This window comes from Brevundimonas sp. FG8, assembly GCF_057808845.1.
This window is the reverse complement of sequence record NZ_JBMDIU010000010.1, coordinates 55294-107559: the sequence shown is the minus strand read 5'-3', so window position 1 is coordinate 107559 and position 52266 is coordinate 55294. Positions and strand designations below refer to the sequence as shown.

The window sequence follows — 52266 nt, the reverse complement described above, 5'->3', positions numbered from 1 at the left end:
CGCCATCGCACCTGGAATCAGTGGCGAGGTCGGGGTCGCGGCGGCGGGCGGACGGGTCGTCGGGGCCGCGGGACGGGGAGCGGTCATGGCCGGAGCCGGTGTCGGCGCGGCGGTCGCCGGACGCGGCGTGGTCGTCGCCGGGGCGGGAGCCGGGGTCGGCGTCGCAGCAGCAGGCGCCGGCGTCACCACCGGCGCGGGCGCGGGGGCCAGATACTCGGCCGGACGCGGCGGGCCGCCGTTCAGGTCGCGGGTGAAATCGGACGCGGGAACCGGAGGCGGCGTCTGCGTCGCCGTCTGGGCCTGCGCCACTGGCGCTCCGGCGAGGATCATAAGGGCGGCGGCGGACGCGACGGTGACTTTCATGGCCGCGACCTTCGCCCCAGAGTGCGGCGACGGCAAGGCCCGATCCGCCCCGATCAGGCGCCCGGATCAGGCGCCCGGATCAGGCGGAGGGCAGTTCGACCCAGAAGACCGCGCCCTCGCCCGGCGTCGAGTTGACGCCGATGGTCCCGCCCTGCAGCTCGACCAGACGCTTGGCCAGGGCCAGGCCGATGCCGTGCCCCTCGACCGTCGAGCGTTCGAGGCCAAGACGGTTGAACGGCTCGAACAGCTGGGTCTGTTTCTCGGGGCTGAGGCCCGGACCACGGTCGATGACCTCGATGCGGACGCCGTCGTGGATGCGCGAGGCGCGCAGGACCACGATCCCGCCCGAGCCGCCGTATTTGACCGCGTTGGAGGTCAGGTTGGCGACCACCTGGGCCAGACGCTGGGAATCGGCCAACGCCACAAGCCCGTCGCCCTCGCTGATGACGTCGATCTTCAGCCCGTGGGCTTCGGGCCGCAGGGCGGTGGCGCGGCGCACATCGTCCAGCACGCCCGGAACGTCGGTGGGACGCAGTTCAACCTTCACGGCACCCGACTCGGCGCGGGCGACATCCAGCAGGTCGTGGGCCAGGGTCTCGACCTGACGGGCGGTCTTGACCAGCATGTCGGCCATCTCGGCCTGGGTCGGACTGACCGGCCCGAGCTGGCCCGCGCGCCACAGCTCACCGATGCCGATGATGCCGCCGACCGGGCTCTTGATCTCGTGCGCCACATTGGCGAGCAGACGCGACTTGGCCTCCGACGCCCGCTCGGCCCTGACCTGACCGGCCTTGGCGCGATCCGACAGACGGTCGCGCTCCTCCAGCAGGGCGGCGACCAGCAGGATAGGCAGATAGCCGAACAGCACCAGAAGCTGGGCCATCATGGCCCGGTCCGCGCCCTTGAACACGGCGGCATAGGGACCGTGTCCCATCATGCTGCCGCCGATGGCCAGAATACTGATGATGACCAGCGCCGCCGTGACGCCCAGCAGGCGCAGGCGCACGGCGATCAGCAGCAGCAACGGCAGGGTGAGGAAGCTGATGGGCAGCGACTGCATGCCGAAGATCAGCAGGTTGGCGACCGTCACCAGGCTCAGCAGGATGACCGCCTCGGCCGCCCGCGCGGGCGCGCGGTAGCGCAACAGCTCGCGCCGGGTGATCGCCAGACCGAAGCTGGCGATCACCGCGATGCTCAGCGCATGACCGAACCACCAGGTCTGGGCGGTCTCCATGAAGTCCGCGCCGTTCATCCAGTACAGCATGGCCCCGACGCCAACGGCTGCGGGGATGGGCGCGATCACCGCGGCGCTGATCAGGAAGCGGCAGCAGCCCTGGACGCTGGCCAGATTCAGGGTGGGGGCGAACCGGCGCGCCAGCAGGACGGCCAGATAGATGTCCACCATGTTCGCCACGGTGAACATCAGCGTCATCTTGGTGGAATTGCCGGCCAGCAGATTGCCCGCCGCGACGCCGCACGCCACCAAGGCGCCGAAGCACAGATCGTACAGCGGTCCGCGCGAGGTCCGCAGCCAGACCGCGACCGCCACGCCGCCCGCGCCCCAAAGGGCCGCGACCATGTCGGCGGACCGGGCGAAGCTGAGCGCCAGAACCGTCAGGACCAGCACCGCCATGGCGGTGAAGACCGGAGCCAGCGGCTGACCGATCCCGCGCGTCGACGATGCCCCGGACGGCAGGGCGCGCGAAGGCGAGACCGTATCTGCCGCGACGGCGGGCTGGGGGTCGAGCACGCGGCTCATGGTCATGATCACGTCCGGCAGGGAAATTCCGGGGCGATACCTAAACCTTGGCTTCCTAACATCCCCTGAAGGTCAGAAGGCGCTCGCAAGCACCTGATCAAGCTCGCGAACCGCCGCCGCCGCGCCCTGTGGATGGCTCCAGACCGCGCCGCTGACGGCGACGAAGTCCGCCCCCGCCCGCGCCAGATCGGCGGCGTTTCCGGCGTTGATCCCGCCGATGGCGACGCAGGGCGTCTCGACCGTTTCCTGCCAGATGGTCAGGATTTCAGGCTCGGGGCGGTGCTCCGTCTCCTTCGTGGTGGTCGGGAAGAAGGCGCCGAAGGCGACGTAGTCCGCCCCCGCCTCGGCGGCGTCCATGGCCAGTTCCCGGCTGTCGTGGCAGGTCACGCCGATCATGGCGTCCGGCCCCATCGTGCGTCGGGCCTCGGCGTAGGATGCGTCAGTCTGTCCCACATGGACCCCGTCGCAACCCGAGCGCTTCGCCAGATCGGGGCGGTCGTTCAGGATCACCGCGACGCCCCGCGCCTGCGCCACCGGCCTCAGCGCCTCGACCGCCGCCAGCACGGCGGCATCGTCCACCTCCTTCAGCCGGATTTGCAGGGCCGCCACCGCGCCCGCATCCAGCGCCTCGCCCAGCGTCTTCGCGAAGGCGGGCAGATCCGGGATCGCCGGCGGGGTGATCAGATACAGGGCGCACGGCGGGCGCGGCGGGACGACGGGTTCTCTGGCCATGCGCGGGGAGTGCGACGATGCGCGCGCGGCGTCAATCCACCCGACGCATGCGAACGACTTGCAGTCGCCTTAATCGGGCTGCTATAGCGAACCATTCGCATCGAGTGGGTCCGCCTTCCTTGTACGTCTGCAACTGTAACGGTCTTCGCAAGCGTGACGTCGCCTCGGCCATCGAGGCGGGCGCGACGCGTCCGCGCGAGGTGTTCGCCAAACACCAGTGCCAGGCCCAGTGCGCCAAATGCGTCTGCGAAATGCGCCAGATGATCCAGGACAGCCAGCAGGCCTTCGCCATGGCGGCTGAGTAGCAATCGCAGCGCCGACTGCGCCCGATTTTTACTCGCAATTTCAATGTCGTGATAAGTGTTCGCAAGTGAACACACAGCGTTTGTTCATGGTATGAACGGCGGGACTGAAGGCGACTCCCCTCCTCCGGGACGCCACAACCGCTGCAAGGACGACGACCATGAAGGGCGACCCCGCGATCATCCGGACGCTGAACGCGATCCTGACCAACGAACTGACGGCGGTGAACCAGTACTTCCTGCACGCGCGCATGTTCGAAAGCTGGGGTCTGAAGCACCTCGGCCAGATCATCTATGACGAGTCGATCGGCGAGATGCGCCACGCCGACATGCTGATCAAACGCGTGCTGTTCCTCGACGGCCTGCCGAACCTGCAGGACCTGCACAAGCTGAAGATCGGCGAGAACGTCTTCGAATGCCTGGGCGCCGACCTGCAGCTGGAACTGGGCTCGCGCGACACCGTCATCGCCGCCGTGGCCCAGTTCGAGGCCGCCAAGGACTACGTCAGCCGCGATCTGGTGATGCGCATCCTGTCGGACACCGAGGAGCACATCGACTTCCTCGAGGCCCAGCACAAGCTGATCGAGCAACTGGGCGAGCAGAACTACCTGCAATCCGCCATGACCGAGATCGCGCCGGACAAGAGCGCGACGGGGAACTGATCGTAGTCGAAGGGGCGGGAACCCCTGCCCCTTCCGGCTCATTCCCCTCCCGAGCTGGAGGCGCGGATGACTGATATCGATGATGTGTTCGACGACGTGCAGGACGCGGCGACGGACTTTCTGAACGCCGGGGGCCGCGACGTCGGCCATGTGGTGCTGGGCATGGCCCTGACGGTGGGGTTCGCCCTGGCGGCCACCGCCTTCGCCCGGCGGACGATCAGGCCTCGCCCTGTCCAGCTGACGCAAGACGACGCGCCGATCACCGAGCGGCCGCGAGGATCGCTGAGCTTCATCCTGCCCGCCGTCTTCTCGGCCACCACCCTGTCGGCGGTGCGCGTGTGGAACGCGCCGAAAGCGAAGGAGCGGAATGTCGCCATGGCCCTCTGGGCCGGGGCGCAAGCGCTGAACGCCGTGTGGATCGCCATGCGCCCCGCCAGCCGGGGGCTGCAGATCGCCGCCGCCATGTCCTCGGCGGGCATGGCCGCCGCCTTCGCCCATGAGGCCCGCAAGCTGGACGCCCGCGCCGGCAAGATGGCGGCCCCCGTCGGCGGCGAGGTGGCGGTCGCCAACATGATCGGCCGCAAGGCGCGCGAGACCGGGCAGACGCTGCACTGACGCGCCCAGCTTGCCGTAAGCCCCGGCTTCCGTTAGGGACTGCGCCCGTTCGCGCGCGCCGCAAGGGCTGCGCCTCAACCCTTCCGAGACATCATGGCCAAGATTAACGGCAACACCATCAAGCCCGGCATGGTCCTGCAGCACAATGGCGGCCTGTGGGTCGTCACCAAGGCCAGCCACGTCAAGCCCGGCAAGGGCGGCGCCTTCGCCAACGTCGAGGCCAAGAACCTCGAGACCGGCAACAAGCTGAACGAGCGCTTCCGTTCGGAAGACAAGGTTGAGCGCGTGACGCTGGAACAGAAGGATTTCTCCTACCTGTTCGACGGCGGCGACAACCTCGTCTTCATGAACGACGAAAACTACGAGCAGATCGAACTGCAGAAGGACTGGGTCGGCGACGACCGCATCCCGTACCTGCAGGAAGGCATGAAGGTCGTGATCGAAATGCACGAGGACCGTCCGATCGGTCTGTCGCTGCCGGATCAGGTGACGCTGGAAGTTGTCGAGACCGAGCCGACCGTGAAGGGCCAGACCGCCTCCTCGTCCTACAAGCCCGCGATCGCCAACAACGGCGTCCGCATCATGATCCCGCCGTACATGTCGGCCGGCGAGAAGATCGTCGTCGACACCACCACCGGCGAATACGTCCGCCGCGCGGACTAGGCGGCTTCGCCGCGTGACTAGTGATTGGTGATTGGTGACTGCTGGATCAAAAGCCAGCGTAAGCCCAAAGGGTGTGGTGGGAGCCGCATCAATCACCAACCACCAGTCACCAATCACTTCACCGGCTCCGTCGGAGCCGGTTAGCGTTTGAACTTCTCCGCATGCCCGGGCCGCGCGCCTTGGAGGGCATGACGGACCAGGAGATCCAAGATGGCCCTCGCCTCCGCCCTGCTCACCGTCATGATGGACGCGGTCCGCAAGACCGCCCGCCCCATGCTGCGCGACTTCGGTGAAGTGTCGCAGCTCCAGACCTCGCGCAAGGGTCCGGGCGACTTCGTCACCGCCGCAGACATCAAGGCCGAAGACACCCTGTATGAGCTGCTGATGAAAGCCCGCCCGGGCTACGGCTTCCTCGGCGAGGAACGCGGCTTCATCGAAGGCACCGACAAGTCGCACCGCTGGATCGTCGATCCGATCGACGGCACGACCAACTTCATCCACGCCATGCCGCATTTCGCGATCACGGTCGGGCTGGAGCGTTTCGCGCCGGACGGCTCGTCCGAGATCGTCGCCGCCGTGACCTACAACCCGGTCATGAACGAGATGTTCTGGGCCGAGAAGGGCAAGGGCTGCTACCTGAACGACGGTCGCATCCGCGTGGCGGGTCGGAAGGAGCTGTCGGAAAGCCTGATCGGCACCGGCCTGCCCTTCATCGGCAAGACGGGCCACGCCCAGTCGATCAAGGACATCCACGCCGTCGGCCAGCGCGTCGCGGGCATCCGCCGTCTCGGCTCGGCCGCCCTGGACTTCGCCTGGGTCGCCGCCGGTCGCTACGACGCCTTCTTCGAGCGCAATCTGCAGGCGTGGGACGTGGCCGCGGGCATCCTGCTGGTCACCGAGGCCGGCGGTCTGGTCACCACCATCGACATCGACGGCGATCCGAAGAACGGCAAGCAGGTGCTGGCCGCCAACCCGGACATCCACACCGCCCTGCGCAAGGTGCTGCAGGCGGCGTGAGCCGCCGAAGCGCTAGCCGATCAGGGTCTTCGCCGCCGCGCGCGCTTCATCGGTGATGGTCGCGCCCGACAGCATCCGCGCGATTTCTTCCAGCCGCTGACCTTCATCCAGCGTGTCGACCGTGGTGGCGGTGACGCCCGCGTGGTCCGACTTGCGGACCTTCCAGTGGGCGTGGCCGCGCGCGGCGACCTGCGGGCTGTGGGTGACGACCAGCACCTGCGCCCCCTGCGACAGGCGCTTCAGGCGGGTGCCGACGGCCTCGGCCACGGCGCCGCCGACGCCCTGATCGACCTCATCGAAGATCATCACCGGCTGGCGCTGGTCCTCGCGTCCCGCCAGCGCGGCCTTCATGGCGAGGGCGAAGCGGGCCAGTTCGCCGCCCGACGCGATGGCGTCCAGCGGACCGAAGGGGGTTCCGGCGTTGGTGGCGATCTCGAAGCGCACGGTCTCGACGCCCAGCGGCCCACGGCGCCCCTCAGCCACCGGCTCGAAGGCGACACGGAAACGGGCGCGTTCCAGCTTCAGCGGCCCCAGTTCCTCCATCACCGACATCGTCAGCCGCTCGGCGGCGGCCTCACGCGCCGAGGTCAGCAGGGTCGCGGCCAGATCATAGGCCTCGCGCGCACCGGAGGCCTCGCGCTCGGCGGCGGTGATGGCGTCGGCGCCGTCCTCGATCAGACGCAGTTGCTCACGGAAGCGCTCGCGCAGGGTCGGCAGCAGCTCGACCGAGGTGTTCAGCTTGCGGGCGGCGGCGCGCAGGGCGAACAGCCGCTCCTCCGTCTTGTCCAGACGGCCCGGCTCGAAGTCGAAGGCGTCAGCGGCGGCGTCGACGCAGGCCAGCGCCTCCTCGGCCTCCACCAGCGTGCGGTCGATAGCCTCGGCGGCGGCGGTGAGTTTCAGCAGCAGCGGATGATCGCCCTCGGCGCCCGACTGGGCCGCGCGGGTGCGGGCGTGCTCGACCGCGCGCAGGGCCGCCGACAGGTTGCGCGACAGCTTGTCCCCGCCCAGTGAGGCGCGGGCGTCGGTCAGATCGGCCATGGCCTTTTCCGCCGCGCCGAGCAGGGCCCGTTCGCCCGCCAGCTCGGTTTCCTCGTCCGCGCGGGGATCCAGCGCGTCGAGGTCGGCCAGATTCTGGGTCAGTTCCTCGGTGTGGGCGGCGGCGTCGGCGGCGGCGGCCTTCAGGTCGGCGACCTTGCGCTCGGCGGTCTTCAGGGCCTCGGCGGCGCGGGCCACGCCCTCCAGCTGGGGCGACAGCCCGCCGTAGGCGTCCAGCAGGGCGCGGTGAGTCTTCCAGTCCAGCAGGCCGACCGTCTCGTGCTGACCGTGCACCTCGACCAAGGCCTGACCGATCTCACGCAGGGCGGTGACGCCCGCAGGCTGGTCGTTGACGAAGGCGCGGCTGCGGCCGTCGGCGGCGACGGTGCGGCGCAGGATCAAATCCTCGCCCGGCGTGACCTCGAATCCCTTCTCGGCGATCAGTTCGATCAGGGCGGCATCGTCGGGCGCGGTGAAGACGGCGGTGGCGCTGGCCTGTCTGGCCCCGGCCCGCACCAGACCGGCGTCGCCCCGCGCCCCGAGCGCCAGACCCAAGGCATCCAGAATGATCGACTTGCCGGCCCCGGTCTCGCCGGTCAGCACGGTCAGGCCATCCCGGACCTCGAGGTCCAGCACGTCCACCAGAACGATGTCGCGAATCGAAAGCGCGGTCAGCACGGCAGGCTCCCTTGCGGGAACATCAGGCCGGAAACGCGGTCAGAAATCTGGGGCAAGGCGAATCGTCTTCTCGGGCGATGCCGGAGAATGCGGAGCAACCGCCTCCCGGGACAAGCCCGGGAATAGAGGAACAAAAAGAAAACGTCAGCCCGGGATCAGACGACGTAGCCAGCTTTCACGCTGCGCGGTCGGCGCGACTTCCGGAGCGGCGGCCTGTTCCGACAGCAGGGCGTAGGCTTCGGAGTACCAGGGGCTGCCCGGATAGTTGAAGCCCAGCACCGAACCGTTGCGCATGGCCTCGTCCTTCAGGCCGAGGGTCAGATTGACCTCGACCAGACGATACAGGGCTTCCGGCGTGTGCGAGGTGCGCTGGTAGGCCGGGTTGTCGATCACGGTCTTGTAGCGGTTCAGGGCGGCCAGCGGCTGGTTGGCGCGCTGATAGTAGCGGCCGATAGCCATTTCCTTGCCGGCCAGCTGGTCGTTGACCATGTCCATCTTCACCGTGGCGTCGATGGCGTAGGGCGTGCCCGGATAGCGGCGGGCCACATCCCGCAGGCCGCTCAGCGCCGCCTGGGCGAAACCCTGGTCGCGGCCCACGTCGGTGATCTGTTCGAAATTGCAGATGGCCTTCATGTAGAAGGCGTAGGGCGCGCTGGGATTGCCCGGGAACAGGGCGATGAAGCGATCCGCCGCGGCGATCGCCTCCTGATAGTGGTTGTCCTGATAATAGGCGTAGATCTGCATCAGGATCGCGCGACGCGACCATTCCGAATAGGGGTGCTGGCGCTCGACTTCCTGGAAGTAGTCGATGGCGTCGCTCCAGCGCTTCGCCTGAATGCGCTGATAGCCGGTGTTGTACAGGGCCTCGACCGGGCGTTCCTCATAGGCCAGACGCGGACGGTTCGAACCGCCGTTACAGGCGGTGACGGTCAGGGCCGAAACGGCGACGGCCGCCAGAACAAGACCGGAGCGGAACTTCGAAACGGACAAGGACGACCTCAAGTATGCATGCCTACGGACCACCGTCCGACGGCGCCCCCGGAAACGAGACGCGATCTCTATACCAGTGAACTTCGCAGCGCCAATGCGCGAAGAAGCGCCAAAAAAGCATGGATCGCGACTTGTGACCCCGGCGTCCCCTGATATGTAGCGCGCCAGCGCCACGGCGACATGCAGCCGGGCGATGACGGCGAAAGGATGACCGGACATGAAGCTGCTCTCTGGCAACTCGAACCGGACCCTCGCGGCCGCGATTGCAAGCCACCTCGACATGCCCCTGACCAAGGCCCAGGTGAAGCGGTTCGCCGACAATGAAGTGTTCGCGATGATCGAGGAGAACGTTCGCGGCGAGGACGTCTTCGTCATCCAGTCGACCAGCTATCCGGCCAACGACAACCTGATGGAAATGCTGATCATGACGGACGCCCTGGTCAGGGCGTCGGCCAAGCGGATCACGGCTGTCGTCCCCTATTTCGGCTACGCCCGTCAGGACCGGAAGACCGGGGGCCGCACCCCGATCTCGGCCAAGCTGGTCGCCAATATGATCACCCGCGCCGGCGCCGACCGGGTCCTGACCATGGACCTGCACGCGGGCCAGATTCAGGGCTTCTTCGACATCCCGACCGACAATCTGGTCGCCACGCCGGTTCTGGCCAGCGACATCAAGGAAAACTACCAGCGCGGCAATCTGATGATCGTCTCGCCGGACGTGGGCGGCGTGGTGCGCGCCCGCTCGCTGGCCGAGCGCCTGAACGTCGACCTGGCCATCGTCGACAAGCGCCGCCCCAAGGCGGGCGAGAGCGAGGTCATGAACATCATCGGCGACGTGGCCGGACGCGAATGCATCCTGTTCGACGACATCGTCGATTCGGGCGGCACGCTGGTGAACGCCGCCAAGGCGCTGATCGACAAGGGCGCGACCCAGGTTTCGGCCTACATCAGCCATGGCGTGCTGTCCGGCCCGGCCGTCCAGCGCGTGGCCGACGGCCCGCTGAAGGAGCTGGTGATCACCGACTCGATCGAGCAGCCGGACGAGGTGCTGGGCTGCTCCAAGATTCGCCGCGTCTCGGTCGCTCCGCTGATCGGCGAGGCCATCCGGCGGATCGCCAATGAGGAATCGGTTTCCAAACTCTTCGACTGATCTGGACGGTTTGAGGGAACGTCCTTGGTCCGGCCTCATTAGGCCCTGAAGATTCGGCGCGGGGCGTCGATGCTGAAGGAGATCTGATGAGTTCGGCCCACCGGAGCCGCGGCCTTGCCGTGGCCGCTCTCGCCGTCGCCGCCCTGCTGGCGAGCTGCGCATCCCAGTCCGCCGCTGAAAAGGCCGCCGAGGCGGAAGCGGCGCGCATCGCCGCTGAAATCGCCGCCCGCACCCCGCCGCCGATCGCCCTGAATCAGGACGTGATCGACGCCGCCTCCATCTATGTGGCCTTCACCCGCGAGATGGCCGCCCAGCAAGGCGGCTTCGCGGACGCCGAGGCGATTCAGGCGGCGCTCCGGCGCGGCTCGGCCTATGAACCGGCCCAGCTGTCGCGCGGGTTGATCTCCTACGCCTCCATCGTCGCCCTGCAGTCGCCCGAGTTCGTCAGCGGCGTGCGCCAATACGCCGTCGATCGCGCCACCCGCGAGCAGCTGGCCGCCAACATCGCCTCCGACCCGCGCTGGGCCTCGCGCCTGCCGGGCGCGGACGCCGCGGCGGGCCTGATCATGGCCGCCCTGGGTCGCGACATCGACGCCCTCGGCGCCGCCGCGACCGCCATCGAGAATGACGCCTACGCCATCCAGGCCGACTCCCGGCGCTCCTGGGCCGTGGCCCCGGTGGCGAACCGCGACGGGCGACTGGCCGGGGCCAAGGCGAGCTCGGCGCAGGCCATGCTGCCCTCCGCGCCCGACGCGAGCCGCCTGACCGCCGCGGCCCACGCCGGGACCGGACTGGACCTGCCCGCCGGTCGCCCCCGCCAGCCGGGCTACCCGCCCGTGGTCGAACGCGCGCTGGCGCTGGCCGCTCTGGCGGCGCTGGGCGAGGCGGGCGACGCCGCCCTTCCCCGGACGGCGGCGCTTCAGGACGATCCGGTCAGTCAGGCCTGTCTGGCGGAATCCAAGCTGATGCTGTTCCAGTGTCTGGCCGCCTCCCGCCCCAGCTATGAGGACGTGTTCTGCGTCGGCCGTCATGTGGTGCGCGACATCGCGACCTGTGTGCGCGGCGCCGCCCTGCCGGCCGCCACGGTGCGGGTGTCCGGGGTGCAGGTGGTGGAAGAGCCCCGCATCACGCCCGCTCCGGACGGTCTGGCCGCGCCGACGCCCGCGGCGCCCGCTCCGACGCCCAGCCCGACGCCCAGCCCCACGCGACGACTCAACTCCGGGCCGAACAGCAGTCTCCGCTAGGGAGAATCATCACCTTGTGATCCGCATCCTCCGGCTACGCTTGGATTAACGCTCGGAGAACCCTTTTCTCCGCGATATAGGGTGCAGTCTGTGGTCGCGTCCCGCCGGAGGGACGCTGAGGGTCGGGGTTCTGTAATGTTCAAGGGTCAAATGCGTCGCGGACTCACGCTCGCCGCTGTCGCCGCCGCCGCCGTACTCGCGGGTTGCGCCACGGATGAACCGGCCGCGCCGCCGCCCGCCCCGCCTCCCCCGCCCCCGCCGCCCGCCGTGTCGATGAACGAGGGCGTGGCGCAGGCCGCCTCCATCTATGTCGCCTTCATGCGCGATGTCGGCACCATCCCGCCCGGCGGTTTCACCGACGCCGAGGCCATTCAGGCCGCCATCCGCAAGGGCGCGGCCTATGAGCCCGCCCAGCTGTCGCGCGGCATGATCGCCTACGGCTCGATTCTGGCGCTGCAGTCGCCCGAGTTCGTGCAGGGCGTGCGCACCTACGCCGTCGATCCGGCGGGGCGTCAGGACCTGATCAACCGCATCATCGCGGATCCGGCCGTCGCCGCGACCCTGCCGGGCGCCGACGCCGCCGCGGGCCTGATCGTCGAGACCCTGGGCCGCGACGTCGCCGCCATGCACCGCATCGCCGAAGGTGTTGAAGGCGACGCCTACACCATCCAGGAACGCCGCGACCCGCGCCGCCGCTGGGCCGTGACCCCGATCCAGAATCGCGACAGTCGTCTGCAAAGCGCCAAGACCCTGTCGGCCGCCCAGATGCTGCCGTCGGCGGAAGAATCGGCCCGCCTGTTCGCCGCCGCCCACTCCGGCGCCGGTCTGGATCTGAACCCGGGCCGTTCGGGCCCGCCCTACACCCCGGCGGTGACCCGCGCCCTGGCGCTGGCCGCCCTGGCCGCCCTCGGCGCCGGGGGCGAGGACTTCCGCGCCAATACCGAAGCCATGACGGTCGATCAGAACAGCGAGTTCTGTCTGAATATGTCCAAGCTGATGCTGTTCCAGTGCCTGGCGGCCTCGCGCCCCAGCTATGAGGACATGTTCTGCGTCGGCCGTCACATCGCCCGCGATCTGTCCACCTGCACCGCCCAGAACATCACCCCGCCGACGCCCGAACTGGCCCCGACGGCGGTGGCCGAAGGCGAGGCGCCGGTCGCGTCCCAGGCCGCCGAGGCCGCGCAGGCGACCACGACCGCTTCGCTGAACAGCGGCCGCTGACCGCAAAGAGTCGACAGCGGTTGCGTACCGGGGCGCTTGCGTGTAATAGCCCCCGCTCCTGATTTCGAGGGTTCAGACCCCCGCCGCGCAGGCCCAAGGTTGGCGCGGTGTTCCTGTTGTTATTTGAGGCGAGCCAGATGGCCGAGATCATCCTGAACGTGGACGTCCGCGACGGCGTCGGCACCGGCGGCGCCCGCGCCGCCCGTCGCGCCGGCATGGTGCCCGGCATCCTGTACGGCGGCGACAAGGCCCCCGTCGCCATTTCGGTGAACGAGAAGGACTTCCGCAAGTCGCTCTACACCGGCAAGCTGCTGGGCCATCTGGTGACCCTGAAGTACGGCGAAGAGACCCAGCCGGTCATCGCCCGCGACGTGCAGTTCGACCCGGTGTCGGATCGCCCGCTGCACTTCGACCTGATGCGCGTCGACGAGAAGCAGACCATCAAGATTGAAGTGCCGGTGCACTTCATCAACGAAGACCAGTGCAAGGCCTTCCGTCAGGGCGGTTCGCTGGAAATCGTCCGTCACTCGGTCGAAATCTCGGTCCGCGCCGACCACATCCCGGAAGACCTGGTGGTCGATCTGGCCGGTCACAAGCTGGGCGACACCATCCGCTTCTCGGACATCAAGGTTCCGAAGGGCGTCGAGCCGACCATCACCGACCGTGACTTCGTGATCGCCTCCATCAAGTCGTCCTCGGCCGCCAAGGCCGCCGACGAGATCGAGGAAGCCATCGCCGAGGAACAAGCCGCCGTCGAAGCCGCCGCGGACGACGTTCCGGCCACCGAGCAATCGGACGAAGGCGAAAAGACCGAAGGCTAAGTCGCCCTCGATCCACTGTTTCTGGAGCGGCCCCTTCCGTTTACGGATGGGGCCGTTTCCTTGTCTGGACCACAGCCATGATCATCGTCGCCGGCCTGGGCAATCCCGGCCCGAAATATGAGAAGAACCGCCACAACATCGGCTTCATGGCCGTCGATGAGATCGCCCGTCGCTGGAATTTCGGGCCCGAGCGGGCGAAGTTCCAGTCGGTCATCCGCGAGGGCGAGGTCTCCACGGCGAACGGCGCGGTGAAGGTGCTCCTGATGAAGCCCCAGACCTATATGAACGAGAGCGGCCGGGCCGTCGGCGAGGCGGCGCGCTTCTACAAGATCAAGCCTTCCGAGGTGATCGTCTTCCACGACGAGATCGACCTGGCCCCCGGCCGGTTCCGCATGAAGACCGGCGGCGGCGCGGCGGGCCAGAACGGCGTGCGCAGCCTGATCAGCCATCTGGGCGCCGATTTCCGCCGCGCCCGTATGGGCGTGGGCCATCCGGGCGAAAGCCATCTGGTCATGCCCCATGTGCTGGGCGACTTCGCCAAGGCCGATCAGGCGTGGCTGCAGGCCATGCTCGACGCCTGCGCCGACGCCCTGCCCTTCGCGCTGGCGGGTGACGACGAACGCTATCAGGGCGAGGTGATGCGCCTGGCCCCCGCGCCGAAATTCAGCCCCCGTCAGCAGGCGGGCAAGGCCGAGGGCTAGTCTTCAGCCTGCACCGTATAGCTGAGGGTCTCCGAGCCGCGCGCCGGGACCCTTACCCGCCAGACGGTGTCACCCGCGTCATTGACCTGACTGCGGCGGCTCTGCGCCAGCACCCGGAAGCCGCGCCAGCCGGACCACTCCGGTACGACCTCGATCTCGACCGGCCAGTCCTTGTCGTTGATGAGGGTGGCCTCAACGACGACCTTCTGCATGTAGGTGTCCTCGCCGGCCTTCCAGTCCGCCTCATCCGTGACCTCGGCCAGCACAGATAGCCCCATGGCCTCGCCGAACTCGAGCTCCAGCGGCACGCCTTCCCCCCGATCCATGAAGTCCGCTTGTCCCGTCAGGATCGCCGCCCCGTCTTGGGTCTCGACCAGACTCAGCCCTCCGCCCGGCATTGGGACACCGAGTCCGTCACGCGCCTCGTTGCGCAACCGCAGCAACAGCTTCGGGACCTGCGGCGCGTCATCGCCGTGATCCAGACGGACCTGATAGGTCCGGGTGAAGCGCACGTCCTGCTGATCGAAGAAGCGAATCTGTTTGGCCTGCCGGGCGTTCAGATCGGTCGGCTCCGCGAGCGTGTAGATCTTGTAGTCGCCCAGATCCGACAGGGTCGCCCGGATGCGGCTGCCGGTGACGACGATTTCATCGATCCCGGTATCGCCGACCACGCTGTTCGACAGGGCCGGGATCGTCGCCAGATAATCGGTGACCGGCGTCGGGACAATTGTCCCACGCTGCGGACCGAACGGGTTGCGCGTGGTGGTGTCCAGCGGCCAGCACCGGGGCGCGACCGTGGCCACGACCGGCTCGATGGCCTCGGTGTCGTACTCGCGGGCCAGATTGCCCGCCACGACCTGCACCGGCGTATCCGTGAAGCCGCCATTGGTGAAGTTCATCAGGGTGATCCAGCCCTCGATGTCCAGCGACCTTCCATCGGGAGCCAGCCGGGCCACATAGTCCGCCGACCAGTTCAGCCCCTCTGCCAGATAGGCCAGCCGGATGGTGTAGCGACCGGCCACAGGCGAGCGGGTGCGGACGGACAGGGTCGGCCGGTCACCCAGCCCATCCGGGACGCGGTCGAAGATCAGCCGCTGGTTCAATCCCTGACAGGACAGGGGCTCCAGCCGACCGTCGATCTCCAGCACCGGGCCATTCGCCCCCGAGCGGACGATTGCGGGAACCACCGTCTCGACACCCGTTTCCGGGTTGGTGCGCCCGACCTGCACCGTCTCGCCGATGGAGTGCTGCAACAGGGAGCCCGCTGTCAGGAGTTCAAAACTGCTGTTGCGCTCAAGAACCTCGCCCGGCAGCCCGTCGATGGCGGCGGTCTCGGGAATGATGCCGGGCGTCAGCCCTTCGAAACGGAGGATCGCTTCCCCGGCCGGCACATCCACCGTCCGGCTCTCCACGATCATCGCCAGCCCGTCGGTCGAGACATGGCGGGTTGCACTGCGCAGCTCATCAAGCGTGCTGGAGGTGTCGATGGGGTTGAACCGATAGATCACCAGCGCCGTCCTGTCGGGACGCGCGGAAAGGCTCTGCGTCTGGCCCCACGCGGGCGTGGCCAGCCCGGCGATCAGAGCGACGGCGAGCGCGAGACGCATGACGCTCAGTCGCCGGTGACGACAGTGGCGGTCAGTCTGGTCTCACCGTTGGCGGGCACGGGAACCAGCCAGATCAGGCTGTTCCCCCGGCGCTCTGCCTCGATGGACTGGTCAGAGACCTCGGCCAGCGCGCTCAGCTCCGTCTGGCGAACCTCGACCACCACCGGCTGCGGGCGGGCGTTCCGGACGGTGTACTCCATCTGGTAACGGGTCCACGGCGTTTGCCCCCGGCGGCGCTGGACGGTTTCCTCCTGCACCACACGAGGCTGTACGGTCACGTCGAAGGCCGCACCCGTGGTGATGACGATGTCCGAGCCCGCAGGCGTGTGGGCGACACGGTCCTCGCCGACGAAGCGGGGCGCGCCCGCCGCGTCATTGACATAGACCCGCACGATCCCCGCCGGCAGGGGCGCGCCCACGCCTGACGTCGCGCTGTTGGAGAAGGTCATGGCCACCTGGGCGCCCGACGGTTCGTTCAGGGTGTCGAACCGGTTCATCTCGAAGACGTAGCGCTTGCTCGCGGGCACGCCGGAGACATCCAGCAGGCCGACCTGCTTGGTCTGGTTGTTGGCCACCGTGACCGGCTCGGGCAGGGGATAGATATAGACATCGGCCAGTCCGCGGGCGGCTCCGGCCTGGGTTCCCGCGCCACGCGGCGCGGGTGGCCGCGCATAGCTTCCGGTACGCGGATCATAAGGTGCGTTGAGCACCGACACATCGCCCGCCACCACCCGCGTCCGCGCATTGGTGAAGGTCACGCCGGACTGGTTGTTGATCGTCACCCAGCCGGTCAGGTCCAGCGTCCCCGCCGTCTCGTCGTAGCGGGCGACATAGTCCGCCTTCCACGCCAGCCCGGTCGTCAGATAGTTCAGGGTCACGTCGCGACGGCCCGCACCCTCGGCGTCGAGCGTGACGCTCAGTGTCGGGCGGGGGCGCAGGTTGGACGGCACCTCGTCGAAGATCACGCGGGTCGGCACGCCGTCGTCGCGCAGCACCTCGATCTTGCCGCCGACCTCCAGCACGACGCCCTCGTTCGCCGCCAGCACGCGGGCCCGGTCCGTCTGCTGGGCGCCGGTGCCGGGATTGGTGCGCACAATGCCGATCTCGCCGCCCACGGCGGCCTGCATCAGGCGATCCGGCGTCAGCAGGTCATAGTCGAAATTCTGCTCCACCACCGACAGGCCGCGCCCGGAAAGGCCCACGGTCTCGGGCCGGATGCTGGCCGAGACGCCGGGGAACTCGCGTCGCGAGCGGCCCGCCGGAATGTCGAGGCTGCGCGTGTCCTCCACCAGGGCGACGTTCTGGTTATAGACGGTCAGCGACACCGCATCCGGGCCGCCGCCCCCGTCCTGCGCGTGCTGCGCGGCGACGGCGGACGCCCCCGCCAGCACAACCATCGCGGCGCCGGCCATCAGGCCCAATCGAACGGAGTGGCGCACGGCGCGGCGAACAGACATTCGGATACTCCCCCGGTTGCAGGTCGAGGCTGGCACGCGCTTCGCGAGGTGTCGACCCGGAGCGTGACGGGGCGCCGCTCTTTCTCTGGCGTCCCGGAAGCGCTACAGCCGCCGGGTGACCCGTCCGCAGACAGAGTCCTGGTCGATCTGGCGTGCGCTGGCCCTCATGGCCGCGACGTTCGCCATCGTGCTCGGAACCCTGCTGCCCTACGCCGCCATGGCGGCGGCCGGACCGGGCCAAACGCTGGTGCTCTGCTCCGCCGAAGGTCCGCAGACCATCAAGGTCGACGCCGACGGCAATCCGGATCGCAGCGTGCCGCCGGCCAAATGCGCCGCCTGCGTCATGGCCCCGGCGGCGGTCCTGCCGAACCCGCCGGTCGCCCAGCCCTGCGCCGCGCCGACCGTCACCCCGGCCTCGACCTTCACCGCCCTGATCGCCAGTCCGCCGCCGCCCGCGCGCGCGCCGCCGCGACCACCGTCCACCGCCCCGCCCCACGCCTGAACCAGACCCGGAGCGCCTTCGTGCGCCCGAACCCGCGCGCCGTCGGCGACGCGGACCTTTTCTCTGTTTCAGGATTGATCCCTCATGTCCCTGTGGACCTCCGCGGCGCCCTGCGCCCTGCTGCTCACCGCCGTCGCCTCCCCCGCCCTCGCGTCCGAGTCCTCGCAAGACCCGACCACCCTCGACACCGTCATCGTCACCGGAAGCCGCAATCCGGAAGACCCCGCCGTCGTGGCCGAGGCGCGTGACCGCCTGAGCCGCACGCCCGGCGCGGTCGCGGTCATCTCTTCGGAAAGCTACGCCAACCGCTTCGCCCAGACCTTCGCCGACACCCTTCGCAACGTGCCCGGCGTGCTGGCGCAGAAGCGCTATGGCGAGGAAGCCCGGCTGTCGATCCGGGGGTCCGGACTGGCCCAGGGCTTCCACCAGCGCGGCGTCCTGTTCGCCCAGGACGGCGTGCCCTTCGCCGACGCCGACGGCTTCTCGGACTTCCAGGGCGTTGACCCGCTGAGCGCTCGCTACATTGAAATCTACAAGGGCGGAAACACCCTGCGCTTCGGCGGCGCCCAGCTGGGCGGGGCGATCAATCAGGTCACGCCCACCGGCCGCACCGCCGTCGACGACACGGTGATGCAGGTGGAAGGCGGCTCGTTCAACAGCCTGCGGGGCAGCGTCCAGCTGGCCCGCGAGTACGGCGACTGGGACGTGTTCGCGGCCGTTTCCGGGATGGAATCGGACGGCTATCGCGATCACAGCGAACAGAGCCAGGCGCGCCTGACCCTGAACCTGGGCCGCTCGTTCGGAGAGGACCGGGAGGTCCGGCTGATCTATCAGGCCGCCGACATCAAGCAGGACATCCCCGGTTCGCTCTCGCTCGCGGACGCCCTGACCGATCCGGAAAAGGCCAATCCCGGCGCGATCAGCGGCGATCAGGCGCGGGACCTGACCCTGAAGCGCGTGACCTTGCAGACCCGCTGGCGGCTGAACGACGCCACCGTTTTCGAGGGCGCCGTCTGGGGTTGGGAGAAGGCGCTCTGGCACCCGATCTTCCAGGTCCTGAACACCAACAGCGAGACGGTCGGTCTGTTCGGCCGGTTCGAATGGACCGGCCAGGTCGCCGGGATGCGCGCCGATCTGTTCTACGGCCTCAGTTATCGCGACGGTCAGATCGACAGCCAGCGCTACATCAACACCGCGGGACAGGCCGGCGGCCTGACCGCCGACAATCTGCAGAAGGCGACGGGGCTGGACGTCTTCGCCGAGGGCCGGCTGTTCGTCACCGACCGGCTGGCGCTGGTGGCGGGCGGTTCGTTCGGACGGGCCACGCGCGACTACGCCGATCGCGTCAACGCCGCCAACAATGACGACATCGACTACGAGTGGTTCTCGCCGCGACTGGGCCTGCTGTGGGAGGCGCAAGACGGGGAGCAGGTCTTCGCCAATGTCACCCGCTCGGTCGAGCCCCCGACCTACGGCGCCCTCGTTCAGGCGCCACTGGTGGGCTTCACGCCGGTGGATGTGCAGGATGCCTGGACCGCCGAGATCGGCACGCGCGGCCGTCGCGGCTCCCTGGCCTGGGACGTGACCGTCTATCGCAGCGAGATCGACGGCGAGCTGCTGAACTTCGTCACCGGCCCCGGCATCCCCGCCGCGACCTTCAACGCGGGCGAGACGGTGCACCAGGGTCTTGAGGCGGGTCTGGACTGGCGCCTGCCGACCGAACTGGCCGACGGCTCGCTGCTGCTGCGCCAGACCTATGCCTGGAGCGACTTCCGCTTCGTCAACGACCCGCGATGGGGCGACAATCGCCTGCCGGTCGCGCCGGAGCATGCCTGGCGCGCGGAACTGGCGTGGCGTCATCCGTCCGGCCTGAGCCTGACCCCGTCGGTTGAATGGCGGATCAGCGACGCCTGGGTCGACTACGCCAACACGCTGAAGGCGCCCGGCTATACCTTGCTGGGGCTGAACGCGAGCTGGGAGGTCAAGGACGGGCTGACCCTCTTCGTGGACGGCCGGAACCTGACGGACGAGCGGCACGTCAACGAGTTCTCGGCCATCACCGACGCCGGTCTGGCTTCGACCGTCGTGTTCAACCCCGGCGAGGGACGCGCTGTGTTCCTCGGCCTGCGGCTGGCCCTCTGAGGCGGATCGGTGGAGGCGGCCCCGGCGGCCTCCAACGACCACATGAGCATTGAAGATGACCGATACCCCGACCTCTTTCGCCGCCCCGCCCGCCACACCTCTGTCCGGCGCCTACCGGGCCGTCTGGCGGTGGCATTTCTATGCGGGCCTGCTGGTCATGCCCGTGTTGATGCTGCTGGCCCTGACCGGCGGCCTGTATCTGTTCAAGGACGAGATCGACCACGCGGTCTATCGCCGGATGATCGAGGTTCCGGCCTCCACCCGGCAAGCCGCGCCCGAGGCCTGGGCCGCCGCCGCGGCGCAGGTCGGACAGGGTCGGGCCGCCGCCGTGATCATTCCCGCCGCACCGGACCAGGCCGTTCGCATCCGGGTGGACCGCCCGGACGGCTCACAGCGCACGGCCTTCGTCGATCCCCACACCGGCCACGTCACAGGCGTCACCGGCTACGGCGGGGTGATGGAGATCATCAAGCAGGTCCACTCGCTGACCCTGTTCGGCCCGGCGATGAACCTGCTGGTCGAGATCGTGGCGGGCTGGACCATCGTGCTGTTCGCCACCGGCCTGTACCTGTGGTGGCCGCGCAAACGGAAGGCGGGCGTCGTCGCCCTGACCTCCACCGATACGCGCCGCCGTCCCTTCTGGCGCGATCTGCACGCCCTGACCGGCATCTATGTCGGCGGGGTGGTGCTGTTCCTCGCCGTCACCGGCATGCCCTGGTCGGCGGTGTGGGGCGACAAGGTGATGGACGTGGTCAAGAGCAGCGGCCTCGGTCGTCCCGCCGCCCCCGTCGCGGGCGCCTGGCAGCGGGCCGAGCACGCCGATCACGCACAGGGCGCCGGCTGGACCATGGAGGGCGTCACCCTGCCCTCCCATGCCCATCACCCGGCCTCGGCGGGCCTGTCCGAGGTCGTGGCCATGGCCGAGGCGGCGCGCCTGCCCCGCCCCTACGCCGTCTCCATCCCCTTGGGCGACGCCACGACCTGGACCGTCACCGCACAGGTCACGCGAGTTCAGGACACCCGCGCCCTCTACATCGACCCCGCACAGGGCAAGGTCGTCGCCGACATCGGCTACGGCCAGTTCGGCGCGGGCGCCAAGGCCATCGAATGGGGCATCTACACCCATCAGGGCACGCAGTTCGGCACGATCAATCGCTGGGTCATGCTGGCGGGCTGTGTCGGCGTCTGGCTGCTGGCGATCAGTGGGCTGATGATGTGGTGGAAGCGCCGCCCGCCGCGCCTGTCCAGGGGCCTGATCGGCGCCCCGCCCGCGCCGGAGAGACTGAAGGTTCGCTTCGCCGTCCTGGCCATCGTCCTGCCCCTGTGCCTGCTCTATCCCCTCACCGGCGCCAGTCTGATCGTCGCGCTTGTCGGCGAACGGTTGATCCGCGCCGTCATCCGTTCCAGACCTGCCGCAGCCTGAAAGACATCCAGACCATGATCCGCACCCTGATCCCCCTCGCCGCCGTCGCCGCCCTGCTGGGCGCCTGTTCCAACGACGGGGCGAAAGCCCCGGCCGGTTCGCAGGCCGCCGTCGTCGTCGCCGACGCCCTGTGCCGTCCCACCCCGGTCGGCCGTCAGGCGACCGGCTGCTACCTGACCCTGACCTCGCCCGCCGCTGACACGCTGGTCAGCATCTCGACCCCCGCCGCCGGACGGACGGAGATCCACGAGAGCAAGATCGAGAGCAATATGATGATGATGCGCCAGCTGAAGGCGGGCCTGCCCCTTCCGGCCGGGCAGACGGTCGAGCTGAAGCCCGGCGGCAACCACATCATGCTGCTGGCCATTGAACAGCCGCTGACCGAGGGCCAGACCATCCCCCTGACCCTGAATTTCGCCGCCGCGGCTCCGGTGACGGTTCTGGCGACCATCGGCCAGCCGAAGATCGACGAGTACGGCACGCCGACCGGCCACTGAGCCCCTCGAACACGCGCGAGCCTGACAAACGGGATCGAACCCGCTAAAGGCTCGCGCTCACTCGAAAGCTCCAGAAGACCATGGCCCTTAAAGTCGCGATCGTCGGCCTGCCCAACGTCGGCAAGTCCACCCTGTTCAACGCCCTGACCAAGACGGCGGCGGCCCAGGCGGCCAACTACCCGTTCTGCACCATCGAGCCGAACACCGGCGACGTGGCCGTCCCCGAGCCGCGCCTGAACGCCCTGGCCGAGATCGCGGGCTCCAAGGAAATCATCCCGTCGCGCATCACCTTCGTGGACATCGCCGGTCTGGTGCGCGGCGCCTCCAAGGGCGAAGGTCTGGGCAACCAGTTCCTGGCCAACATCCGGGACTGTGACGCCATCGCCTTCGTCGCCCGCTGCTTCGTCGACGACGACATCACCCACGTCGAGAACCGCATCGACCCGATCAGCGACCTCGAGATCATCGAGACCGAGCTGATGCTGGCCGATCTCGAAAGCCTCGAGAAGCGCTACGCCAACGTCGAGAAGCGCGCCAAGACCGGCGACAAGGAGATGCAGAACACCCTGCGTCTGATCAATCTTGCGCTGGAGCAACTGCGCGCCGGCAAGCCCGCCCGCGTCGCCGAAATCTCGAAGGAAGACCAGAAGGCGTGGCACATGCTGCAGCTTCTGACCTCCCTGCCCGCCCTGTACGTCGCCAACGTCGATGAAGGCTCGGCCGACAAGGGCAACGAACTGTCCGATCTGGTCGCCAAACGCGCCGCCGCCGACAACGCCAAGTCGGTCGTCATCTCGGCCAAGATCGATTCCGAACTGGCCGTGCTGGACGCCGAGGAACAGGCCGAGTTCCTCGAGACCCTGGGTCTGGCCGAACCGGGCCTGAACCGCCTGATCCGCGAGGCCTACGCCCTGCTGGGTCTGCAGTCCTACTTCACCGTCGGACCCAAGGAAGCGCGCGCCTGGACCATCCACGTCGGCGACACCGCTCCGCAAGCGGCCGGCGTGATCCACACCGATTTCGAAAAGGGCTTCATCCGCGCCGAAACCATCGCCTTCGAGGACTACATCGCCTTCAAGGGCGAAGCGAAGGCCCGCGAGGCCGGCAAACTCCGCGCCGAAGGCAAGGCCTACGTCGTCAAGGACGGCGACGTGATGAACTTCCTGTTCAACTGATCGACCGGGGGACCGGGTCCAGCCGACCCGGTCCGTCACTCGCCCCGATCACGAAATCGCGGTCACGCTTGCATCCTGCGCCTGTTTTTGCGACCCGTTCTTCAGTGTCGAGAACAAGGGGGCGCCCGCATGGCTCAGAACACCAATCCCTGGAGCAAGGCCATCGATCCGTTGGCCGAGGATATCGCGACCGTGCTGAAAAGCATGGGCGGTTCCGCGCATCAGAAGGATGTCGTTCAGTGCGTGGCCGCCATGAAGCGCCAGCGCGGCGAGACCGTCGCCCAGGATCTGGCCTCGCGCATCGTCGAGGTGTTCGAACACTACCGCGAACTGTTCTTCCGCCCCTTCGGCGAGGGCTCGATGCGCTGGGCCCTGCAACCCGGCGTCGCCTGAGTTCAACACGGCGACCACGAAAAAGGCCCGCGGTTCGCACCGCGGGCCTTCGTCATATCAGGCGTCAGTCGCTTAGAAGCGACGCACGAAGCTCACGCCGTAGGTGTCGGCTTCACCGGCGTCACCGCGGAAGTCGCGGCGGGTCCAGTCGGCGCGGATGCCGTTCTGGCCGTCGATGAAGTAGTTGGCGCCGACGCCGTAGTTGATGCTCTCGGTGCTGTCGGAATCCTGGATGCCGGCGACCTCGGCCTTCACGCGCGTGGTGCCGTAGCCGAGACGACCGAACAGTTCGAAATTCTCGTTGATCGGCAGCTTGGCGACGCCATAGGCGGCGGCGTCATACTTGTGCTCCACCGTGCCCGGCACGCCGGCGACGGTGAAGTCGTCGTCGCTCACGCCGATCGAGGCTTCACCCTCGACGCCGAAGTTGCGGGTGAAGTCATAGCCCATACGGCCGGTGACGGCGCCCAGGTCACCGCCGTCCGTGTCCAGTTGCGTGTAACCGATCGAGCCGGTCACCCGCGAACCGGGTTCCTGCGCCATGGCCGGCGCGGCGATCAGAGTAATGGCGGCAGTCGCGAGAAGAACGTTACGCATTGTTTCTGTATCCTCTAGATGCGGTGACTTCTGTGGTCACCGGCCCCATCCAGCGGGATACAAAATGGGCCGGGAACGGACAGGTTCCAGACCTGTCCGCTGACTTCCCCAAGACTGTGAGATTGCAGGCACAGACGCCGATACGCCAATCCAGACCTTATCGTGGCCCAATTCTGGCAATGCGAAACCTACCTGTCCTTTTCGCGCTCCGCCCCCGACCGCGCATCCAGCGCAGCCTGGGCCGCCGCCAGACGGGCGATGGGCACGCGATAGGGCGAGCAACTGACGTAGCTCAGGCCCACCTCCTCGCAGAAGGCGATCGACGACGGATCACCGCCGTGTTCACCGCAGATGCCCATCTTGATGTCGGCGCGCACCGCCCCGCCTCGCTCCTTGGCGATGCGGATCAGGTCGCCGACGCCGTCACGGTCCAGACGGACGAACGGGTCGGTCTCGAAGATGCCCTTGTCCATATAGGCCTGCAGGAAGCGGCCGGAATCGTCGCGGCTGATGCCGAACGTGGTCTGGGTCAGGTCATTGGTGCCGAAGCTGAAGAACTGGGCGTGCTCGGCCAGATCTCCGGCGCGCAGGGCGGCGCGGGGCAGTTCGATCATGGTTCCGACCAGATACTCGACCGTGTCGCCGGCCTCCTCGAAGACGGCCTTCGCCGTCCGGTCGGTAAGCTCGCGCAGATACTTCATCTCCAGACCCAGGGCGACCAGCGGATGCATGATCTCCGGGATCGGGGCCAGGCCTGATGCTTTCTTCACGTCCAGCGCGGCTTCCAGCACCGCGCGGACCTGCATCTCGTAGATTTCCGGGTAGGCCACGCCGAGGCGGCAGCCACGGTGGCCCAGCATCGGGTTGGTCTCGTGCAGTTCCTTGGCCCGGCGCTTCAGCTTGGCGGCGTCCAGCCCAGAACCGGCGGCGAGGGCGTCGATGTCCTCTTCCGTGTGCGGGATGAACTCGTGCAGCGGCGGATCGAGCAGGCGCACCGTCACCGGCAGGCCCGACATGATTGTGAACAGCTCGACGAAGTCCGCCTTCTGGAACGGCGCAATCTTGGCCAGCGCAGCGCGGCGGCCCGCCTCGTCGTCCGCCAGGATCATCTCGCGCACGGCGGCGATCCGGGTGTCGTCGAAGAACATATGCTCGGTCCGGCACAGGCCGATGCCTTCGGCGCCGAAGCCGCGCGCGGTCCTGGCGTCCAGCGGCGTCTCGGCGTTGGCGCGGACGTTCAGGCGACGCACCTTGTCCGCCCAGCCCATCAGGGTCTGGAAGTCGCCGGTCAGTTCCGGCTCGATCATGGCCACGGCGCCGTCCAGCACCTCGCCCTTGCCGCCGTCGATGGTGATGACCTCGCCCGCCTTGAAGGTGCGGCCGCGCGCGGTGAAGGTCCGCGCCTTGTCATCAATGTGGATTTCGCCCGCGCCCGAGACGCAGGGACGGCCCATGCCGCGCGCGACCACCGCGGCGTGGCTGGTCATGCCGCCTCGCGCCGTGACGATGCCGCGCGCCGCGTGCATGCCGTGGATGTCTTCGGGCGAGGTTTCCTCGCGCACCAGAATGACCGCTTCGCCCAGCTGGGCCAGACGTTCGGCCTCGTCGGCGTCGAAGACGATGGCGCCCGTCGCCGCGCCCGGCGAGGCGGGCAGGCCCTGCGCCACCACGGTGCGGGCCGCGTTCGGGTCCAGCGTCGGGTGCAGCAGCTGGTCCAGCGCGGCGGGCTCGACCCGCGACACGGCTTCTTCCTGCGAGATCACGCCCTCGGCGGCCAGCTCCACGGCGATCTTCAGCGCCGACCTGGCCGTGCGCTTGCCGTTGCGGGTCTGCAGCATCCAGAGGCGGCCCTGTTCGACCGTGAACTCGATGTCCTGCATGTCGCGGTAGTGGCTCTCCAGCTTGGTCACCACCTCCACGAACTGGCCGAACACCTCCGGCATGGCCTCTTCCATCGAGAGGGCCGTTTCGCCCATCTCCTCGCGGCCCGCCCTGGTCAGCGACTGCGGCGTGCGGATGCCCGCCACCACGTCCTCGCCCTGGGCGTTGATCAGGAACTCGCCGTACAGCTTCGCTTCGCCCGTCGACGGATTGCGCGTGAAAGCCACGCCCGTCGCCGAGGTCTCGCCCATGTTGCCGAACACCATCGACTGGATGTTCACGGCCGTGCCCCAGCTCTCGGGGATGTCGTGCATGCGGCGATAGAATTTGGCCCGGTCGTTCATCCAGCTGGTGAACACGGCGCCGACGGCGCCCCACAGCTGGTCATTCGGATCTTGCGGGAAGGCGTGGCCGAGGTTGCGCTCGACCACCGCCTTGTAGTCGGCGACGACCTTTTCCCAGTCCTTCGCCGTCAGATCGGTGTCGACGGTGACGCCCAGACGGTCCTTGTGGTCGTCCAGAACCTCCTCGAACTCGTCGTGGCCGATGCCCAGCACCACGTTCGAATACATGGTGATGAAACGGCGGTAGCTGTCGAAGGCGAAGCGGCGGTCGCCCGACAGGGCCGCCAGACCTTCCACCGTCTCGTCGTTCAGGCCCAGGTTCAGGACCGTGTCCATCATCCCCGGCATCGAGGCGCGGGCGCCCGAGCGGACCGAAACCAGCAGCGGATTCTTCGCGTCACCGAAGGTCTTCCCGACGATGCCCTCGACCTTGGCCAGCCCGGCCTTCACCTGTTCGGTCAGGTCAGCGGGATAGCTCTGGCCCTGCGCATAGTAGTGGTTGCAGGCCTCGGTGGTGATGGTGAAGCCCGGCGGGACCGGCAGCCCCAGCGCCGACATCTCGGCCAGATTCGCCCCCTTGCCGCCGAGAAGATTCTTCATCGAAGCATCGCCGTCGGCCGAACCGCCGCCGAAGCCGTACACCCACTGAGTCATCAGTTAAGCCCCTGAACCGTGGTGATCACGCGGCGGATTCGCTCCGCTCGCTGTTGCATGCGCCCCGCTTACCGCTTGTGCACTGCGAAGGCGACCCTGAGCGCGTAACAAAACGTGAGCGCCTGTGACGGTTCCGCGCGGCCTCCCGACCGAAACATCAATTCCGGTGACACGGACCCCCGTGGACGCCCCGACCGGTTACCCCGCCTTAACCGTAAGGATTCACCATGCCCGCTCAATCCTGTGCGGGGCCGCGTTTCCATGTCCGAACTCAAGACCGACGTCATCCATCGGGGCGACTGCATCGAGGTGCTGCGCACCCTGCCCGACGCCTCGGTCGACATGGTCTTCGCCGATCCGCCCTATAACCTCCAGCTGGGCGGCGACCTGCTGCGTCCCGACAACTCGAAGGTCGACGCGGTCGATGACGACTGGGACAAGTTCGGCAGCTTCGCCGAATACGACGCCTTCACCCGCGAGTGGCTGAAGGAATGCCGCCGGGTGCTGAAGCCGGAAGGCTCCATCTGGGTGATCGGCAGCTATCACAACGTCTTCCGCCTCGGCACGGCGATCCAGGACCTGGGCTTCTGGGTGCTGAACGACATCATCTGGCGCAAGTCGAACCCGATGCCGAACTTCAAGGGCACCCGGTTCACCAACGCCCATGAGACCCTGATCTGGGCCGCCCGCAGCCGCGACCAGAAGCGCTACACCTTCAACTACGACGCGCTGAAGGCCTTCAACGAAGACACCCAGATGCGCTCGGACTGGACGCTTGCCCTTTGTACGGGTGACGAGCGGATCAAGGACGCCGACGGCAAGAAGGCCCACCCGACCCAGAAGCCCGAGGCCCTGCTGCACCGCGTGCTGCTGTCGGCGACCAGGCCGGGCGACGTGGTTCTGGACCCCTTCTTCGGCACCGGCACCACCGGCGCCGCCGCCAGGCGTCTGGGCCGCCACTTCATCGGCATCGAGCGCGACGAGACCTACGCCAAGGTCGCCGAGAAGCGCATCAAGGCCGTCATCCCCGCCGCGCCGGAAGACCTGGCCGTCATGGGCTCCAAGCGTAACGAGCCCAAGGTGCCGTTCGGCGCCCTGGTGGAGGCCGGTCTGCTGCGTCCGGGCGACCGCCTGTACTGCCCCAAGGGCGAACGCGAGGCCCGCGTCCGCGCCGACGGCTCTCTGGTCGCCGGTTCGCTCAGCGGCTCGATCCACAAGCTCGGCGCCCTGTTCGAGAACGCCCCCGCCTGCAACGGGTGGACCTACTGGCGCTTCAAGACCGATCAGGGCTTCCGCAGCATCGACGCCCTGCGCGCCGAAATCCGCGCGGGGATGCAATAGGGCAAGATTGCGGATCAGGCGCCTTTGCCCATATGATCAGGAATGGCGATGAAGAAACAACGCACCAACGGTGCCGTGGTCAGCCTTAAGGGGCGGGACAAGGACAGCGGCGTATTTGTGCACCGACGCGCCGCGAATGGCACGGTCATCACATCCATGAACCGTGATGTTTACGACACCGCTCTTGCCAATGCCAAGGCGGCTTTGCGCAAGAAGTCCGCAGTCTCCGCAAGCTGATGTCGCACTCACAGACCTACAACGAGGTCTTTGAGCGGCTCGTCACCGACACCGACGATATTGAAGGCTTCATCGCCTACGGTCTCTACAAGCAGGCGAAGCGGGAATGGCTGATTGCATTCCACTCAGAAAATCAGCGCTCGCCAAGTTTGAAAGAGCTGAACGCCTATAACAAAACCTGGACTGACACGTCTCTGCAGGCGCTCCGGGAGAATGCTGAAAGCGCCCTTTCCGCATATGCCGACACCATCATTGATGTCGCGACGCCGGAAATCGAGGCCGAAGCACTGAAAGTTGGGCGGCCGATCTGGAAAGATTTGCTGATCGGGGCCAGTTCGGCCCTCACGTACTCGCTTCTTTTGATTGTCGCTTCCTATCTAATTCAGGTCTTCGGCAACGACATTGCTGATGCCTACCGGAGCTTGTCGCCCGGTGCCTGATCTCATCCCGAAAACGCACCCAGCCCCCGCTCCAGCGCCTTCCTGAACACCGTCGGCAGCGCGCCCAGCGCCTGTTCCACCGGCGTCCAGACGAAGTCGCCCGTCCCCTCGCCCGTCCGCACGTCCAGAGTCAGGCTGAAATGGGTGAAGACGTGCTCGACGAACCCCGCCTCGCGCCAGGCGGCGTCCACGGGCGGTGTCGTGTCCGGCGCGGCGCTCCAGTCCGAGGTCGGCAGGCCCAGCATGCCGCCCAGCAGCCCCTTGTCCGGCCTGCGGACCAGCGCCACACGCCCCTGTTCGTCCCTCAACACCCAGGCGACGCCTGACCGGCGGGGCCGCTCGGCCTTCTTCAGCTTCAGCGGATAGCGTTCCGGCTGGCCGCCCGCATATCCGGCGCACCATGTCGTCAGCGGGCAGTCCCCGCACAGCGGCGACTTCGGGCGACAGACGGTGGCCCCCAGATCCATCAACGCCTGCGCCCAGTCCCCCGGCCGCTCGTCCCGCACCAGCGATCCCGCCAGCGCGCGCAGTTCGGGCCGGGCCGTCGGCACGGGCGTCTCGACCGCGAACAGCCGGGCCATCACCCGCTCGACATTGCCGTCCACCACATTGGCCGCCTCGCCGAAGGCGATGCCGGCGACGGCGGCGGCGGTGTAGGCGCCCACCCCCGGCAGGGCCAGCAGCCCTGCCTCGGTATCGGGGAACACGCCGCCGTGCCCGCCCGCCACCGCTCGCGCACAGGCCAGCAGATTGCGGGCGCGAGCGTAGTACCCAAGCCCCGCCCAGGCGGCCATGACATCCGCATCCTCCGCCGCCGCCAGATCAGAGACCGTCGGCCAGCGCTTGGTGAACTTCAGGAAGTACGGCGTGGCGTGCGGCGTGGTGGTCTGTTGCAGCATCACCTCGGACAGCCAGACCCGGTACGGATCGGGCCGCCCCTTCGATCCGGGCGGCGCGCGCCAGACAAGCGTCCGCGCATGGACGTCATACCAGCCCAGCAGGGCGGATCGGATCGCGGGCACGTCGGCGGGGACGGAAGGCATCGGTCGCGCTATAACCCGGAAATGCGCCGCACGCTGCCCACTGACGCCGAAGCCCGGGAAATCCTGTCCCGTCGACGCACCCGCCCGGCTCCCCGCCCGGCGCCCAAGGCCGGTCGCGCGCTTCAGGGGCTGATCAAGGAACTGGACGCCAAGCTTGGTCGCGGCGCGGGCGCGCTGGAGCCGCGCTGGCGCGAAATCGTCGGCGAACGGCTGGCCCGCGTCACCCGCCCGCAGAAACTGACCAAGGGGCGCGCCGGCGCCGGGGGCACGCTGGAGCTGCGCGTGGCCGGTCCCGCCGCCCTGCTGGTCCAGCACCAGTCGGAGGACATCATCCAGCGGGTCAACCTGTTCCTGGGGGCCGGCGCGGTCGAGAAGCTGCGCATCGCCCAGGGACCGGTGAAACCCCTGCCGGACACGCCCGCCGCCCCGGCCCGCAAGGCCGCGACCGCCGCCCCCCTGCCCGCCCATCAGGAGGCCGAGCTGAAGGCCTCCCTCGCCGACGCGCCCGACAGTCTCAAGGGGGCGCTGGAGAAGCTGGGGCGGGCGGTCCTGCGCGGGACCCGCGACACCTGAACCGTTGACAAGGCGGCCTCCGACGGGTCTCGATCCGCCCCGAACCAGAGGGGCTTCCATGCGCAACATCACCACCTTCATCAGCCGCCGCGCGGCCATCGTGACCGCGATCGCGGCCTCGGCCGTACTGGCCGTCGGCTGCGCCAAGGACACCGCCGCCGCCGCTGAAGGGGACATGTCGATGGGGACCGGCCCGGTCACCGTGGTCGAATACGCCTCGGTCACCTGCCACGTCTGCGCCGCCTGGCAGCACGAGAACTGGGAAGCCTTCAAGACCCGCTATATCGACACCAACAAGGTCCGCTTCGTCTTCCGCGAAATCCCGACGCCCCCGGCCAATGTCGCCGTCGCCGGCTTCCAGGTCGCCCGCTGCGCCGGTGAGGACAAGTATTTCGACGTCGTCCACGCCATCATGGAAAGCCAGACCGAATGGCAGACGGGCGGCAATCCGCGCGACACCCTGTTCCGCATCGGCAACGGCGCGGGTCTGACCAACAGCCAGATCGAGACCTGCATCAAGGACCCGAAGGGCCTTGAGGCGATCGACGCCCGCGCCCGTGCGGCGCGCGAGGCCGGTGTTGACGGCACCCCCAGCTTCTTCGTCAACGGCACGAAGATCGTCAGCCCCGGCTCGGCCAGCGGCCCGACCCTGAATGACATCGCCGCGGCCATCGACGCCGAACTGGCGAAATAACCCCTGCGGGGTTTCAGACGGCGAAGGGTTGTCGTTGACAAACCTTCGCCGCACCTGTTCTCGAAAGTCCTTGCACGCACGCGCGCGACAGAATCGCGCGATGCTTGGAAATCTCGTCGAGTGAGGACTGCCCCATGACGTTCCGTTACGCCGACATGAGCCGCCGCGCGGCCCTGTCCGCCGCCGCCCTCGCCGCCATGGCGACCCTGACCGGCTGTGGCGGCGGGTCTTCCGCCCCCGCCCAGGGCGACATGGCCCTCGGCGCCGCCGAAGGCGCCAAGGTCACGGTCATCGAATACGCCTCGGTCACCTGCCCCCACTGCGCCGCCTGGCAGGAAGAGACCTGGCCCGGCTTCAAGGCCAAATATGTGGACACCAACAAGGTCCGCTACGTCTTCCGCGAACTGCGCACCCCGCCCGCCAACGTCGCCGCCGCCGGGTTCGCCGTCGCCCGCTGCGCCGGTGAAGATAAGTATTTCGACGTCGTCCACGAGTTGATGTCGAACCTGCCTGAACTGCAGGGCGCCGACCCGCGCTCGACCCTGTTCCGCATCGGTAACGGCGCGGGCCTGAGCAACAGCCAGATCGAGGCCTGCATCAAGGACCCGGAAAACCTCAAGGCCAGCGACGAACGGGACCGTCAGGCCCTGCGCGCCGGCGTCACCGGCACGCCGACCTTCTTCGTCAACGGCACGCAGGTGATCAGCCCCGGCTCGAACAGCGGCGCGACCCTGACCGACCTGTCGACCGCAATCGACGCCGAACTGGCCAAGTAAGCCCATGCTGACAGGGCCGCGGCGAACCCTTCTGCTTCTGGCGCTGGCCCTGCCGGCGCTGCTTGCGACGACGTCCGCGCCGTCGCAGGCGCAGACGCCCGCGGCTCCTGTCCCGGCCGTCACCGCTGCGGACCGCACGCTGGGCCGCGCCGACGCTCCGGTGACGGTGATCGAGTACGCCTCCTTCACCTGCCACCACTGCTCGGACTGGCACCAGTTCGTCTTTCCGCTCTTCAAGCAGCGCCTGATCGACACCGGTCAGGTGCGCTTTGTCTTCCGCAACCTGCCGACCAGCCCGGACAGCCTGTCCCTGCCCGCCGCCGCGATGGCGCGCTGTGCGGCGCCGGAAAAGTTCTTCGATGTGGTCTCGGTCCTGATGCGCGGTCAGTCGGCCGTGCTGAACGGCGGGCGTCAGGAGGACTGGTACGACCCGGCCATCGCCGTCAGCGGCCGCACCCGCGCCCAGTTGACCGCCTGCGCCGACCTGCCCGCCACGCGCGCCGCGCTGGAGCGGGACATCAACGGAGCCGCCGCCGCCGGAGCGACGACCACCCCCGCCTTCTTCGTCAACGGACGCCGCGTGACCGACCGCTCTCTGGGCGGTCTGGAGGTCGCCGTCCGCGCGGCCGCCGCGGCCCGCTAGGCCCACCCGCCGGTGCAGTTCCAGCGCCTCAGACTCGTCGGCTTCAAGTCCTTCGTCGACGCGCAGGAATTCCATATCGAGCCCGGCCTGACCGGCATCGTCGGCCCCAACGGCTGCGGCAAGTCCAACGTCCTTGAGAGCCTGCGCTGGGTCATGGGCGCCAACTCGGCCAAGGCCATGCGCGGTCAGGGCATGGACGACGTTATCTTCGCCGGCGCCGCCAACCGCCCGCCGCGCAGCCACGCCGAAGTCCAGCTGACCATCGACAACGCCCAGCGCCGCGCGCCCCAGCCCTTCACCGACAGCCCGATCCTCGAGGTGTCGCGCCGCATCGACCGTGGCCAGGGCTCAACCTACCGGATCAACGGCAAGGAGGTCCGCGCCCGCGACGTCCAGCTGCTGTTCGCCGACGCCTCGACCGGCGCCAACTCCCCGGCTCTCGTCCGTCAGGGCCAGATCAGCGAACTGATCGCCGCAAAGCCCCAGAACCGCCGCCGCATTCTCGAGGAAGCCGGCGGGGTCGCGGGCCTGCACACTCGCCGCCACGAGGCCGAACTGCGCCTGAAGGCCGCCGAGGCCAACCTCGAACGTCTCGACGACATCGGTCGCGAACTGGAGACCACCCTCGGGCGCCTGAAGCGCGAGGCGCGGCAGGCCGAGAAGTACAAGAAGATTTCCGCCGAGATCCGCGCGCTTCAGGCGTCGCTGCTCTACGTCCGCTGGAACGACGCCCGCCTCGCCGCCGAGGCCGCCGCGCAGGAACTGGCCGAGGCCGACCGCGCCGTGGTCGAGGCGACAACCGCCTCGGGCCGCGCCCAGACCGCCGCCCTGAACGCGCAGGAAGCCCTGAAGCCCGCGCGCGAGGAAGACGCCGTCGCCGGCGCCCTGCTGCATCGCGCCAGCCTGGAGCGCGACCGCCTCGACATGGCCGAGCAGCAGGCCCGCGCCGAGGTCGAGCGGCTGAAGGCCGAGGGCGCCCGCATCGCCGCCGACATCGAGCGGGAAACCGGCATGGCCGGCGACGCTGAAAGCGAGCTGGCCCGGCTGACCGAGGCCTTCGACCGCGTCTCCGCCGAGATCGCCGCCGCGCCCGCGCGAGGCCCGCAACTGGACGCCGCCCTGCTGGCCGCCGAAGACGCGCGCCGCGCCGCCGATGCCGAGGTCGAGCGCGTGGCCGGGGCCGTCGCCGCCGTCGAGGCCCGCGTCTCCGCCGAGAACGCTCGCAAGAGGGACGCCGAGGCCCGCGTCGAACGCGCCAGAACTCAGCTCGCCTCGGCCCAGCGTGAACGCGATGCGCTCGGCCCGCTCGAGACGCCTGAGATCGAGGCCGCCCGCACCGCTCTGGAACAGGCGCAGGCCGCCCTGACGGCCGCCCGCGCCGCCGTCGAGACCGCCGAGGCGGACCGGGGCGACAAGGCCCGCGCCGAACAGGAGGCCCGTCAGGCCGCCCGCGCCGCCGAGGACCGTCTGGGCCGCCTCCAGACCGAGGCCCGCGGCCTCGCCCAGCTGCTGGTTCAGGGCAAGCGCGAGCACGCCCCGGCGCTGGACAGTGTGCAGGCGGACAAGGGCTATGAAGCCGCCCTCGCCGCCGCCCTCGGCGACGATCTGGACGCCGCGCTGGACGCCCGCGCCGCCGCCTACTGGGCCGGGGCGACGGTTCCCACGCCGTCATGGCCCAAGGGGGTGACGCCGCTGGCCGACCACGTCTCGGCCCCCGATCAGCTGAAGGCCCGTCTGGCCCTCTGCGGCGTGGCGGCGAAGGAGCAGGTCGCGGCCCTGTCGAAGGACCTGCCCGTCGGCGCCCGTCTGGTCACCACCGACGGCGACCTTTGGCGCTGGGACGGTTTCGTCCAGCGCGCCGAGGCCCCGCGCCCCGCCGCCGTCCGTCTGGCCCAGCGCACGCGCCTGTCCGAGCTCGAAGCCGAGATTGATCAGGGCAAACCCGCGCTCGACGCCGCGCAGACGGCGCTGAAGACCGCCACCGACGCCTTCCGCGGGGCTGAGGAGCGGGTGAAGATCGCCCGCGCCGCGCCCTTCCCGCTCGACAAGGCCGTGACCGCCGCCCGCGACCGCGTCGAGGCCCTCGGTCGCGAACAGGCGCGCAAGGAAGCCCGCGCGCAGGCGCTGGACGAGACCCTGACGCGCCTGACCGCCGAGGTCGAGGCCGCCGAGGCCGCCCTTCAGGAGGCGCAGGGGACCGAAGCGCCGTCCGAAACCCTCGCCGCCCTGCGCGAGGAGCTGACCGCCGCCCGCGCCGCCGCTGACGCCGCCCGCACCGCCTCCGCCACCGCCCGCGTCGAGCGCGACAGCGAGGCCCGCGAGGTCGCCGCCCGCCAGTCCCGCGTCGAGGGCATCAAGCGCGAGCGCGAAGGCTGGGCCGGACGCGCCAAGGACGCCAAGGCCCGCGTCACCGCGCTGGAGAAGGACGCGACCACCACCGCCGCCAAACTCAAGCAGGCATCCGACGCACCCGACCAGCTGGCCGCCCAGCGCTCGACCCTGCTGGACGCCCTGACCACCGCCGAGACCCGCCGAAAGGCGGCCGCCGACGCCCTCGCCCTGGCCGAGACGGCCGCCGGAGACGCTGACCGCGCCGCCCGCGCCGCCGAAACCGCCGCCTCGCAGGCGCGCGAGGCCCGGGCCGGTCTGGCCGCCCGCGCCGAGGCCGCCGCCGAAAAGCTGGCCGACGCCACGAAGAACGTCGAGGAAACGGCGCAGATGTCGCCGGAGGAGCTGGGCCAGAAGCTGACCGACGACGCCGTCGCCCGCCCGCCCGACGCCGCCGGCGCTGAAAGCCTGCTGTTCGGGCTGGAGCGCGAGCGCGAGGCGCTGGGCGCGGTCAACCTGTTGGCCGAGGAGGAGGCCAACGACTACGGCGACCGCCTGCAGACGATGAAGGTCGAGCGCTCGGACCTGACCAGCGCCATCGCCAAACTGCGGGACGGCATCGACGAACTGAACGCCGAGGGCCGCGAGCGCCTGATCGCCGCCTTCGACATCATCAACGAGAATTTCCGCACCCTGTTCGAAGCCCTGTTCGGCGGCGGTCAGGCCGAGCTCAAGTTGGTCGAGAGCGACGACCCGCTGGAGGCCGGTCTGGAAATCTACGCCTGCCCGCCCGGCAAGCGTCTGTCGGTCATGAGCCTGATGTCCGGCGGCGAGCAAGCCCTGACCGCCGCCGCCCTGATCTTCGCCGTCTTCCTCGCCAATCCGGCCCCCGTCTGCGTGCTGGACGAGGTCGACGCACCGCTGGATGACGCCAACGTCGACCGCTACTGCCGCATGCTCAACGAGATGCGCAACCGCACCGAGACCCGCTTCATCGTCATCACCCACAACCCCGTCACCATGAGCCGCATGGACCGGTTGTATGGGGTGACGATGCCGGACCGCGGGGTCAGCCAACTGGTCAGCGTGGACCTGACGCAGGCTGAGACGCTGGTGGCTTAGGCACAGGGTGAAGAGTGCTAGTGAGTAGTGATTAGAATGGTCTGGCGGCTGCCGCCGACGTCACCACTCACTACTCACTAGCACTCTTCACCCCTTCAGCACTTCCGTCCTGACGAACCACCCGAAGATCGCCGGCCCCTCGATCACGTAGCGGCGGAACATCCGCTTCGGCTGGCTCAGCAGGCGGTGCAGCCATTCCAGCGACAGCTGCTGGAAGATCTTCGGCGCCCGATGCTGGCGGCCGGTCAGGAAGTCGATCGACGCCCCCACACACAGGGTCACGCCGAACGGCCGTCCTGCGGCGCGCAGGGCATGGGCGAAGCGCTCCTGCTTGGGGAAGGAGACGCAGGCCAGCAGCACGTCCCATTCGGCGGCGGCGGCGGTCTTCACCACCCCGTCCCACTCCGGCGTGCCGGGCGTCAGCATCGGCGCTTCGATGAAGGTGAACCGTCGGCCGGGATAGCGCGCGACCAGATCGTCGAACGCCGCCCGGTCCGGGCCGAACACGCCGAAGGTCAGGTCATGGTCCGACGCCAGCAAGTCCGCCGTCATGTCCGACCCCGGATAAACCGACAGCCGCTTGCCCCGCAGCTTCGCCAGATGGGCCAGAATACGGCTGTCGCAGATCATCAGCGCCGCGCCGCGATAGACGTCCTCGGCCACCCGTCCGTCCATCAGCTTGATCACATGGTCCACATTCGGCGTGACCACATAGCCGTAGGGTCCGCGCGCCATCGCGGCCACCTGCGCCAGCAGCGCGGGGCGGTCTCCGTCGGCGAAATCCAGCGTCATGAAGCGCGTCATGGACGCCAGCCTACTCGAACCCCGGTCAACGTCCGGTTACGATGGCCGGATGAAACGCGTCCTGCCGCTCCTGCTGCTCTTCACCCTGCTCGCCGCCCCGGCGACTGGCCGACCACGGGACGAGCACACGGGCGAGCATCGTTTCGTGCTGATCGGCGTCGGACGGTTCGCGGTCCTCGCCGACATGGTCTCGCTGGAGCGTGACCGGGACGGCGTCCGTCTGCGCGCCTTCCAGGTGACCGAGGCGGATTTCCACGTCGGCGATCAGGCTTACTGGGGCGGCTGGTCCTGGTGGCGCTTCGACTGCGCCGCCCGCACCGCCGACCGGCTGGACTTCGCGGCGGTGAAGGCCGGCGGCGCCGAAGGTCCGGCCACGCCCGATCCCGCCCCGGCATACGAAGCCGTCGAGGGTGGAGACGCCGCCGAGCTTCTGGCCGCCGCCTGCGACCCCGCCTCCGTCGGCCCCTACGGCGTCAGCACGCTGGAAGACGCGGTCACGGTCGGGCGTGAGGCGTTGGCCTCCTAGGATTCCGCTCACCCCCGCGAAGGCCGGATGAGCGGATCAGGAGGGTCGCTCCATCGCCCCGAGCGGAGAAGGATCAAACTCCATCCCCGAGTTCAACTGCCTCTGTCTCGGCAGCGCCTCCGGGCATTCGTCCCGGATGAAGGCCAGCATCTTCTCGCGGATTTCGCAGCGCAGGTCGAAGGCCGTGGGCGCGTTGCGGGCGCTGGCCAGACAGCGGATCTGGGCGACCCGGTCGGTGATGTCGGTCACCTGCAGATTGACGACGTCCCCGTCCCAGCGCGGGCTTTCCTTGCAGATGCGCTCCAGCTCGGCCCTCAGCCGGTCCATCGGCGCCTCATAGTCCACATACAGGAAGGCCGTGCCGATCAGGCGCGCCGTCTCCCGCGTCCAATTCTGGAAGGGCGTGGTGATGAAATAGCTCAGCGGCAGGATCATCCTGCGCCAGTCCCACAGCTTGACCACCACATAGGTCGAGGTGATCTCCTCCACCTGTCCCCACTCGCCCTCGACGATGACGGCGTCATCCAGCCGGATCGGTTGGGCCGTGGCGATCTGGACGCCCGCGATCAGGTTGGTCAGCAGGGGCTGCAAGGCCAGACCGGCGATGATGCCGACCACCCCGGCCGAGGCCAGCAGGCTCATCCCCCACTGCCGCACCGCCCCGATGGTCATCAGCGCCAGTCCCAGCGTCACCAGCGCGATCAGCAGCGCCGCCACCCGCTGCAGGATGCGGGTCTGGGTCACATGCTTGCGGGCGATGAGGTTGTCTTCCTCCGCCAGATTGAAGCGCCGCATGTAGATGATCGCCCACATGTCGGACGCCCCGACGGCCATCCAGCCCAGCGTCAGGACGAAGACGAACCCGAGAATCTGCCGGATCGTCTCCGACGGGCCGGGGTCCATGGGCGAGACCGTCACCGCCAGCGCCAGGGCGATGATCATCACCATCACCCGCACCTTCAGACGCGCCCGCCCCACCAGCCCGCGCCAGAACAGGTCCCGTTTCCGCACCGCCAGCTTCAGCAGCCAGAACACCAGCTGGTTCGCCGCCCAGCCGATCAGCATGAAGACCGCCACGATCAGCGCGATCACCGCCCACTCGGGCAGCCAGTTGAACTCACGCCACAGGGCGGCGATATCGCGGGACAGGTCGGTCACGAATGTCGGCATGGTGAAGCTAACGCGCGACCCGCCGGATCGTGTCCCTGTTTCTTCCTCCTCCCCTCCGGGGGAGAAGGATTAGCGCGCCGCCGCCTCGACCATATCCGCCAGCCGCGCCGTGGCGTCCGGCAGGGCCGCCGAACGCGCGCCCGCGCTCATGGCCGACAGACGCGCCGGGTCCGACAGGATGGCGTTCAGCGCGGCGGTCATGGCTTCGACCGTCACCGCGTCCTCCAGCATCACCTCGGCCCCGCCCGCGTCCGCCAGACTGGCGGCGTTGAAGCGCTGATGGTCGTCCATGGCGATCTTCAGCGGGATCAGCAGCGACGGCAGGGCCGCCACCGCCAGCTCCGAACAGGTCGAGGCCCCGGCCCGCCCGATCACCAGATGCGCCGTCGACAGGCGCGCGGCCATGTCCCGGAAGAAGGGCGCCACCTCGGCCTCGATCCCGGCCTCCAGATAGATCTGGCGCGCGCTCTCCAGCGTCTCGGGCCGCGACTGCTGCTGCACCTTCAGTCGGCTGCGGATCGCCTCCGGCAGGGCCGCCAGCGCGCGCGGCGCGGTCTCGGACAGGATGCGGGCGCCCTGGCTGCCGCCGGTCACCAGCACATGGATCGGCCCGCCGTCGACCGGCGCCGCGAAGGCCCGCTCGTACAGGGCCCGGATGTCCGGGCGCACCGGATTGCCGATCAGGGTCACGCGGCCCCGCACGGTCTCCGGAACCTTCTGCAGATTGGGGAAGGACGAGGCGATGGCGCCGACATGCGGCGCCAGCCAGCGGTTGGTGCGCCCCAGCACCGCGTTCTGCTCATGCAGCAGGGTCGGGCGCTTCTGGCTCAGCGCCGCCAGCAGGGCGGGGGCCGACGGATAACCGCCGAAGCCGACCACCACCGCCGCGTCCAGCCGCGTCAGCGCGGCCCGCGCCTGTCCCACGCCCTTCAGGATCGCCACGCCCGCCTTTGCCATGCCGAGCGGCCCGCTGCCCGTGGCGGCGTCCAGCGCCAGCCGTTCCTCGGCCGGGAAGCTATGGGCGTACTGCTCGCCCCGGTGATCGGTGGCCAGCACGATGCGCCAGCCGCGCGCGGTCAGTTCGCGCGACAGGGCCTCTGCGGGGAACATATGCCCGCCGGTGCCCCCGGCGGCGGCGACGCAGACCTTCACCGCCATTCCGTCAAGCTGGTCGCCAGCCCCATTCGCAATCCACTTCAGGCTCGATGACGAGCCTCAAGGCTCAGTCGAAGTAACAGGTCGCCCCCGGCGTGGCGCATTGGAACTTGTACCAGTCGGAGATCAAAAGATCATAATCAATACCGGAATAGCAGCGGTGGCGCATGGTCTCGGTGTACGCCGTCACCGTGCCGACCGTGTTGCGATGGCCAGAGCAGAATTCAACGTAGGTGCCGACCTGCTCCTGATGGGTTGCGTCGCTGTAGTAGTCGATGATGGTCATGTCGCGCGGGAGCGCCATGCTCGCCGTCGCCGCAAGAGCAAGGCCAGAGGCCACGGCGCCGAGAACCCAGGACTTCTTGATACGCATCACGCAATCCCCTTATGGTTGATCATCAAGATCAACCATGGGAATGCGGTCGATGCAATCCTGACTAGGGCAAGATGCGGCGGCGTTCGCCGAGCGTGGCGCCCGGCTCATAGGCGCCCGGACGACGTCGGGTCAGGCTGAGGGCGAACCCCATCGTCAGCCCCATGGCCAGCATCGACGAGCCGCCGTAGCTGATGAAGGGCAGGGTCATCCCCTTGGTCGGGATCAGGTTCAGGTTCACCGCGATATTGATGCAGGCCTGCAGCCCGATCAGCATGAACAGCCCGGCGGCCGCCACCTGCTCGAACGGGTCATTCAGCTTCATCGCCAGCCGCATCCCGCGAATGACGATGAAGGCGTACAGGCCGATCATGATCAGGCTCAGCACCAGCCCGAACTCCTCGGCGCCGACCGAATAGATGAAGTCGGTGTGCAGGTCGGGCACGGAGCGCTTCATCACCCCCTCGCCCACGCCCCGTCCGACCAGCCCGCCCGCGCGGATGGCCTCGGACGCGCGGTCGATCTGATAGGTCGCGCCCGCGTCGTCCGAACCGAACCGGCTCAGGCGATCGCGCATGTGGCTGAAGGTGAAGAACAGCGCCACGACCCCCGCCGCGCCGGCGCCCGCCAGCGCCATCACCCACTTCAGCGGCACCCCGGCCATAAAGAAGACGGCCATGAAGGTGGTGGTGATCAGCAGGGTCTGGCCGATGTCCGGCTGGATCAGCAGCAGGCCCACCGTCACGGCCCAGACGCCGAAGGCGATGCTGACGCCCGGCACCCCCTGCCCCTTCTGCGCCTCGGAGAACATCCAGGCGGCGAAGACGATCAGGGCGGGCTTGGCGAACTCGGACGGCTGCAGGCTGAACGGCCCCAGATTGATCCAGCGCGCCGCCCCCTTCACCGTGTCCCCGATGAAGGGCAGCAGGGCCATGATGAACAGGGCGCCCAGCAGGGCCAGCACCGCGATCCGTCGCACGCCGCGCGGCGACAGGAAGGACATGACCAGCATGGCCGCCAGCCCCATCGAGGCGAAGACTATCATCCGCCACGAATAGTGGAACGGATCGCTGATCGACTGGTCAGCCAGAATGGCGGCGGGCGACGAGGCGAAGCTCAGCGCCACCCCCAGCCCCATCAGCATCAGGGCGGCGGCCAGCAGGCCGCGATCCATGGTCCAGAACCACTGGGCCAGCAGGCTCTGATCGTTGCGCGAGAAGGCGGGATTATAGCTCTGCTGGGTCATGCGACGCTCGCAGGTGTAGCCCCGAGCGCCAGAACGGCGGCGCGGAACGCCTCCCCCCTCGCCTCGAAGTCCGGATATTGGTCAAAGCTGGCGGCGGCGGGGCTCAGCAGCACCACCTCGTCCCGGCCCGTCGCGGCGGCGGCCTCATAAGCCTGCTGGACGGCCGTCGCCATGTCGCCGCTGATCCGGTGCGGGGTCTCGCCCAGCCTAGCCGCGAACGGCCCGGCCGCCTCGCCGATCAGGAAGGCCTCGACCACCCGGGGGAACAGATCCTCCAGATCATCGATCCCGCCCGCCTTGGCCCGCCCGCCCGCGATCCAGAAGCTACGCTCATAGCTGGCCAGCGCCTGCCGCGCGGCGTCGGCGTTGGTGGCCTTCGAGTCGTTGACGAACCGGACCTTGCCCAGATGGCCCACGGTCTCCATCCGGTGCGCCAGACCGGGGAAGGTGAGCAAGCCCTCGACGGCGGCTTCGTGCGACACCCCGACGGCCCGCGCGGCGGCATAGGCGAACGCGGCGTTCTGGGCGTTATGGCGGCCCGGGAGGGAGCGGGCGGTGGTGATGTCGATGGCGATTCCGTCCGGAGTCCGCAGCACGCCGTCAAACGCCGTGACCGCGCCCATCTTTCTGAAGCCGACCTGCCAGTCGTCCCAGTGATGATGTTTGACCGTCGAGATCAGCGAGACCCTGTCTTCCCGAGCGCTCAGTCCATTCGCGACCTTGAGGCCGAAAGCATCATCGATGCCCACCAGCGCCACGGCCTTCGCTCCCTGCGCCTGGAAGATTCGCGTCTTCGCCTCGACGTACCCCTCCATCCCGCCATGCCGGTCCAGATGATCCGGCGAGACGTTGGTCAGGATCGCCACGTCGGGCGCGAACCTGGTCGTCAGGTCCAGCTGATAGCTCGACACCTCGATCACATAGACGGCGTCCTTCGTCGGCTCCGGCAGGGCCAGCACGCCGATGCCGATATTGCCGCCGACATGCACCGTCAGCCCGGCCTGTTTCAGCACCCAGCCGATCAGGGCCGTCGTGGTCGATTTGCCGTTGGTCCCCGTGATGGCCACCACGCGCGGCCGCTGTCCCTCCGGCAGCGCCGCCAGCGCGCGGGCGAACAGTTCGATGTCGCCGATCACCTCGACGCCCGCGGCCCTCGCCTTCTCGACCGTCCAGTGCGGCTTGGGGTGGGTCAGCGGCGCGCCCGGCGACAGCACCAGCGCCGCGAAATCCGACCAGTCGGCGATCGTCAGGTCCTCGACCGCGAACCCTTCAGCCTCCGCCTGCATCCGGCTTGAGACGCTGTCGTCCCACAGCACCGGCAGCGCCCCGCCCGCCTTCAGCGCGCGCGCGGCCGTCAGTCCCGACCGCCCAAGGCCGAAGACCGCGATCCTCCGTCCTTCAAAGCCGGGGACGGGGATCATGGCTCTATCGCAGTTTCAGCGTCGCCAGACCGGCCAGCGCCAGCATGGCGGCGACGATCCAGAAGCGGATCACCACGGTCGACTCCGGCCAGCCCATCTTCTCGAAATGGTGGTGGATCGGCGCCATCAGGAAGATGCGCTTTCCGGTGGCCTTGAAGTAGGCGACCTGGATCATGACCGAGGCGGCCTCGATCACGAACAGGCCGCCGACGATGCCCAGCACCAGCTCATGCTTGGTGGCCACGGCGATCGAGCCCAGCGCGCCGCCCAGGGCCAGCGAACCGGTGTCGCCCATGAAGATCTTGGCCGGCGGAGCGTTGTACCAGAGGAAGCCCACGCCCCCGCCGATGATCGCCGCCAGGAAAATGGCCAGCTCGCCCGCGCCCGGCACGTGGTGAACGCCGAGGTAGTCCGAGAATTTAAAGTTGCCGACCAGATAGGCGATGATGCCGAACGCCGCCGCCGCCATCATCACCGGCACGATGGCCAGACCGTCCAGACCGTCCGTCAGGTTCACCGCGTTCGAGAAGCCGACGATCGTGAAGGCGGCGAAGATCACATAGAACCAGCCGACATTCAGCAGCACCGCCTTGAAGAAGGGGAAGGCGATGGAGGTCTCGAGGCCCGGAGAGGTCGGCGACACCGTCATCCACAGCACCGTCAGAACGCCCGCGATGAGCGAGACGATGGTCTGGGCGATCAGCTTCTGCTTCGAGGTCAGGCCCGCCGAGGTCTGTTTGGTCACCTTGGCGTAGTCGTCGATGAAGCCCAGCACGCCGAACGCCGCCGTCACCAGCGAGACGATCCAGATGTAGGGATTGGTCAGGTCGCCCCACAGCAGCACCGCCACCGCGATGCCCGCCAGGATCATCAGGCCGCCCATGGTCGGGGTGCCGACCTTCGACAGGTGGGTGATCGGTCCGTCCGAGCGGATCGGCTGCCCCTTGCCCTGCTTGGCCCGCATCCAGTTGATGAAGCGGCTGCCCATCGCCACGGCGACGATCATGGCGGTCGCCATGGCCAGCGCCACGCGGACCGTCTGATACTGGATCAGGTTCAGCAGCGGATAGTCCGGCGCCACGTCCTGGAAATACAGATACAGCAGATAAAACATAGCTTCCCCTATCGCTCCCCGCGCGGTGTGTCGCTGCTTGAGGGGGCGCCCAGCGCCGCCAGAGCCTTCGCGACCAGCGAAGCCTTCGATCCGTTCGAACCCTTGACCATCACGACATCCCCCGGCCCGACCAGCGCGGCGGCCTCGGCGGCCAGCTCGGCGGCGGTCTCACGCCAGACGCCGCGACGGGCGGCGGGCAGGACATCATACAGCTGCTTCATCTCCGGCCCGGCGGCATGGACCAGATCCAGCCCGGCGGCGTCGATGGGGGCGGCCAACCCCTCGTGCAGGCCGCGCGACTGCTCGCCCAGCTCCAGCATGTCGGTCAGCACCACGATCCGCCGAGCGCCGGCCGTCACCGGCCTGGCGCCCAGACTGCGGAAGCCCGCCGCCATCGACAGCGGATTGGCGTTGTAGCTTTCGTCGATCAGGGTGAAGGCCCCGCCGGGCGCCTGCACCGCCGTGGTTTCGCCCCGCCCGGCCAGCGGACGGAAATGCGCCAGCGCCTCCAGCCCGGTCTCCAGCGACACGTCCAGCGCATCCAGCATCAGCAGCACGCACAGACTGTTCAGACCCCAGTGGAACCCCGACTGCGCCAGCTGGTAATCCAGCGTCTTGCCGTACAGCTCGGCCCTGACTCTCGCGCCGCCGTCGAAGGGCTGGAAGTCCAGCAGGCGGGCGTCATGTCCCGCATCGCTGCCGAACGTCGCCAGACGCGCGCCGACGGCCCTGGCCCGGTCGCACAGCACGGCGGCGAAGGCTACGTCGCCGTTGGCCACCGCCACCCCGCCGGGGATCAGTCCGTCAAAGATCGACGCCTTCTCGGCCGCGACACCGGCTTCGCCGTCGGAGAAGGCCTCGATATGCACCGGCCCCACCGTGGTCACGCAGGCGGCGTGCGGCTGGACGAATTTGGACAGCGGCGCGATCTCGCCGGGCGCGTTCATGCCGATCTCGAACACCGCCCGCTCGACCGTGCGCGGCATCCGCGCGAGGGTCAGCGGCACGCCGATGTGGTTGTTGTAGCTCTTGATCGAGGCATGGGCCGGACCGGCCAGATCGAGGCCCGCCTTGATCGCCTGTGTCACGCTGGTCTTGCCGACCGAGCCGGTGACCGCCCCGCGCTTCACATGCGTCGCCCGCTCCCGGGAAAAGACGCCCAGCCCCTCCAGCGCCTTCAGGGTGTCGGCGGTGACGATCGCCGGGCCGTTGACCGGCCGCTCGGTGATCGCGCCCGTCGCCCCGTTGGCGAAGGCCATGTCGGCGAAGTCATGCCCGTCCCGCGCGCCCTTAAGCGCGATGAACAGGTCGCCGGGCACGATCTCACGGCTGTTGTAGGTGATGCCGGTCGCCTCGAACGGGGCGCCGGACAGGCTTCCTCCGGTCGCGGCCTCGATTTCGGCGGACGTCCAGAGGGCGTGGGACTCAGGCATGGATACGCAGGGCTTCCGCGGCTTCGGTGGCGTCGTCGAAGGGATGCACCACCCCGCCGACGATTTGCCCCTGTTCATGCCCTTTTCCGGCGATTACCACCACATCTCCTTCACGCATCAGGCCGACGGCGTGCTGGATGGCGCGGCGGCGGTCGCCGATCTCGTGCGCGTCGGGACAGCCCTCGCGCACCGCCTTGCGGATCGAAGCGGGATCCTCGGAGCGGGGATTGTCATCGGTGACGATGGCGATGTCGGCCAGACGGCCCGCGATCTCGCCCATCAGCGGACGCTTGGCCCGGTCCCGGTCGCCGCCCGCACCGAAGACCACGATCAGACGGCCGGTCGCATGCGGACGCAGCGCCTTCAGCACCGTCTCCAGACCGTCGGGGGTGTGGGCGTAGTCGACATAGACCTCACCCTGTCCGGCGGAACCCGGAATGCGCTCCAGACGCCCCTGCGCGCCCTCGATCTTCTCCATGGCGGCCAGCACACGCCCGGCGTCCTCGCCCGAGGCGATGCACAGGCCCGCGGCCACCAGCGCGTTCGACGCCTGGAAGGCCCCGGCCAGCGGCAGCAGCACCTCATGCAGATCACCTTGCACGTCGATGGTCAGGCGCTGGCCTTCCGGCACCGCGCGGCGGGCGATCAGCGCCAGATCACGCCCGCGCTCGCCCACGCCCATCACGCCGAGGCCCGAGGTGATGCTGGCGGCGGCGAAGGCCGAATAGGCGTCGCTATCGGCGTTCAGCACCGCCGTCCGCCCGCGCGGCAGCAGGGTCTCGAACAGGCGCAGCTTGGCGGCGCGATAGCCTTCCATGTCGCCGTGATAGTCGAGGTGATCCTGCGTCAGGTTGGTGAAGGCCGCGGCCTTCAGCGTCACCCCGTCCAGACGACGCTGGTCGATGCCGTGCGACGACGCCTCCAGCGCCAGATGGGTCACCCCCTCCTGCGCCAGCTGGGCCAGCATCCGCGCGGCGTCGGCGGCGTCCGGGCTGGTCAGGCCGGGGCCCGTCAACGCGTGATTAACGTTACCTGTCTGTTTCAAAACCCCCAGCGTGCCCATGCTCGCGGAGGTCAGGCCCAGCGCCGCCCAGATCTGACGGCAGAAGGCGGCGACCGAGGTCTTGCCGTTGGTGCCCGTCACCGCCACGCAGGTCTTCGGCTGCGCGCCGTAGAAACTGCGCGCCGCGATGGCATAGGCCCGGCGCACATCGCCCGACGTCACCAGCACGGGGGCCAGACCGGCATCGGTATCGGCGGGCGCCAGAACGGCGGCGGCGCCCTGCGACAGGGCTTGCGGAATGAAGGCGCGCCCGTCGGCGGCCGTGCCCGGCAGGGCGACGAACAGCGACCCCGGCGCGACCTTGCGGCTGTCGGCGGTCACGCCGGTGATCATCGGATCGGAGGACACGTCCCGACGCAGCAGGTCAGACAGGCGAACCGCGCTCATTGCGTCACCGCCACGGGCGGAATGACGGGGTCCGCGACCCGGTTCACGCCCAGGAAGCCCGAGATACGGTCGATCACGCGTCCGGCCACCGGCGCGGCGACCGCGCCGCCCAGCTGCGAACCGACCGCCGGCTCGTCAATCAGGACGAAGACGACATACCGGCGCGTGCTGTCCGGACCGTCAGCGGGGAAGACCGAGGCGAACGAACCGACGCCGTGACGCGGGTCATAGCGGCGGTTGACCACCTTGTTCGCCGATCCGGTCTTGCCGCCGACGCGCAAGCCCTGCGCATCCGCCGACCGGCCCGAGCCGCGCAGGACGTTGGCGCGCATCAGGGCGCGGATATTGGCCGAGGTCTCCGGGCTGACCACCCGACGCCCCTCGACGCCCGTTCCGCCGCGACGCAGGGTCAGCGGGCGATAGACGCCGCCGTTGACCAGCGCCACCGTCGCCGCCGTCATCTGCAGCGGCGAGATCATGATGCCGTAGCCGAACGACATCGACGCGCGGGTCGAGTCTTCCCAGTTCACCGGACGACGCGGCGGAACCGATTCATGCAGTTCGATGGGCGCGCGATCCAGCAGGCCCAGCCGGTTGAAGTAGTCGCGCATCACCTGCGGCCCCAGCTCCACCGCCATGCGCGAGGTGCCGATGTTGGACGAGTGCAGATAGACGCCCTCCAGCGACAGAATCTGGTTCGTCGCGTGGAAGTCCTTGATGCGGCGATTTCCGACCATGTACGGCTGCGAGGCGTCGAACGTGGAGTTCATGTCCGTCCGGCCGGTGTCCAGACTGGCCGCGATGGTGAAGGTCTTGAACACCGACCCCATCTCGTAGTTGCCGGTCGCCGCCAGGTTCTTGCTGTCCGAGGTCGGCCAGCTGGCCATGCCCAGAACCTCGCCCGTCGTCGCATCGGCGATCACGCCCACGGCGCCCTTGGCCTGTACGGCGGCGGCGGCGGCGAACAGCTCGTTCTCCAGCACGCCCTGGACACGCAGATCGATTGACAGCGGGAAGCTTTCGCCCCGCGCGCCGGCCGCGCGGATTTCGTCGTTGAAGGCCAGCTCTGCGCCGCTGATCCCCTTGCCCGCCGTATCGGACCGGCCCAGCAGGTGACGCGCCGACGGGGCCAGCGGATAGATGCGCTTGTCGACAGCCTCGAACTCGACACCGCCCAGCGCCAGGGCGTGGATCGCGGCCTTCTCCTTGGGGGTCAGACCTTGCAGGACCAGCGCGCGGCTGCGTCCACGCAGAACCTCGCGCAGCTTGTCCGCCGGGACGCGCGGCAGGGCGCGCCGGATGCTGCGCTCGGCCAGATTGATATCCCAGACCTGCGACGGCGAAACGTACAGATTGTAGTGGTTGGCGTTCATTGCCATCAGGGCGCCATTGCGGTCCACGATGTCCGCGCGCGCCACCGCGTTCGGGTTGGCCGAGGCGCCGACCACGCCCTGCGGAGTCAGTAGCGCCGCCCGCGCCGCGCCCAGCGCCAGACAGCAGAACACGACCGAGAAGGCCGTCATGATCAGGAAGATGCGGACGCGCGTGTCTTCATCCGGACGCGCATCGGCGCGCGCCCTGCCGAACGCATGTTCGACCCACCAGATGGCCTCGGCCAGCCAGCGCCACGACGGCAGCAGGCTGCGCGCGCCATAGGCGGCGGCGCGGGGGGTCGGGCGTTCCCAGGCGCGGGGATCGTGGACGCTCATCGTGCCCCCTCGCCCGTCGGCTCAGCGGTTTCCGGCTCGACGGGGGCGGCCTCGGGCGCCGACGGCGCGGCCACCGCCGGCGCGGGCGAGGGCAGCGGCTGCAACTGGTCCAGACGCTCTTCGGAGGCCTGACGCTTCATATCCACGGGCCCCAGACCGACGTCGCGCGACAGGGCCTCCAGCCGCGCGGGCTGCTCCAGATGCGCGACCTGCGCGCGCAGCAACCGGACCCGGCGGCCATCCTCGCTGATCCTGCGCTCCAGCTCCGCGATCCGGGCGCTCTCGCGCGCGGCGGCGGCCTTGGCCAGATAGACCGAGAAGATCATGGCGCCGACCATCAGCACGCCGATGATCTCGACCCAGCGGATGCCGCGAATTTTCCAGGCGAACAGGCGCTCCAGCGCGCGACGGGCGACGGCGGCGTTCATGCGGCGATCCTCCCCCACGGCGCGGCGTCCGTGCGGACAGCGGCGCGCAGCTTGGCGGACCGGGCGCGCGGATTGGCGGTCAGTTCAGCCTCGCCCGCCTCGACCGCACCCTTGAAGCTCAGGGTGAAGCTGGGCTTGCGTGTCTCGACGGCGACCGGCGCATGGCGCGACCCGCCCGGGGCGTTGCCCGTGCGCTCGGTCAGGAAGGCCTTCACGATCCGGTCCTCCAGCGAGTGGAAGGTCACCACCGCCAGACGCCCGCCCGGCGCCAGCGTCGCCTCGGCCGCCTCCAGCCCGGCGCGCAGCTCACCCAGCTCGTCGTTCACCGCGATGCGCAGGGCCTGGAACACCCGCGTCGCCGGATGGATCGCCGCGCCGCGACGGCCGCCCAGCGCCTTCTCGACCACCTCGGCCAGATCCAGCGTGCGGTTGAACGGCTGCTCGACCCGGCGGCGCAGGATGGCGGTCGCCACACGGCCCGACTGACGCTCATCGCCGTACAGCTTGAAGATATGGGCCAGCGGGCCGTGATCCCAGGTGTTGACGATGTCAGCGGCGGTCACGCCCTCATCGCTCATCCGCATGTCCAGCGGCCCGTCGCGCATGAAGGAGAAACCGCGCTCGGCCTGATCCAGCTGCATCGACGACACGCCGATATCGAACACCACTCCGTCCAGCCTCGCCTCGCCCGTCTGCGCGAAAGCGTCGGCCAGCCCGGAGAAGGGCGTGCGGATCAGGCGGAAGGTGTCGGGATAGTCGTTGGCCACCGCATCGGCGTGGACCTGCACCGTCGGGTCGCGATCCAGCGCGATCACCGTCGCGCCAGTCTTCAGGATGGCGCGCGTATAGCCGCCGGCGCCGAAGGTGGCGTCGATGATGACGTCGCCCTTCCGCGGAGCCAGAGCCTCCAGCACCTCGGCGATCAGGACAGGGGCGTGCGGAGCGGTCATGCGCCCTCCCCTTGCGGACGGCGCGCGCGCAGGGCCAGACGCCCGGCCTCGCCACGCTCGCGCACAGCCTGCCGCGCCAGCGCCCGACGCTCGTCGCGACGGGCGTTCCAGCGTGCTCGATCCCAGATCTGGAAGCGCGAACCCAAGCCTACGATGACCACGTCCTCGCCCAGCCCGGCCTCCTGGCACAGGCTTTCCGGCAGGGTGATCCGGCCGCCGCCGTCGTAGGACAGCGGACGCTGACCGGCGAAGAAGGTCTCTTCCAGCGCGGTGCGCAGATCGTCGCCGAAGGGCAGCTCCTCGATCATCGCGACATACTCGGCCATCAGCTTGTCGCCGCCGGCCTCGAGGCAATCGGACTCGATGGAGAAGAAGCAGAAGACGCCGTGCTCGGCGCCGTTGTCAGCGGTGCGGAACTCCTGCGGGATCAGCAGGCGGCGCTTGCCGTCCAGTTGTTTCTCATAGGTCGAGAGAAACACGCCCTGCCCAATCGAGCCCCCGAAAGGCCCGCTCCCCTGAAATCCCGATGAAACGCCAGCCGGCGCAAACAACCCCTACTGAAGCTATGGGATAGCATGGGACTGAATGGGTCTCAATGGGATTAGTTGACGATCATTAACCGTCAAGCTGACCCAAAATCCAGCAAAAACCGGAACATACAGTGAACTATACACATGTGGACGACCGGTGGACCAACCCTGACACCCCTTTCGATCCAAGTGGTTAATCGGGCGCGGAGACAGGCCGCCGCGCGCGCAACGCTCCAATCCCAGTGAAAGAAGAAAATTCGAGCGCCCGGCCGCCTCGCGGCCCGCCCTCAAGCAGCGAGCCGCCGCGCGGCGAGCGCCAGGGCCAGAATAGTGGGGCTCAAGCAGCGAGCGACCGCGTCGTGAGCGTTAGCCCCACAAAGAAGATAAGGTCAGACGGCCTGTAAGCCGGGTTCTGTTCCCGCAAGCGGGTGACGATCATTCCTCTGGACCGGCCATTGCTGACCGGTTCTCGCGACCTACCCGGATGCTCTCGGGCGGTGAGCCCTGTGAGCCGAGGCTCACGCGACATCCCTATTCGGTCTTGCTCCAGGCGGGGCTTGCCATGCCGGTCCTGTTGCCAGTCCCGCGGTGGGCTCTTACCCCACCCTTTCACCCTTCCCCCCCTCGCAAGGGAGGAGGTTTGCTTTCTGTGGCGCTATCCCTCGGGTCACCCCGGGCGGGCGTTACCCGCCGCCTTTTCACCGTGGAGCCCGGACTTTCCTCGACGGAGCAAGCCCCGCCGCGACCGCCCGGCCGTCTGACGGGCGGACTGATGCCCCTCCCGTTCCCGGGGGTCAACAGATTGATGCCCGTGACACCGGCTTGTGCTAGTCTTCAGCCATGACCCACCCCGCGCCGACATACCCCGTCGACCCCGCGACCGAGACCCCGGTCGAACGCGAAGCACGTCTGGCATGGGAACGCGTCCGGATCGCCGAGGCGGAAGAAGACATCGCCGCCGGGCGTGTCATCGGTGGCCAGGAAGCGCTGGACTGGCTCGACCGCTGGGCCGCCGGCGAAGACCTCGAAGACCCGGACATCGGCTAGATGACGGATTACGCGGTCTATTTCACCGCGCAGTCCAGGCGGGACCTGAATGCCATCCGAAGATGGCTTCTCCAGCCCGGTAGCGGGTTAAAGGCTCGTTTGAAGATGACCCGCATCAGCCGCGCGCTGATCGAACTTCAGTTCAGGCCGGATCGATGGCCACAGAGCTCAACCCTGGGGCTAAGGCAGCACGTCATCGAGGGACACACCATCCTCTAAAAGCTGGACGAACAGGCCCAGGAAGTTACGGTCATGCGTGTCTTCAGCCCCTATCAGAACCGCACCGAACCCTAGTTCAGCACCCCGGTCGTGCTCTCGGCCGTCGCCAGTTGCAGCACGCCCATCAGGGTCGCCCGCGTCTCGCCGTCGGCGATCCCGTCCACCTGTCCCGGACGCCAGTGGCGCTGGAAGGCCTCGACGGTCAGCTTCGTCGCGTCGTCGTACTCGCCGCCCGGCTGCAGCCCGTAGCCCAGCCGGTGCAGACCGGCGCGCAGGACGATGACGCCCAGCCCCTCGTCCCCCGGACCCAGCGGGGCGCCCAGCGCCGCGATCCGCTCCTGCGCCGGTTCGAACCACAGGCCGTGCCCGACCGAGGCCAGCCGCTTCCACGGGAACCGCTCGCCCGGGTCCTGCTTGCGCTCCGGAGCCAGGTCGGAGTGGCCGATGATGCGAGCGTCGGGAATGGTCCAGCGCGTGCGGATGTCGGTGATCAGACTGATGACCGACGCGATCTGCGCCTCGGGGAAGTCGCGATAGCCGAACTCATGGCCCGGATTGACGATCTCGATGCCGATGGAGGCCGCGTTGCAGTCGGTCTCGCCCAGCCAGACGCCGCGCCCCGCGTGCCAGGCCCGGCGCGCCTCGGCCACCAGCCGCAGGATCGAACCGTCCTCGTCGACCACATAGTGGGCCGAGACCTTGGCTTCGGGATCACACAGACGCGCCACGGCGGCCTCTGCGGTCTGCATGCCGGTATAGTGCAGCACCAGCATGTCCGGAGGACCGCGGCGGGCGTCGAAATTGGGGGACGAGGCGTCCTTGACGATGAGCATGGCGAACGCCGGCCTTTAGCGGCCCGTACGCTCCCA

At 68.7% G+C, this 52266-nt stretch carries 50 protein-coding genes, 1 other RNA gene and 1 pseudogene (1 of these 52 only partly in view); 26 read left to right on the top strand and 26 right to left on the bottom strand.

What is annotated here, in order from left to right:
- From ACODRV_RS14800 to thiE, 3 genes and pseudogenes are all read right to left on the bottom strand, one after another.
- Positions 1–363 (bottom strand): annotated as a pseudogene (locus ACODRV_RS14800) (hypothetical protein); the annotation flags it as partial.
- Between the two features lie 79 nt (positions 364–442).
- Positions 443–2128 (bottom strand): sensor histidine kinase, encoded by a 1686-nt coding sequence (locus ACODRV_RS14795; RefSeq protein WP_488908819.1) that lies wholly within the window; start codon positions 2126–2128, stop codon positions 443–445.
- Positions 2129–2194: 66 nt separating this feature from the next.
- Entirely contained in the window at positions 2195–2854 is a 660-nt protein-coding gene (thiE, locus tag ACODRV_RS14790) for a thiamine phosphate synthase (RefSeq protein WP_488908818.1), read from the bottom strand.
- Between the two features lie 119 nt (positions 2855–2973).
- Between thiE and ACODRV_RS14785 the strand changes: the two genes are divergently transcribed.
- The 5 genes from ACODRV_RS14785 (at position 2974) to ACODRV_RS14765 (ending at position 6113) form a co-directional block, all read left to right on the top strand.
- Positions 2974–3159, top strand: coding sequence for a (2Fe-2S)-binding protein (locus ACODRV_RS14785; protein ID WP_141628352.1), 186 nt, complete (start codon positions 2974–2976; stop codon positions 3157–3159).
- 158 nt (positions 3160–3317) lie between these two features.
- The gene (gene bfr / locus ACODRV_RS14780) at positions 3318–3818 is read left to right on the top strand and encodes a bacterioferritin (protein ID WP_141627409.1); all 501 of its coding nucleotides are present in this window, start codon (positions 3318–3320) and stop codon (positions 3816–3818) included.
- A gap of 66 nt (positions 3819–3884) precedes the next feature.
- Positions 3885–4433 carry a tryptophan-rich sensory protein gene (locus ACODRV_RS14775; RefSeq protein WP_488908817.1) on the top strand — a complete coding sequence of 183 codons (549 nt, stop codon included), beginning with the start codon at positions 3885–3887 and terminating at the stop codon, positions 4431–4433.
- A gap of 93 nt (positions 4434–4526) precedes the next feature.
- On the top strand, positions 4527–5096 hold the full coding sequence (gene efp / locus ACODRV_RS14770; RefSeq protein WP_141627411.1) for an elongation factor P: 570 nt from the start codon (positions 4527–4529) through the stop codon (positions 5094–5096).
- 210 nt (positions 5097–5306) lie between these two features.
- Positions 5307–6113 (top strand): inositol monophosphatase family protein, encoded by an 807-nt coding sequence (locus ACODRV_RS14765; protein WP_488908816.1) that lies wholly within the window; start codon positions 5307–5309, stop codon positions 6111–6113.
- Positions 6114–6125: 12 nt separating this feature from the next.
- Here the strand turns inward: ACODRV_RS14765 and recN are convergent, their stop codons facing one another.
- Together recN and ACODRV_RS14755 are read right to left on the bottom strand one after the other, a co-directional pair.
- On the bottom strand, positions 6126–7826 hold the full coding sequence (gene recN / locus ACODRV_RS14760) for a DNA repair protein RecN (RefSeq protein ID WP_488908815.1): 1701 nt from the start codon (positions 7824–7826) through the stop codon (positions 6126–6128).
- A 144-nt stretch (positions 7827–7970) separates the two neighbouring features.
- Positions 7971–8816 (bottom strand): outer membrane protein assembly factor BamD, encoded by an 846-nt coding sequence (locus ACODRV_RS14755; protein ID WP_488908814.1) that lies wholly within the window; start codon positions 8814–8816, stop codon positions 7971–7973.
- 217 nt (positions 8817–9033) lie between these two features.
- Between ACODRV_RS14755 and ACODRV_RS14750 the strand changes: the two genes are divergently transcribed.
- The 5 genes from ACODRV_RS14750 to pth all read left to right on the top strand — a co-directional run bounded on the left by ACODRV_RS14750 (position 9034) and on the right by pth (position 13953).
- A complete protein-coding gene (locus ACODRV_RS14750; RefSeq protein WP_141627415.1) occupies positions 9034–9966 on the top strand; it encodes a ribose-phosphate pyrophosphokinase in 933 nt (310 codons plus the stop codon).
- An 86-nt stretch (positions 9967–10052) separates the two neighbouring features.
- Positions 10053–11210 (top strand): serine/threonine-protein kinase, encoded by a 1158-nt coding sequence (locus tag ACODRV_RS14745; RefSeq protein ID WP_488908813.1) that lies wholly within the window; start codon positions 10053–10055, stop codon positions 11208–11210.
- 150 nt (positions 11211–11360) lie between these two features.
- The gene (locus ACODRV_RS14740) at positions 11361–12431 is read left to right on the top strand and encodes a hypothetical protein (RefSeq protein ID WP_488908812.1); all 1071 of its coding nucleotides are present in this window, start codon (positions 11361–11363) and stop codon (positions 12429–12431) included.
- Between the two features lie 137 nt (positions 12432–12568).
- Positions 12569–13252, top strand: a complete 684-nt coding sequence (locus tag ACODRV_RS14735; RefSeq protein WP_141627417.1) for a 50S ribosomal protein L25/general stress protein Ctc — start codon at positions 12569–12571, stop codon at positions 13250–13252.
- A 77-nt stretch (positions 13253–13329) separates the two neighbouring features.
- Positions 13330–13953 carry an aminoacyl-tRNA hydrolase gene (gene pth, locus ACODRV_RS14730; RefSeq protein WP_141627418.1) on the top strand — a complete coding sequence of 208 codons (624 nt, stop codon included), beginning with the start codon at positions 13330–13332 and terminating at the stop codon, positions 13951–13953.
- On the opposite strand, the gene ACODRV_RS14725 is transcribed toward pth, so the two are convergent.
- Complete coding sequence (locus ACODRV_RS14725; RefSeq protein WP_488908811.1) at positions 13950–15560, bottom strand: DUF4139 domain-containing protein; 1611 nt, start codon at positions 15558–15560, stop codon at positions 13950–13952. The genes pth and ACODRV_RS14725 overlap by 4 nt on opposite strands.
- A gap of 5 nt (positions 15561–15565) precedes the next feature.
- Positions 15566–17017: a DUF4139 domain-containing protein gene (locus ACODRV_RS14720; protein WP_488908810.1), complete on the bottom strand. Its 1452-nt coding sequence runs from the start codon at positions 17015–17017 to the stop codon at positions 15566–15568.
- 115 nt (positions 17018–17132) lie between these two features.
- Here ACODRV_RS14720 and ACODRV_RS14715 point away from each other — a divergent pair, with 115 nt between their 5' ends.
- The 6 genes from ACODRV_RS14715 (at position 17133) to ACODRV_RS14690 (ending at position 23149) form a co-directional block, all read left to right on the top strand.
- Complete coding sequence (locus tag ACODRV_RS14715; RefSeq protein WP_141627420.1) at positions 17133–17519, top strand: hypothetical protein; 387 nt, start codon at positions 17133–17135, stop codon at positions 17517–17519.
- 84 nt (positions 17520–17603) lie between these two features.
- Positions 17604–19661, top strand: coding sequence for a TonB-dependent receptor family protein (locus ACODRV_RS14710; protein ID WP_488908809.1), 2058 nt, complete (start codon positions 17604–17606; stop codon positions 19659–19661).
- Positions 19662–19716: 55 nt separating this feature from the next.
- On the top strand, positions 19717–21084 hold the full coding sequence (locus ACODRV_RS14705) for a PepSY-associated TM helix domain-containing protein (protein ID WP_488908808.1): 1368 nt from the start codon (positions 19717–19719) through the stop codon (positions 21082–21084).
- A 14-nt stretch (positions 21085–21098) separates the two neighbouring features.
- Positions 21099–21581 carry a copper chaperone PCu(A)C gene (locus tag ACODRV_RS14700; RefSeq protein ID WP_488908807.1) on the top strand — a complete coding sequence of 161 codons (483 nt, stop codon included), beginning with the start codon at positions 21099–21101 and terminating at the stop codon, positions 21579–21581.
- An 80-nt stretch (positions 21582–21661) separates the two neighbouring features.
- Positions 21662–22756: a redox-regulated ATPase YchF gene (gene ychF, locus ACODRV_RS14695; RefSeq protein ID WP_141627424.1), complete on the top strand. Its 1095-nt coding sequence runs from the start codon at positions 21662–21664 to the stop codon at positions 22754–22756.
- A 129-nt stretch (positions 22757–22885) separates the two neighbouring features.
- Positions 22886–23149 (top strand): hypothetical protein, encoded by a 264-nt coding sequence (locus ACODRV_RS14690; RefSeq protein ID WP_141627425.1) that lies wholly within the window; start codon positions 22886–22888, stop codon positions 23147–23149.
- Between the two features lie 72 nt (positions 23150–23221).
- Here the strand turns inward: ACODRV_RS14690 and ACODRV_RS14685 are convergent, their stop codons facing one another.
- Both ACODRV_RS14685 and ppdK read right to left on the bottom strand, forming a co-directional pair.
- The gene (locus tag ACODRV_RS14685; protein WP_141627426.1) at positions 23222–23746 is read right to left on the bottom strand and encodes a porin family protein; all 525 of its coding nucleotides are present in this window, start codon (positions 23744–23746) and stop codon (positions 23222–23224) included.
- Between the two features lie 188 nt (positions 23747–23934).
- Positions 23935–26625 carry a pyruvate, phosphate dikinase gene (gene ppdK, locus ACODRV_RS14680; RefSeq protein WP_488908806.1) on the bottom strand — a complete coding sequence of 897 codons (2691 nt, stop codon included), beginning with the start codon at positions 26623–26625 and terminating at the stop codon, positions 23935–23937.
- A gap of 261 nt (positions 26626–26886) precedes the next feature.
- Here ppdK and ACODRV_RS14675 point away from each other — a divergent pair, with 261 nt between their 5' ends.
- Genes ACODRV_RS14675 through ACODRV_RS14665 form a run of 3 tightly spaced genes read left to right on the top strand, consistent with a single transcriptional unit; the run spans position 26887 to position 28643 of the window.
- Positions 26887–27966, top strand: coding sequence for a site-specific DNA-methyltransferase (locus ACODRV_RS14675; protein WP_141627428.1), 1080 nt, complete (start codon positions 26887–26889; stop codon positions 27964–27966).
- 42 nt (positions 27967–28008) lie between these two features.
- Positions 28009–28203, top strand: coding sequence for a hypothetical protein (locus ACODRV_RS14670; RefSeq protein WP_141627429.1), 195 nt, complete (start codon positions 28009–28011; stop codon positions 28201–28203).
- Complete coding sequence (locus ACODRV_RS14665) at positions 28203–28643, top strand: PIN domain-containing protein (RefSeq protein WP_141627430.1); 441 nt, start codon at positions 28203–28205, stop codon at positions 28641–28643. The genes ACODRV_RS14670 and ACODRV_RS14665 overlap by 1 nt, the downstream gene beginning before the upstream one ends.
- A 2-nt stretch (positions 28644–28645) precedes the next feature.
- On the opposite strand, the gene mutY is transcribed toward ACODRV_RS14665, so the two are convergent.
- Complete coding sequence (mutY, locus tag ACODRV_RS14660) at positions 28646–29686, bottom strand: A/G-specific adenine glycosylase (RefSeq protein WP_488908805.1); 1041 nt, start codon at positions 29684–29686, stop codon at positions 28646–28648.
- A gap of 21 nt (positions 29687–29707) precedes the next feature.
- Here mutY and ACODRV_RS14655 point away from each other — a divergent pair, with 21 nt between their 5' ends.
- From ACODRV_RS14655 to smc, 5 genes are all read left to right on the top strand, one after another.
- On the top strand, positions 29708–30259 hold the full coding sequence (locus ACODRV_RS14655; RefSeq protein ID WP_488908804.1) for a DUF721 domain-containing protein: 552 nt from the start codon (positions 29708–29710) through the stop codon (positions 30257–30259).
- A 58-nt stretch (positions 30260–30317) separates the two neighbouring features.
- On the top strand, positions 30318–30953 hold the full coding sequence (locus ACODRV_RS14650) for a thioredoxin domain-containing protein (protein ID WP_488908803.1): 636 nt from the start codon (positions 30318–30320) through the stop codon (positions 30951–30953).
- 134 nt (positions 30954–31087) lie between these two features.
- Positions 31088–31729: a thioredoxin domain-containing protein gene (locus ACODRV_RS14645; protein WP_141627434.1), complete on the top strand. Its 642-nt coding sequence runs from the start codon at positions 31088–31090 to the stop codon at positions 31727–31729.
- 4 nt (positions 31730–31733) lie between these two features.
- The gene (locus ACODRV_RS14640) at positions 31734–32372 is read left to right on the top strand and encodes a thioredoxin domain-containing protein (protein ID WP_141627435.1); all 639 of its coding nucleotides are present in this window, start codon (positions 31734–31736) and stop codon (positions 32370–32372) included.
- Positions 32373–32384: 12 nt separating this feature from the next.
- Complete coding sequence (gene smc / locus ACODRV_RS14635; protein ID WP_488908802.1) at positions 32385–35822, top strand: chromosome segregation protein SMC; 3438 nt, start codon at positions 32385–32387, stop codon at positions 35820–35822.
- An 87-nt stretch (positions 35823–35909) separates the two neighbouring features.
- On the opposite strand, the gene ACODRV_RS14630 is transcribed toward smc, so the two are convergent.
- Positions 35910–36626, bottom strand: a complete 717-nt coding sequence (locus ACODRV_RS14630) for a WecB/TagA/CpsF family glycosyltransferase (protein WP_488908801.1) — start codon at positions 36624–36626, stop codon at positions 35910–35912.
- A gap of 49 nt (positions 36627–36675) precedes the next feature.
- Here ACODRV_RS14630 and ACODRV_RS14625 point away from each other — a divergent pair, with 49 nt between their 5' ends.
- Positions 36676–37152 (top strand): hypothetical protein, encoded by a 477-nt coding sequence (locus tag ACODRV_RS14625; protein ID WP_488908800.1) that lies wholly within the window; start codon positions 36676–36678, stop codon positions 37150–37152.
- Positions 37153–37188: 36 nt separating this feature from the next.
- Here the strand turns inward: ACODRV_RS14625 and ACODRV_RS14620 are convergent, their stop codons facing one another.
- The 13 genes from ACODRV_RS14620 to rnpB form a co-directional block, all read right to left on the bottom strand.
- Positions 37189–38322: a mechanosensitive ion channel family protein gene (locus ACODRV_RS14620; RefSeq protein WP_141627439.1), complete on the bottom strand. Its 1134-nt coding sequence runs from the start codon at positions 38320–38322 to the stop codon at positions 37189–37191.
- A 69-nt stretch (positions 38323–38391) separates the two neighbouring features.
- Positions 38392–39480: an undecaprenyldiphospho-muramoylpentapeptide beta-N-acetylglucosaminyltransferase gene (gene murG / locus ACODRV_RS14615; protein ID WP_488908799.1), complete on the bottom strand. Its 1089-nt coding sequence runs from the start codon at positions 39478–39480 to the stop codon at positions 38392–38394.
- Positions 39481–39544: 64 nt separating this feature from the next.
- On the bottom strand, positions 39545–39850 hold the full coding sequence (locus ACODRV_RS14610; protein WP_141627441.1) for a DUF6289 family protein: 306 nt from the start codon (positions 39848–39850) through the stop codon (positions 39545–39547).
- Between the two features lie 64 nt (positions 39851–39914).
- Positions 39915–41096 (bottom strand): putative lipid II flippase FtsW, encoded by a 1182-nt coding sequence (gene ftsW, locus ACODRV_RS14605; protein WP_141627442.1) that lies wholly within the window; start codon positions 41094–41096, stop codon positions 39915–39917.
- Positions 41093–42517, bottom strand: coding sequence for a UDP-N-acetylmuramoyl-L-alanine--D-glutamate ligase (gene murD / locus ACODRV_RS14600; RefSeq protein ID WP_141627443.1), 1425 nt, complete (start codon positions 42515–42517; stop codon positions 41093–41095). Before murD ends, ftsW begins: the two co-directional genes overlap by 4 nt.
- Positions 42518–42521: 4 nt before the next feature.
- On the bottom strand, positions 42522–43631 hold the full coding sequence (gene mraY / locus ACODRV_RS14595; RefSeq protein WP_141627444.1) for a phospho-N-acetylmuramoyl-pentapeptide-transferase: 1110 nt from the start codon (positions 43629–43631) through the stop codon (positions 42522–42524).
- An 8-nt stretch (positions 43632–43639) separates the two neighbouring features.
- Complete coding sequence (locus ACODRV_RS14590) at positions 43640–45064, bottom strand: UDP-N-acetylmuramoyl-tripeptide--D-alanyl-D-alanine ligase (RefSeq protein WP_488908798.1); 1425 nt, start codon at positions 45062–45064, stop codon at positions 43640–43642.
- Entirely contained in the window at positions 45057–46514 is a 1458-nt protein-coding gene (locus tag ACODRV_RS14585; RefSeq protein WP_488908797.1) for a UDP-N-acetylmuramoyl-L-alanyl-D-glutamate--2,6-diaminopimelate ligase, read from the bottom strand. The genes ACODRV_RS14590 and ACODRV_RS14585 overlap by 8 nt, the downstream gene beginning before the upstream one ends.
- Positions 46511–48223 (bottom strand): peptidoglycan D,D-transpeptidase FtsI family protein, encoded by a 1713-nt coding sequence (locus tag ACODRV_RS14580; RefSeq protein WP_488908796.1) that lies wholly within the window; start codon positions 48221–48223, stop codon positions 46511–46513. Before ACODRV_RS14580 ends, ACODRV_RS14585 begins: the two co-directional genes overlap by 4 nt.
- Positions 48220–48651 (bottom strand): cell division protein FtsL, encoded by a 432-nt coding sequence (gene ftsL / locus ACODRV_RS14575; RefSeq protein ID WP_488908795.1) that lies wholly within the window; start codon positions 48649–48651, stop codon positions 48220–48222. The genes ACODRV_RS14580 and ftsL overlap by 4 nt, the downstream gene beginning before the upstream one ends.
- A complete protein-coding gene (gene rsmH, locus ACODRV_RS14570; RefSeq protein ID WP_488908794.1) occupies positions 48648–49601 on the bottom strand; it encodes a 16S rRNA (cytosine(1402)-N(4))-methyltransferase RsmH in 954 nt (317 codons plus the stop codon). The genes ftsL and rsmH overlap by 4 nt, the downstream gene beginning before the upstream one ends.
- Positions 49598–50080 carry a division/cell wall cluster transcriptional repressor MraZ gene (locus tag ACODRV_RS14565; protein ID WP_141627450.1) on the bottom strand — a complete coding sequence of 161 codons (483 nt, stop codon included), beginning with the start codon at positions 50078–50080 and terminating at the stop codon, positions 49598–49600. Before ACODRV_RS14565 ends, rsmH begins: the two co-directional genes overlap by 4 nt.
- A 436-nt stretch (positions 50081–50516) precedes the next feature.
- Positions 50517–50892: RNase P RNA component class A (gene rnpB, locus ACODRV_RS14560), an RNA gene on the bottom strand.
- Positions 50893–50971: 79 nt separating this feature from the next.
- On the opposite strand from rnpB, the gene ACODRV_RS14555 reads away from it, so the two are divergent.
- Positions 50972–51178 (top strand): hypothetical protein, encoded by a 207-nt coding sequence (locus ACODRV_RS14555; protein WP_488908793.1) that lies wholly within the window; start codon positions 50972–50974, stop codon positions 51176–51178.
- A gap of 290 nt (positions 51179–51468) precedes the next feature.
- Here ACODRV_RS14555 and ACODRV_RS14550 read toward each other — a convergent pair whose 3' ends face one another.
- Positions 51469–52230 (bottom strand): N-acetylmuramoyl-L-alanine amidase, encoded by a 762-nt coding sequence (locus ACODRV_RS14550; RefSeq protein WP_141627453.1) that lies wholly within the window; start codon positions 52228–52230, stop codon positions 51469–51471.
- Between the two features lie 15 nt (positions 52231–52245).
- On the bottom strand, positions 52246–52266 hold the final stretch of the coding sequence (locus ACODRV_RS14545) for a hypothetical protein (RefSeq protein ID WP_141627454.1). It continues 300 nt past the right edge of the window; the window shows 21 of its 321 coding nt (coding positions 301–321); its start codon lies off the right edge, out of view; the stop codon is at positions 52246–52248.

Bases quoted from the DNA above. Each gene is read 5' to 3' on its own strand.
- ACODRV_RS14555 (WP_488908793.1), top strand. From the start codon at position 50,972: ATGACCCACCCCGCGCCGACATACCCCGTCGACCCCGCGACCGAGACC.
- mutY (WP_488908805.1), bottom strand. From the start codon at position 29,686: ATGCCTTCCGTCCCCGCCGACGTGCCCGCGATCCGATCCGCCCTGCTG.
- bfr (WP_141627409.1), top strand. From the start codon at position 3,318: ATGAAGGGCGACCCCGCGATCATCCGGACGCTGAACGCGATCCTGACC.
- rsmH (WP_488908794.1), bottom strand. From the start codon at position 49,601: ATGACCGCTCCGCACGCCCCTGTCCTGATCGCCGAGGTGCTGGAGGCT.
- ftsW (WP_141627442.1), bottom strand. From the start codon at position 41,096: ATGACCCAGCAGAGCTATAATCCCGCCTTCTCGCGCAACGATCAGAGC.
- ACODRV_RS14705 (WP_488908808.1), top strand. From the start codon at position 19,717: ATGACCGATACCCCGACCTCTTTCGCCGCCCCGCCCGCCACACCTCTG.
- ACODRV_RS14690 (WP_141627425.1), top strand. From the start codon at position 22,886: ATGGCTCAGAACACCAATCCCTGGAGCAAGGCCATCGATCCGTTGGCC.
- ppdK (WP_488908806.1), bottom strand. From the start codon at position 26,625: ATGACTCAGTGGGTGTACGGCTTCGGCGGCGGTTCGGCCGACGGCGAT.
- ACODRV_RS14630 (WP_488908801.1), bottom strand. From the start codon at position 36,626: ATGACGCGCTTCATGACGCTGGATTTCGCCGACGGAGACCGCCCCGCG.
- ACODRV_RS14640 (WP_141627435.1), top strand. From the start codon at position 31,734: ATGCTGACAGGGCCGCGGCGAACCCTTCTGCTTCTGGCGCTGGCCCTG.
- ACODRV_RS14685 (WP_141627426.1), bottom strand. From the start codon at position 23,746: ATGCGTAACGTTCTTCTCGCGACTGCCGCCATTACTCTGATCGCCGCG.
- ACODRV_RS14750 (WP_141627415.1), top strand. From the start codon at position 9,034: ATGAAGCTGCTCTCTGGCAACTCGAACCGGACCCTCGCGGCCGCGATT.
- efp (WP_141627411.1), top strand. From the start codon at position 4,527: ATGGCCAAGATTAACGGCAACACCATCAAGCCCGGCATGGTCCTGCAG.
- murD (WP_141627443.1), bottom strand. From the start codon at position 42,517: ATGATCCCCGTCCCCGGCTTTGAAGGACGGAGGATCGCGGTCTTCGGC.
- pth (WP_141627418.1), top strand. From the start codon at position 13,330: ATGATCATCGTCGCCGGCCTGGGCAATCCCGGCCCGAAATATGAGAAG.
- ACODRV_RS14675 (WP_141627428.1), top strand. From the start codon at position 26,887: ATGTCCGAACTCAAGACCGACGTCATCCATCGGGGCGACTGCATCGAG.
- thiE (WP_488908818.1), bottom strand. From the start codon at position 2,854: ATGGCCAGAGAACCCGTCGTCCCGCCGCGCCCGCCGTGCGCCCTGTAT.
- ACODRV_RS14795 (WP_488908819.1), bottom strand. From the start codon at position 2,128: ATGACCATGAGCCGCGTGCTCGACCCCCAGCCCGCCGTCGCGGCAGAT.
- mraY (WP_141627444.1), bottom strand. From the start codon at position 43,631: ATGTTTTATCTGCTGTATCTGTATTTCCAGGACGTGGCGCCGGACTAT.
- ACODRV_RS14700 (WP_488908807.1), top strand. From the start codon at position 21,099: ATGATCCGCACCCTGATCCCCCTCGCCGCCGTCGCCGCCCTGCTGGGC.
- ACODRV_RS14550 (WP_141627453.1), bottom strand. From the start codon at position 52,230: ATGCTCATCGTCAAGGACGCCTCGTCCCCCAATTTCGACGCCCGCCGC.
- ACODRV_RS14610 (WP_141627441.1), bottom strand. From the start codon at position 39,850: ATGCGTATCAAGAAGTCCTGGGTTCTCGGCGCCGTGGCCTCTGGCCTT.
- ACODRV_RS14740 (WP_488908812.1), top strand. From the start codon at position 11,361: ATGCGTCGCGGACTCACGCTCGCCGCTGTCGCCGCCGCCGCCGTACTC.
- murG (WP_488908799.1), bottom strand. From the start codon at position 39,480: ATGGCGGTGAAGGTCTGCGTCGCCGCCGCCGGGGGCACCGGCGGGCAT.
- ACODRV_RS14585 (WP_488908797.1), bottom strand. From the start codon at position 46,514: ATGAGCGCGGTTCGCCTGTCTGACCTGCTGCGTCGGGACGTGTCCTCC.
- ACODRV_RS14670 (WP_141627429.1), top strand. From the start codon at position 28,009: ATGGCGATGAAGAAACAACGCACCAACGGTGCCGTGGTCAGCCTTAAG.
- ACODRV_RS14620 (WP_141627439.1), bottom strand. From the start codon at position 38,322: ATGCCGACATTCGTGACCGACCTGTCCCGCGATATCGCCGCCCTGTGG.
- ACODRV_RS14625 (WP_488908800.1), top strand. From the start codon at position 36,676: ATGAAACGCGTCCTGCCGCTCCTGCTGCTCTTCACCCTGCTCGCCGCC.
- ACODRV_RS14725 (WP_488908811.1), bottom strand. From the start codon at position 15,560: ATGCGTCTCGCGCTCGCCGTCGCTCTGATCGCCGGGCTGGCCACGCCC.
- ACODRV_RS14735 (WP_141627417.1), top strand. From the start codon at position 12,569: ATGGCCGAGATCATCCTGAACGTGGACGTCCGCGACGGCGTCGGCACC.
- ychF (WP_141627424.1), top strand. From the start codon at position 21,662: ATGGCCCTTAAAGTCGCGATCGTCGGCCTGCCCAACGTCGGCAAGTCC.
- ACODRV_RS14590 (WP_488908798.1), bottom strand. From the start codon at position 45,064: ATGCCTGAGTCCCACGCCCTCTGGACGTCCGCCGAAATCGAGGCCGCG.
- ACODRV_RS14720 (WP_488908810.1), bottom strand. From the start codon at position 17,017: ATGTCTGTTCGCCGCGCCGTGCGCCACTCCGTTCGATTGGGCCTGATG.
- ACODRV_RS14645 (WP_141627434.1), top strand. From the start codon at position 31,088: ATGACGTTCCGTTACGCCGACATGAGCCGCCGCGCGGCCCTGTCCGCC.
- ACODRV_RS14775 (WP_488908817.1), top strand. From the start codon at position 3,885: ATGACTGATATCGATGATGTGTTCGACGACGTGCAGGACGCGGCGACG.
- ACODRV_RS14655 (WP_488908804.1), top strand. From the start codon at position 29,708: ATGCGCCGCACGCTGCCCACTGACGCCGAAGCCCGGGAAATCCTGTCC.
- ACODRV_RS14650 (WP_488908803.1), top strand. From the start codon at position 30,318: ATGCGCAACATCACCACCTTCATCAGCCGCCGCGCGGCCATCGTGACC.
- ACODRV_RS14665 (WP_141627430.1), top strand. From the start codon at position 28,203: ATGTCGCACTCACAGACCTACAACGAGGTCTTTGAGCGGCTCGTCACC.
- ACODRV_RS14765 (WP_488908816.1), top strand. From the start codon at position 5,307: ATGGCCCTCGCCTCCGCCCTGCTCACCGTCATGATGGACGCGGTCCGC.
- ACODRV_RS14745 (WP_488908813.1), top strand. From the start codon at position 10,053: ATGAGTTCGGCCCACCGGAGCCGCGGCCTTGCCGTGGCCGCTCTCGCC.
- ftsL (WP_488908795.1), bottom strand. From the start codon at position 48,651: ATGAACGCCGCCGTCGCCCGTCGCGCGCTGGAGCGCCTGTTCGCCTGG.
- ACODRV_RS14580 (WP_488908796.1), bottom strand. From the start codon at position 48,223: ATGAGCGTCCACGATCCCCGCGCCTGGGAACGCCCGACCCCCCGCGCC.
- ACODRV_RS14710 (WP_488908809.1), top strand. From the start codon at position 17,604: ATGTCCCTGTGGACCTCCGCGGCGCCCTGCGCCCTGCTGCTCACCGCC.